This is a genomic window from Neorhizobium sp. PAMB6716 (assembly GCF_058242805.1).
Window position 1 is genome coordinate 456,290 of the sequence record NZ_JBZAYW010000002.1, and the last position, 48,711, is coordinate 505,000.

Consider the following 48,711-nt stretch of genomic DNA (forward strand, 5'->3'; position numbering starts at 1 on the left):
TTCCGTCCTATCTTGATCTGAGGTTTCCAAGCGGGGATATCCCGGCCCAGGCGCGGGCGCTCTACGCGTCCAACCGGCTGCGCATCATCCCCGATGTCGGCTACCGGCCCGTGCCGCTCAACCCGCCGCTCAATCCGCAAACCGGCGATCAGCTCGACATGAGTTTTGCCCAACTGCGCAGCGTGTCGCCGGTGCATCTGGAATACATGCGCAACATGGGCACCGGAGCCTCCATGTCGGTTTCCATCATGGTCGACGGCACGCTCTGGGGGCTGGTGTCCTGCCACAGCGTCGACGCGCATACTGTCGCGCATCCGCTGCGGGAAATCTGCGATTTTGCCGCCGAAGCACTTGCCATGCGCATTGGGGCACTGTCGCGGGCAGACGATGCCGCCCGCCGGGTGGAACTGTCGCAGGTAACGAGCCGGTTGCTCGGCGCGATGTCGGCAGAATCCGATTGGCTGGACGGGCTTTTCCAGGACGGCGACCTGCTGCTGGAACAGGTGTCCGCACTTGGCGCCTGCGTCATCACGCCGACGCATCTGCGCACGTTTGGTGTAACGCCCGGTGACGAAAACCTGCGCCGGCTCGTGTCGTTTCTGGAGCAACGCGGCGAAGACCGCGAGTTATTTGCCACGCAGTCACTGGCAAGCCTTTACCCTGCGGCGGAAAGTTTTGCCGACAGCGCAAGCGGCGTTCTGGCCATCCGCATCTCCAGGTTACATGCCAGCTGGCTGATCTGGTTTCGGCCCGAACTGGTGCGCACGGTGAACTGGGGCGGCAATCCGCACAAGCTGGTGGCCGAGCGCGGCCGCATCCACCCGCGCAAATCCTTCGATGCCTGGCGCGAACTGGTGCGCTGGCAATCAGCGCCGTGGAGCGATGCGGAGCTTTCGGCTGCGCGCGATCTGCGCTCGGCCATTGTCGGCGTCGTCCTGCGCAAGGCCGAGGAACTGGCGCAGCTTTCCAGCGACCTGCAGCGCTCCAACAAGGAACTTGAGGCCTTTTCCTATTCGGTCTCGCATGATCTGCGCGCCCCCTTTCGCCACATCGTCGGTTTTGCCGAGCTTTTGCGCGAGCGCGAAAATTCGCTGGATGACAAATCCCGGCATTACCTGCAGACGATTTCGGAAGCCGCCGTTTCCGCCGGCCGGCTGGTGGACGATCTCTTGAGCTTTTCCCAGCTCGGGCGCGCCTCCATCGCCTCAAAACCGGTCGACATGAACAAGCTGGTGGCCGATGTCATCAAGTCCGTTAGCCTCTCCAGCCGTGACCGGAAGATAAAATGGTCCGTTTCGGACCTTCCGCCGGCGTTTGGCGATGTGACGCTGCTGCGCCAGGTATGGTTCAACCTTATTGATAATGCGGTGAAATATACCCAGCCGCGTCCCCAAGCCGAAATCACCATTGTCGGCGTCACCCGCGACGACATGACGATTTACTCCGTGTCCGACAACGGCGTGGGATTTGACATGGCTTACGTCGGAAAACTGTTCGGCGTGTTTCAGCGCCTGCAGCGGGCCGAGGATTTTGAGGGAACAGGGATCGGTCTTGCGCTGGTGCGCCGTATCATCGAACGCCACAATGGAAGTATCGAGGCGGAAGGGGAGGTGGACAAGGGCGCTTGCTTCACCTTCTGCCTGCCGACAGAGAAGAGGAAAGGTCGCGCAATTGCCTGATTTGCGTCCGATATTGCTCGTCGAGGACAGCCCTCGCGATCTTGAACTGACGCTGGCGGCGCTGGAAAAGTGCCAACTGGCCAACGAAATCGTCATCGCTCGCGATGGCGCGGAAGCCATGGATTATCTCCTGCGCACCGGTATGCATGACAATCGCACGCATGGCGACCCGACCGTCGTGCTGCTCGACCTCAAGCTGCCAAAGATGGACGGGCTGGAGGTTCTGGAAAAAGTGAAGACGAATGACCGGCTCCGGCATATCCCGATCGTCATGCTGACCTCCTCGCGCGAGGAGCAGGATCTGGTGCAAAGTTACGAGCTGGGCGTGAATGCCTTTGTGGTGAAGCCTGTGGAGTTTAGCGAATTCTTCAAGGCCATACAGGATCTCGGCGTGTTCTGGGCGCTGCTGAACGAACCGCCACCGGGAAATCTTCGCAATGGAAAGTCCTGATCCCACCATCCGCATCCTTCTTCTCGAAGACAGCGTGCTGGATGCCGAACTGATTTGCGAACATCTCGAGCGGCTGCAGCCGCAGCCGGACGTTCACCGTGCGGCAAGCCGGGCCGAATATCTTTCAGCGCTCGATGCGACGGAATTCGACGTGATCCTTGCTGATTTCTCGCTTCCCGATTTCGACGGCATGGCAGCACTCGAGCTTGCCCATGAGCGCGTGCCCGAAACGCCGTTCATCTTCGTCTCGGGCGTGCTGGGCGAGGAGGTGGCCATTGAAAGTTTTCGCCGGGGCGCTACCGATTATGTGCTGAAGCAGCGGCTGATCCGGCTGGCCGCCGCCGTGGAGCGTGCCCTTTCGGAAGCCCGTGAACGTGCCGAACGCCGCCGTATCGAGCAACACCGTGAGCTTCTGGTGCGAGAACTCAGCCACCGGGTTAAAAATACCATGGCTATGGTGATGTCGATCGTGCGGCGGACCGCGCGCGGCGCGCAAAACGTCGAGGACTATGTCGAAAACCTGATGGGACGCCTGCGCGCCATGGCAGATGCCCATGCGCTGCTGTTTGAGACCAACTGGAACGAAGCCGACCTTCACGACATGATTACGCGGACGGCTGTCGCCACCCTGCGCGATGCCGAGCGCATTGCGATTACGCCGGGACCATCGATCCCGCTTGATCCGCGCGCCGCCCTTGCCGTGTCGATGGTGCTGAACGAACTCGTGACCAATGCCGCGAAATACGGTGCGCTGAGCACCGCATCCGGTCGCGTCTCCGTCTCCTGGTCCAGGGAGATGAACAAAGAGGGCCAGCCACTTCTTTGCCTGCACTGGAAAGAGACCGGCGGCCCGCCCGTCCACCCGCCGCAGGATCTAGGCTTCGGCATGACGCTGATCCAGCGCACCATCGAATACGAACTGCTGGGCGACGTGACGATCACCTACCCCGAGACAGGGCTTTCCTGCGACATCTGCTTTCCGCTGGAAAGCACGTGTGATGAGACGCTTAAGCCCGCCGAACCGACAGCCCCTGCTGGAGGCATGGACGACAGCCGTTATTGATCGGCCACGGTTCTTGCTACCGGCTTCATCCGCACCAGTGGCGCTTGCTTGATGACGTCCTGCAGAGTTTAAGGAGCGGTCACCCCGTCTTTCCCGGGGCATCCCCTTTTTTCATGGAAGACCTTGCGCAGGTTATCCAGCGGTCGGGTGTTCTCCGTCCATAAACGTTTAATTGCGCCATCTCGTTTCAAACCGTCCGAAGTTGCGCAGGCGAGACAACGGCGACCGACCGAATTCAACGTTTATTGCGGTTTTCCCGTTTTAGAATCAGGTTGTCTGATAGACTTATCCTATTCGTAGGCCGGCTCTGCATTAACTGTTCGCGAATTAAATTGTTGCCATGCAGCAAAGCGTATATTACTGAAATCATCAGATTGATTGAGAATAAAAGGTTGCCGCTTATTCAAAAGCCGGCGGTGACTTGCCAATCGCAATTGAATTTATGTGTTAATCGGGGAAGCTATGACCTTAAATGCTGTCGGCAACGGTAAAGTTGCGCTTATCACAGGTGTGACTGGCCAGGACGGTTCCTATCTCGCGGAATTGCTGCTCGAAAAGGGCTATATCGTTCACGGAATCAAGCGCCGTGCCTCCCTGTTCAACACCGCCCGCGTCGATCACATCTACGAAGATCCCCATGTCAGCAACGGACGGTTCAAGCTGCATTACGGCGACCTGTCCGATACGTCCAACCTGACGCGCATTATCCGCGATATCGAGCCGGACGAAGTTTACAATCTCGGCGCCCAGTCGCATGTGGCGGTCAGCTTTGAAGCGCCGGAATACACCGCCGACGTGGATGCAATTGGAACTTTGCGTCTTCTGGAGGCCATCCGCTTCCTCGGGCTTGAGAAGAAATCGCGTTTCTACCAAGCCTCGACGTCAGAGCTTTACGGCCTCGTTCAGGAAATTCCGCAGCGTGAGACGACACCGTTTTATCCGCGCTCTCCTTATGCGGTGGCAAAACTTTACGCCTACTGGATCACGGTCAACTACCGCGAAGCCTATGGCATGTATGCCTGCAACGGTGTCCTGTTTAATCACGAGTCTCCCCGTCGCGGCGAAACCTTCGTGACACGCAAGATCACCCGCGGTCTGTCCAATATTGCGCTCGGCCTCGAATCCTGCCTGTTCATGGGCAATATCGACTCGCTGCGCGACTGGGGCCATGCCAAGGACTACGTTCGCATGCAGTGGATGATGCTTCAGCAGGACGAGCCGGACGATTTCGTCATTTCCACGGGCCTGCAATATTCGGTGCGCGAATTCATCCAGTGGACAGCCAACGAACTCGGCGTGACGCTGGAGTTTTCAGGCACCGGCGTCGACGAGATTGCAACTGTCGCTGCGGTCACCGGGGATCTGGCGCCGTCGATCAAGGTTGGTGATATCGTGATGCGGATCGATCCGCGTTACTTCCGCCCGGCAGAAGTCGAAACGCTGCTCGGCAGCTCGGAAAAGGCCAAGCAGAAGCTCGGCTGGGTTCCCGAAATCACGGCCCAGGAAATGTGCGCCGAAATGGTGGCGGAAGACCACAAGGCGGCGCGCCGACATGCGCTGCTCAAGCAGCACGGCCTCAGCCTTCCTGTAAGCCTGGAGGGCTGAACATGGTGTATGACCTGAAAGGCAAGAAAGTCTATGTCGCAGGTCACAGGGGGATGGTCGGTTCGGCCATCGTCCGCAGGCTTGCCTCTGAAGGATGCGAAATCCTCACCGCATCGCGCGCCGATGCGGACCTGACGCGTCAGGTCGAGGTGGAAGCCTGGATGGACAAGAACCGTCCGGATGCGGTGTTCCTGGCCGCGGCCAAAGTGGGCGGCATTCTTGCCAATGACACCTATCCGGCTGATTTTCTCTACGAGAACATGATATTGGAAGCCAATATCATCCATGCTGCCCATAACGTTGGCGTGGAAAAGCTGCTGTTCCTCGGGTCCTCGTGCATCTACCCGAAGTTCGCCGATCAGCCGATCACCGAGGACGCGCTGCTGACCGGTTCGCTCGAGCCGACCAATGAATGGTATGCGATTGCCAAGATTGCCGGCATCAAGCTGTGCCAGGCCTATCGCAAGCAGCATGGTCACGATTACATCTCGGCCATGCCGACCAATCTTTACGGTCCCGGCGACAATTTCGACCTGAACTCTAGCCACGTCATGCCCGCGCTCATCCGCAAGGCGCATGATGCAAAGACCGAGGGCAAGCCGGAGGTCGTCGTTTGGGGCACCGGCACGCCGCGCCGCGAATTCCTGCATGTGGACGACTGCGCCGATGCCTGCGTGCATCTGATGAAAACCTATTCGGCCGACACGCATGTGAATGTCGGTTATGGCGACGACGTGACCATTCTGGATCTGACCCAGATGGTCTGCCGCGTTGTCGGGTTCGAGGGCGCGATCATCAACGATCTGTCGAAGCCGGATGGCACGCCACGCAAGCTGATGAGCGCCGACAAACTGCGCGGCCTCGGCTGGACGCCCAGCATCGGTCTTGAGGACGGTATTCGCAGCGCCTATAAGGCTTTCCTCAGCGGTCAGTTTGCCGAGCGTCGGCAGGGAACCGCTGCATGACCACGGTTATTCTCGATGGGGTGGATGCGCAGGTTAAGCCACAGACGGCGTCTGTCACGCACAAGCGCATCCTGATCTATGGGATGAACTATGCCCCGGAACTGGCGGGCGTCGGAAAATATACCGGGGAGATCGCAGAATATCTGGCAGCCGAAGGCGCTGATGTCACTGTGGTGACCACGCCGCCACATTATCCAGGCTGGGCTGTCCAGAAGGGTTTCCGCAACGGCTATTCCAAGGCTGAAGAGAACGGCGTCCACATCCTGCGCACACCGCTTCTGTTGCGTCGCAAGATGAAGGGCGTGTGGCGGTTGCTCGCGCCGTTGAGCTTTGCCGCAAGCTCCGCTCCTGTCGTGTTCTGGCAGATATTGCGCCGCAAGCCTGAAACAGTGTTCTGCGTAGAGCCAACATTGTTTGCGGCACCCATCGCGCAGCTTGCCGCCAAACTCGTCGGTGCAAAAACTGTGCTCCATGTACAGGATCTGGAAGTGGACGCAGCTTTTGCTGTTGGCCATCTCGGTGCGCTCGGTTTTCTGAAGACGCTCGGCTTTGCCTTCGAGCGCTTCACGCTGAAACGTTTCGACAAGGTCATCACCATTTCCAACCGCATGGCGGAAAAGCTGGTGGAAAAGTGCGTAAAACCGCAAAACATTGCACTGGTGCGTAACTGGGTGGACCTCTCCCACATCTATCCGATGACGGAGGAAAGCCCCTACCGCGCCGAGCTTGGATTCACCAAGGATGATTTCGTCGTTCTCTATTCCGGCAATATCGGCGCCAAACAGGGCCTGACGGTGCTACTTGATGCCGCCGAAAAGCTGAAAGCTGAAGCGAACATCCATTTTGTCGTAGCCGGCGAGGGACCCTTAAAGGACGATCTACAGGCGCGTTATGGCACTTTGCCGAATTTGCGTTTCCTGCCCTTCCAGCCTTACGCTCGTCTTAACGAGTTCCTCAACATGGCCGACCTTCACGCCTTGCCACAGGACAAAGGTGCGGCTGATCTGGTGTTGCCGTCGAAGCTCGGTGGGATGTTGGCTAGCGGAAAGCAGGTTTTGGTGACGGCGGATGCGGGGACAGAGTTGGCGGATTTTGTGCGTGGAGCGGGCATTTTGGTTGCCCCTGGTAATTCCGTTGTCTTTGCTAACGCTGTGCTGCGTGCCCGTGAGAAACTTGGTGAGAATAAGCGTTGTAAGGTAGCTGCCGATTGTGCTGCAATTCTTTCGAGTAAAACCAGCCTCCCAGCGCTAGCCGCACTCACAGTTCCTTGAAACGCGTCAGGTGGTATAATTTGAGACGAGATATGAAAATCGACATCCTGACTTATAGTGAAATTAGCAACTACGGTGCGCAGTTGCAGGCTTGGTCGGTACAGAGTTTTCTGATTTCCAGGGGACTTGATGCCGAGCTGGTGGATTTCTGCCTCTGGCGTAATGAATTGGCCGGAACATGACGTCGAGGCGGGCGATTAACAATTTGAACGTATCAGAATTCAAACGGCATTTCGCGACGAGCCGGAGCTTCAGGGCATCGATATCCGACATGGCCCCGGCTTTCGTCGGCAAGAACGGAGCGATAGTTGCGGCCGGCGCCGTCACAAAAGATGTTCCCTATGCAATAGGGGGCGGAAATTTGGTGAAACTGATTCGGCCGCTCTTCGACGAGGTGGACATCAGCAGCCAGGATAAAAACCTTATCCCTCTTCCGGCAGATAGCCTTTGTATGGAGTTTTAGGATGCTTACCAAGCGAATAGGTATCTTAACCTATCATTTTTCGGAAAATTTTGGCGCATTGATGCAGGCCTATGGCCTGCGCCAGTGGCTGCTCGAACATGGACATCAAGCTGAGTTCGTCAACTATCATCCCCGCTATGTCGAGGAAGGCGGCGATTTTGAGAAACTTTTGAGCCCGGCTGCCTTCCGCCGCAACCTGAAGGTTGCTTATCTGCGCCTCTCGACCCTTCAACGCAAGATTTTCGGCAGCCGTTTGCAGGCACAACAGTTCGAGACATTTCGTCACGATGTCTTGGGTGTCCGTGGTGCGCGTCTTGAAAACGATGCCGATGTCGAGGCTTTTCTAGCGAGCGCTGATGGCCGTTTCGATATCCTTGTCTGTGGCAGCGATCAGATCTGGAACCCGTCCCCCCAGAAAGGATTGGACTCCGTCTATTTCCTAGCGGTGAAAGACGCGACAAATGCCCGTCATGTTGCTTACGCGCCAAGCTTCGGCAAGGGCAGTCTAGATCCGGAGTTCGACGGCGACGTTTCTCGGTTTCTTGCCAGTATGCATGGGCTTTCGGTGCGTGAAGAGAGCGGCGTTGGAATCGTTCGCCGCATTACGGGCCGGGACGCTGTCTGCGTTCCGGATCCGACCATTCTTCTCGGAGATTTCTCTAAGCTTCTCGATAGTGCCGAACCGGTCGGGCAGGGACATGTCTTCTGCTATGCCTTGCGCACCGGCCAGGGCATCCGCGAAGTGACGAATCAGGTTAGCCAGACATTAGGTGCGGAGATTGTTTCGCCTTACAACGTGCATCGGCGCTGGCGCGAAATCGGCAAGACCGTCTATCCGTCACCGGCTGGGTGGGTTGCGATGATCGATCGGTCTGCTTTCGTCGTCACCAATTCCTTCCATGGCACCGTTCTTAGTGTGCTTCTCAGAAAGCCGTTCCTGACGGTCGGACTTCCGGGCGCAAAGGGCGGTCTTAACGAGCGTGTGCGAAATTTTTTGGTCCAGCTCGACCTGATGGACCGGTTTGTTAACGCCGGCGACTTGGAGACAACACGCCGGCGGCTCAGTGAAGAAATAGATTGGAACGCCGTTGAGGTTAAGCTGCAGAAAATGCAGGATATCGGCCGCATATATCTCTCCAGAGAAATTGGCGGCATTGCTCAATAAGAGCTGCCTTGTTTCTTTTGATTATCGTTTCCTGATGGAGGCTCTGAATGAGCTTGCTAACTGATAAAAATTTCTTGCTGATTCGAGACTATTGCGTAGAGCGCAATATTCTTCTTGATCAGGACGTGGATCTTGCCAAATTTAGCTACATGAAGACCGGGGGTCATGCGCACCTGATACTAAAGCCGAGCTTGCCAGAGCAGGTTGCCGGATTGCTGGGTTTTCTTGCTAAAAACAGCTTTGGTTACAAGATCATCGGCAATACATCCAACCTGCTTTTCCTGGACGATGTGAATTATCCGATTCTCATTTCGTCTGCTGCGATGACCGAGATAATGGTCGATCGGAATAAGGGCCGGATCATGGCCCAGGGCGGGGCGATGATGCCGGACTTGTCGCGTGCCGCCCTTTCCGGTCGCCTCTCGGGCTTCGAAGGGCTGGAAGGTATTCCAGGTACTATAGGCGGGGGAATTTTCATGAACGCCGGCGCGTATGGCGCTGAACTGAAGGACAAGCTCGTGGAAGCGGAGCTGGCCTTGCCGGATGGCAGCTTGCGTCGGTTGTCCCTAGTGGATTTGCAGCTTTCGCATCGGTCATCGGTGCTCCGCCGCGAGGCGCTTGGCGGTTTTGTCTGCTCTGCGACGTTCCAGGCACAGATAGGGGACGAGAATGATATCTTCGGCAAGATGGAGATTTTCCACGCGAAACGGCACAAGTACCAAGATTTCATGTACCCGAACCTGGGAAGCATTTTTTCGGGTTCGCCCTACCGAGCCTTGGGCGCGCGTGACCGCTACTTCAAGCTGATGACAGCTGCTTATTATCTGTTGAATTATGAGCTTCGGCTGTTCAGAAGAGAGTCACCGATAAACCGAAAATGGCTGAACGATCTGGTTTTGAAGCGTTTTCCTTTTCAGTACAAGGAGCAGCCCTTTTCGGACAAGACACTGAATTGTCTAGTCAACAGAGGTCAGGGCACCAAGGAGATGGTGCGCTTTATCCGTCAGATGGAGGAACTCACGTCTGGACTGATTCCGCTTGAAAACGAAATCGTCGAAGAGTTTTGAGCGGGTCGCGGGTAATTTCATGAAAGACGAAGTGAAGCGGCTGTATGCCGATGAAATGCCGCGCAGCCTGCGTATCCGACGACTGCTTTGGGCTATCGTATATGCCCTGTTGTTCCGGCCGACGCCGCGCTTCATGATGGAGCGTTGGCGCCTCTTTCTGTTGCGCGTCTTCGGCGCACGAATCGGAAAAGGAAGCAGGGTTGCCCCCAGCTGTTTTGTCTGGGCGCCCTGGAATCTCACGATGGGAAATTACGCCTGCCTTGCCGAAGGAGTTGATTGCTACACGATTGGTCCCATTACGATGGGAGATTATACTACCGTTAGCCAGCGTTCATTCCTGTGTTCCGCATCACATGACATCACACTCATGTCGCGCCCGCTGTTCGCAAAGCCGATCGTTATTGAAGATCACGTATGGGTCGCCGCAGAGGCGTTCGTGGGACCGGGTGTGACATTGAAGGAAGGCTCTATCGTCGGGGCAAGGGCTGTCGTTGTCAAGGACGTGGAGCCCTGGAACGTTGTTGCGGGCAACCCGGCGCGATCGGTAGGGTTGCGAAAAGTGTGCGAGGATTAAACGCGATGTCGGACGAGCGCAAGCTACTTACAGTCCTCATTTTGGCATATAACGAAGAGGTTCACATCGCCCGAGCGATTGAAAGCGTAAGTTCCTTTGCTTCCGAAATTGTCGTCGTCGATTCTTTTTCGACGGACCGGACTGTCGAGATCGCGCGAGCCCTAGGCGCTGTTGTTCTGCAAAATCCGTTTGTAAACCAGGCTAAACAGTTCCAATGGGGACTCGAGAATGCGTCGATCGACACCAATTGGGTCATGAGGCTCGATGCCGACGAAGTTATTGAACCTGAATTGCAGTCCGAGATTGCGGGAAAACTGCCGAAGCTCGGCAGCGATGTAGCCGGTGTCAACCTCAAGAGAAAGCATATCTTTCTTGGCAAATGGGTCCGTCACGGAGGCCGATATCCCGTGATCCTCACCCGAATCTGGCGCAATGGGCAGGGACGTATCGAGGATCGCTGGATGGACGAACACATTTTGGTCTGGGGTGGCCGGACCGTGCTTTTCGATGCACCTTTTTCTGATGACAATCTGAACGATCTTGGCTTCTTTACGGACAAGCATAACAAATACGCCACTCGGGAGGCCGTCGATGTTCTCAACCGGCGATATGGCCTTTTTGCCGAAGACCAAGGCCTGACTAGGGACGGATCTTCGATGCAGGCATCCGCCAAGCGTTTCATCAAAGAAAAGATCTACAATCGGATTCCTTTTCCAGTCTCCACACTTGGTTATTTTGTCTACCGGTACATTGTCCAACTCGGTTTTCTCGATGGGCGGGAAGGGCTGATCTATCATGTCCTGCAGGGCTACTGGTACCGCTTTCTCGTCGGCTCTAAGGTGCTAGAGTTTGATCGAGCTCTTAGCGCTTATCCCAGCGTTGAAGAAAAGCGGACAGCCCTGGCAAAGTTGACAGGACTCCGGTTTTGATGACCTTATTTAGCATTACACCTGTGTCTGGCAGGTCGACGAGATCGACGTGGGGTGTTAGGAATTTCGTGTACGGGCGTGCGGTTGAACATTTCTGCTTACGCCCTCGCGGCCTGGAAACGATCCGCGAGGAGAATGGTAAATTGCGATTTCGCCATCGCCCATTCCCTCGGTGGCATTTTCCGCTATTTCTCCGATCTGTTCAAGACCAGATTCAGGAGTTTCGTCGCCGCCTCATGGGATGGGAAATGGCCACTAAAGCGGGTTGCATCTATTCCGCCTCATATCCTGCTGCTTTGAAGAAATTCCTGCATTCTTCGATCGTAAAGATGTTGCAGATGTCGCCGAGGGCTTGGGTAATGGCATCGAAGCTTCGGGCGGCCCATTTACGCAGTAGGGTTTTCAGCTTGGAGAAAGCCATCTCGATCGGATTGAGGTCTGGGGAATAGGTCGGCAGGAAGAGCAGCCACGCACCGCGTGCCTTGACCAGTTCTTCGGCTCTTGGGCTTTTGTGGAAGGCGACATTGTCGAGGATCACGACGTCGCCTGGCGACAAGGTCGGGGCGAGCTGGGTTTCGATCCAGGTTTCAAAGATAGGCCGTCCATGGCGGCATCTACGATCCAAGGCGCTGTCAGACCATGACAGCGTAGACCGGCGATGAAGGTCTGGCTCTTCCAGGATGACGAGCAACGGCGCGACCTCCTGGAAATCGCCGAGGACAGATACGAGAAGCGATCCACCATCGTCACAAGCCAGGTGCCTGTCGAACACTGGTACGACATGATCGGCAATCAGACCATCGCAGATGCCGTCCTGGACCGGCTCGTGCACAATACATACCGCATCGAACTCTCCGGCGAGAGCATGCGAAAGCAACGTTCCGTCACCGCCGCGGAAACAACCCAGGCTTGACGACGCGATAATCAGGGTCCATTCATTGCGAAGACCCAGAGTTCAGCTTGAGATGACCGGCTGCAGGCCGGAATCGTGGCCGGAATGAATTCGGAATGGGTGGCCGGCATCATCGGAATACGCACAGTGGCAGGTCACCACCAACCGCACTCGCAGTTTCTGCTCTTCGTCACTCATATTTGGTGTCTACCTATTTAAAGGGGACTTCATGCGGCAGAGAATCAACACGAAAAGGCGCATAGAATGAGCGCTTACCTTCGTTTCATCGCCGAACACACACGTCGCCCCCTCAAGGAGCTGGTCTTTCCACTGTTTGACTTGAGAGTTTAATATGTTATCTCTATAGAGGTATGAGTGTGAGAGCTACATCGACCTGAATGAAACTAAATCCGCTCTTCCAGATTCTAACTGATCTCACTCTGCTATATAGCCATGGTGACGACCAGGAAATTTAAGGGGCTTGGCTGGCTATAAGGAAAGCTGGCTTACTTTAGTGTTCAGTTGGGCGCGGAGAACGGCTGGAGTTTTCGATCGTGAGAAGATGCTAATCTCAATTTATATTATCGCGATAGCCGCGCTCGTTGGGGCAATGGCTGGTCCTTGTAAATTCAAAACTTCACCAGCGTTTTTCTTGATAGGGTCATATTTGGTAGCGTCAACTGCGCTGCCAGGTTTAGTTTATACATTGACAAATGACGTGAATGTGTTGGCTGCCAATGTTCAATTGGCGTCGCTTGAAGCATCAATTGATATTGCGTTTCTGCCTATTATAGGATTTTTGTGCGGATATTTTTTGCCTTGGGTGATTTTTTCTGCTTCATCTCAGCCTAGCGGCCCTGCGCTACATATGTCGAATGCGCAACTGAGATTTTTAGAGCTCGCGAATATTTTTATATTTATAATAATTTTTCTACTTATTATGGTAAACCCTCTTGGCCCCGTAGGCTGGGTTATTTCAGCGTTCAGGCGGGTCCCGAAAGAGGGCTTTATTTTTTCTTTTATATATTTGCTTAACGTTTTTTCTAGTTATTTGACGCTTCTCGTTTTTATAGAACGAATGAACTTGAGGCTGCGACCGCCCTATGTCCTTGTTGCCGCTTCATGCACTATATTTTGGCTGTCAGGTGGACGCGTTCAGTTCGTTGTCACGGTTCTGCCGTACCTTCTTACTCTATTGGCTTTTAGAAGACTGAATCTAGCCAAGCTTGCTGTTAGTTTTGCGGTGGTGATTGCTCTGACCGGGGCTACGCTATTTCTTAGGCTTCAGATTCAAGATGACAGTGCGCAATCTGCTGGCGACATCGGATCGCGTTTCGCTTCTCAAATGCAGCTTTTTTCCGGATATAACTTGGCCGCTGATTACGTAACAGTTTACGGACACGACCCGCTCCTTTATCCAAAAATGCTTCTACAAATTATTCCTAGAGCGATCTTTCCTGATAAACCTGATCAAATTAGTAGCTTGATGAGGTATTTTTATAAAGGTGATGACCTCGGTGGTATTACTGTAGGCTTATTTGGCGAGTTCTACATCATGGCGGGTTACGTCGGATGCTTGCTTTTTGGAGTTGTTTTTGGGAGCTTAGTTTCTCTGTTCGACAGACTGTACAGAAAAGGACCGCAGCTGCGCTCTCCCCACCGTGCATTGTTGTTCTCTCTAACCAGCATCTTAGCTATATTTGTATTGCGCGGAGGGATGGATAACTCGGTCTTCCGCATAGACATTTTGCTAGCATCGTTCCTATTCACGCTTGTAGCATGCTGGATTTTGGGTAGAGGTGACGTACAAGCTCGCGGTCAATTTCCGAAATGAGTGACGAAGGCCCAAACGACTACTCAATTTCCCTTCCATAACCAATAGTCCCAGAGAGCGTCATGCGTTATTTCATCACCGGAACAGCAGGTTTCATCGGTTTTCATTTGGCGCGGCGTTTGCTGGAGGATGGGCACGACGTTCTCGGTTTCGACGGTATGACGGCGTATTACAGCTTGGCGCTCAAGGAGGCGCGTCACGCGGCGCTCGCCCAGTTTCCTGCCTTCCGTCCGGTCATAGGCATGTTAGAAGACAAGTCTCTGCTCGAAACGTCTGCCGAGAACTTCAAGCCAGACGTCATGATCCATCTGGCAGCCCAGGCAGGCGTGCGCTACAGCTTGGAAAATCCGAAGGCGTATCTCGATTCCAATCTCGTCGGTTCGTGGAATATCCTCGAAATCGCCCGCAACCATTGCGTCGGCCACCTAATGCTGGCCTCGACATCGTCGGTCTATGGTGCCAATTTTAAAGTTCCTTTCCGTGAGACGGACCATACCGACGAACCGCTGACCTTCTATGCTGCGACCAAGAAGGCAACGGAGCTGATGGCGCATTCCTACGCGCATCTTTACAAGATGCCCGTCACCGCCTTCCGCTTCTTTACCGTCTATGGGCCCTGGGGCCGGCCGGACATGGCGCTATTCAAGTTCGTAAAGGCGATGATCGATGATCGTGAGATTGAGGTCTACGGCGAAGGAAAGATGAGCCGGGACTTCACCTACATCGACGATCTTGTTACCTCGATCATTGACCTTTCGCGGATCTATCCGGGTGAGGACAACCGTGTCGCCGATATTGATACACTATCATGCCAGGGGCCCTTCAGGGTCGTAAACATCGGCGGCGGCCAGCCTGTCGGTCTTGTCGAGTTCGTCGAGACGATCGAACGCATAATGGGTAAGCCGGCAAGACGCAGGATGCTGCCGATGCAGAAAGGCGATGTGCCGCGAACATTTGCCAGCCCGAACCTTCTGGTGGCGCTCACCGGACGCAAGCCGGAAACCGGTCTTGAAGAGGGGGTCGGCGCATTCGTGCAGTGGTATCTGGATCATCGGCACGCAGTCGACTGACCTTTGGCTCCATAGCGGCCGCAGAATTGTCGTTTCACCGCGCTAAGAGTGGATACGTTTGCTATGTTACGACGTCAATTTATACTGTCGGGTTTGGCTTCAACGATCGCTAGCAAGACAGGCGCGAGCCAAAGCTATGTGACACCGCAAGCATTTGGAGCCCGCGCAATCGGAGAGGGCTTCGATGACGCACCCGCAATTCAACGAGCCGTAGATTATATTTGGAGAAGTAAAGCGGCGAGTGTAGTGTTTTTCCCCGCTGTAGATGCTTTCTATAATGTCCGTGCGCCAATTATTTGCAGGCCAGGAGTCTCGCTTAAGGGTGAAAACAGTAAGATTAAAAACCTGAACACAGAAGGTTTCATAGAAAGGTCAGTTTTTCTTCCCGGCAATTTCCATCCTGATTTTACAGAGAAGCTTGACTATCAGAGTTTGTTTCCAACTCAGAGCCCCGGCCACTTTCGCTTGAAGCAAGGATCTAGCATTCACTATGTGCGTGGTAAACAGGTGTTTGTGACTAGCCTGGAATTTGATTATACTGGTAAATTCAGGATTCCCGAATACGGATGGCTGAACGAAGTCATAGATGTTGATGGGGAGTGGTTGTCGCTTCGATACCCAATGGATGTCGAGAAGGAGGAATATCAAATTGCAGGACTTGGATCCCCGGCGCGAAATGACATCCCGCTATTCTTCTATTCGGACGGGGAAATAAGCGGCTTTAATATCGAAAGTGAGGGACGCTGGATAGGCGATACAGCAACCTACAATGTTCGATTTCGAAATAATGTCGTTCGCAGTCGCTCAGCAATTTATGGGAATACCTTTCAGAAGACTGTTTGGGAGAACAACGCGTTTACCGCGAGGACAGGTTTCAACGAGCAATCTCACAACAGCGCGGATAATCTTGTTTTGAACAATTCCTTTGTAAGGCAGGCCCAAGTGGATGAGCCATTTGTTGGTTTCTCCTTTCAGGAGTTTGCGCGAAATATAGCGTTCAAAAACAACACCGCGGAAGTAGGCCGGTGTGACGGCAAGCGAGGGCCAGTGGTATGGTTTCTTAATGCTTCAAACATCAGTTTTTCAGACACGAGTGTGTCAGTTGGTGGGTTCGGAGCAACGAGCCTTGCCGCGTTCGGTAGGCGTGGGGCTACACAAACGTTTCCTCAAGCAAAAAACCGAATAGTGAATTGCGCATTTGACGTCGAGCAATGTGGACGGTTTGCAGAGGTCAATGGCTTCGAATCTCCTCACATTTTTGGAAATTTCATAGAGAATTGTATGTTCGAGGGAAATACCTCCAGTGAGGCGTTTCGCTTCAATGGAAACATATACAATTTTGAAATAACGGGTTCTTCTTGGAGTGGCCGCATAGTCGTTGACGGGCTTCCGCCAAAGATATACTGAACGCGGACAATTAGGATTAATCAGGTATTATTTCTGAAGTTGCATATGGATAGTGGTTGCTGTATCCACATCTGAATATTGCGTTTAGGGCAAATCATGTTTTCGCGAATGTTCCGTCCAAGTGCGAAGCTGTCGCGTCTTATCAATCTCCTATGTCTAATAGGTGGGTTTGGTATTGGCCAGGGCTCCATCTTTCTGGCGCAGACGTGGCTGGTCGCCCATGGTCAGCTTCAGCTCCTCGCTCTCTTTGGGACGCATTTCTCTGTTTCTATGTTCGGGATAACAGTAGTCGAGGCAGGCTCGATCACCATCTTAGCTCGCAAGGTAGCCTCATTGCCAGAAGGTGAGTCGGCTGACACGGTGTGGCGGGCATTTTGTGAAACCAGCGTGTTCCGTGTCACGCTCGCGTGCCTTGCCACCACCTTCACTCTTTGCGTTTCGCGGTTCCTGCCAGCAAATGATTTCACTCAGGCGTTCGTCTGGTACTCCGCACCAGCTTATCTTCTATGGTCAATAAACGCGGCTGGCATGCTTGATGGCCTCAAGCTAAGTGGCATCAGCGGTTTATCTGGATCGATTTCCTACCTGGCTTCGGCGATTGGCCTTTTCCTAGCCCGGGACGCATCGTTGCATGAAGCAGGAGTGGTTCTTGGAAGCGCGTTCAGTGTTGGCTTTCTACTGACGATCTGTGTGCAATACGCTGCTCTTTTGAAAGCAGGCTGGATGCCGCGTTATGTCAGGCCGAGCCGCCGTGGAGTTTTCGGGGCAATGCTTGCTGGCCTATCGATGTTGGGTGGAAATCTGCCCGGGCAGGTTTACTTCAGGATACAGTTGCTTATTTCGTCGACTTGGCTCGGAGTGGATACGACGGCAGTCTTCATCTACGTGAAGCAGATTGTATCGGCATTTACCCAGTTGGTCGGCTTTATTCGGCGTGTCGAGTTCCCCGAACTCGTGAAGCGTATTTCCAAAGCGGATAGCCGACCGCTCAGCGTTATTTTCAGATCTCAAAGATTAGGCACGATCCTCGGTGTTGTGGGTGCAGTGGCTGCTGCCATTGGAGGGGTTGCTATTGCAACGTTTGGGCAGGGGATAGCGGACAATGTTGGCTTGGGCCTAGCAATTTTTGCGGTGACAATTTTTTCGTCGACTATCGCCCTCTCAATGAATCAAGGACTTGCAGCCCAAGGTAGATTTACAACTTTGATGCTAGTGTCGCTTTTCGCCTTAAGTGCGGGGATAGCCAGTAGCTTTGTATTTGCGCCGCTGATCGGAATCGCAGCATTTGCACTAGGGGATTTTTTTGCGAATATCTGCGGCATTAGTGCTGCGATATTCATTCTAAAGAGACACGAACGTCTTGGGTAACGTAGCAGTTTGTCGGGGTAAGATGAAAGTATTGCACTACGTATCGTCACTTTCTAGAACCGCCGGAGGCCTGTACTATTCAGTTTCCGGTTTATCAAAAGCGCTATCCGCACTAGGGCAACAAGTTACCGTGGTGGGTGGCGCGAATAGACACTTTGAGGAAGATAAGCATATTTGGGGTAACCTTCCGCTTTACCCTCATTCACTGCGTTTTTCATACGGCTTTGATCTCCGGGTGTTTGGAGAAATTAGACGCCAAAAACCAGATATTGTGCACATCCATGGGATCTGGTGTGCGGCGTCGATGTACGGGCGTTTTGCATCACTTTTGGGCATCCCGGTTGTCGTCTCGCCCCGGGGCATGTTGGATCCCTGGATTCTTGCGCGACGTGCGAAAGTGAAACGCATTCATGCGGCTACGCTTGAGAAACCTCTAATGTCGAAGGCCTTTGTGCATGCATTGAATACTTCTGAGAGAGATTCAGCGGCTCGATTTTTACCCGGCCTTCAGGAGAGAACGTTTGTCCTACCCAATGGAATTGCTGACGGCGTCGATGCCGAGCCGAACAGATCAACTAACGACGTTTTGTACCTAGGCCGTTTGCACGAGAAAAAGCAGGTGCTCGAACTCATTGACGCTTGGAAAAAAAGAGTTAGCCCGGATAAGCAAAATCTAGTGATCGCTGGGTGGGGGAATAAAGATTATGAGGAGAAGGTAACGCAAGCGGCAAGCGGTGCGTCGAACATAAGGTTTGTCGGCCCGCTTTACGGCCCTGCAAAACTGGAGGCGTTGCAAAGTTCCCGGTTTTTCATACTTCCTTCTCTCAGTGAAGGTCTGCCGATGGCTGTGTTAGAGGCTTTGCAGCATGGTTGCATCCCTATTTTGACAAATGAATGCAACCTTCCGGAATTGTTTTCAGATGGAATTGCCTATCGCATTTCCGCAGATTTTAGTGATTTCCGATCCGTTGTGGGTGCGGCATTGTCTTTATCGAAGCAAGAGGCGCAAGCGCGATCATTGGAGGCCGCCAATTATGCTAAACGGTATCTTTGGACGACAATCGCTGCTTCAATGATCACTCAGTATGAGGCGATCATCGATGGTGGCAGGATGGCGGATCAATCATGATGGTCGCGGTCGGCAAGGTGATCACAAAAGGCATTACGCGCTGTTCTGAAGCGCTTCTTTACATATGGCATCGTTACATCTTTTTGTCTTGGGCGCGTTATGGGAAAGGGGTTAGGTTCCTTGGGTCCGTTACCTGTCGCGGTGTCAGTGGAAAAATACACTTTGGGGATCGCTCTATCATAGGTGGCGGGGTGTCGCTAAGTGTTGCGCGCGGTGGTGAAATCTTCATCGGCAAAGACACGTCGGTCAATCAGGGCACGATCATATCATCGCTTGAAAAGGTGGTGATTGGGGAAGGGGTGAGAATAGGGGAGTATTGCAGCATACGAGACAACGATCATCGTATTGTCGGTAGGGCAAGAATTCTCGCAAGCGGGTTTGTGGTGAAGCCCGTCGTAATCGAAGACGATGTTTGGATCGGAAGAAATTCGACTATTATGCCAGGTTGCACGATAGGTGAAGGGGCCGTCATCGGGGCTAACGCCTTTGTAAATCGCGACGTTCCTGCATTTACGATTGCCGTGGGATCGCCAGCTCGATTCATTAAGACGAGAGTATCTTAGCGCACGTCCGTTGACCGCGGAATCGCGCTGAGGCATTCCCTTGTTTGGGAATTCTGATTAGACTAAGCTGCTGATTGCGTCGATTTTCTGCCTGCTTTTACTAGGACTACTTTGGCAGAATTGGCATGCGCGTCCTAAACGATCGGAACCTGCCTCTGCCGCGCCGTGATCGTCATAATGAATTACATTGGGCGTGCGGATTCCGACGTGAAGCCGGCCAGCATTCCGATCAAAGACCGGCCACCATTCCGATTTGAAGCCGGCCACGATTCCAATCAAAGATCGGCCGGTTTTCGGCACTGAAGGATACTCCCCTGGGTCAGCAACTTTGGCATCAAATGAACCACGCGCAACGTGGAGATTTCGATGCCGGCAAAGAGAAGGCTGACCATGAGACAGTTACGACAAATGCTGCGGCTTGCCGGTAGCGGGACCAGCGCCCGTGAGATTGCGGTCGTTTTAGGAATAGCGCGCAGCCCGGTGCAGGATAATCGTAAGCATTCGCCGAGGACCGCAGGTTCAGCTTTTCTTGCGCGATCGGCGCTTCCACTTTGCGGCGAGAGCCTCGACGTTTTTGCGGAGATTGGCGGCGTCGACATCGCCCGGATCGTAGTGTGCGTGGCCCCACCATTCGACAAGTTCGTGGTGACGCTCATGGTTGGTGTCCGCAATGGCTTCGCGGAACTCTTGATAGCCCCAGGGACCGCCGACATCCTCCGGTGGACACCGTCCGACAACCTCGAGAAGGAATGGATCGTCGAAGCCGGCCGTCGCTGGAAAGATCTTTTCGATTTTCACGGTGTGCGTCCAGCCGTCGCCGAAGTCATAGAGGTACTTGAATGATTTCGCGCCAATATCTTCGATGGCAGCAAGAAGCGTTTCCTTGCGTGCATCGATGGGACCACCAAAGCCGTCATCAGGCAGGCCGAAGTCGATGTCACGGATCCTGAACTGTAAGCATTCGCCGAGGACCGCAGGTTCAGCGTAACCGTTGCGAGCGCCCCACATTCAACACGGATTCCGGATCGCGCATAATTGCCGTGTATTGAATACTGCAATGTTGAGGTTGTGCGGGTGTCGGACGATGAGAGTTTGGTTTCGCATCATGCTGATGATGGTCATCAGCATGATGCGCAAGGCAGTTCGGACAGATCGGGAAGGTCAGCCCGTCGTGTCGAAGTGATCATTGGCGGCAACCAACGGCGCCGATGGACTGGGGAAGACAAGGCCAGGATCACGGCGGCGAGTTTTGTGCCTGGCGCCAATATCGCCGCGGTGGCGCGCGAGCATGGTGTCAGCCAGGGCTTGCTCAGAAGTGGCTCGGTTTGTCTGAACAGTTTCGGGCTTTTTGCTAAGTGGATTTCCGCCTTGATTACGCCGCTACCATCATTGGTGTCAGCGCGTTGAAGTAGGCCCGATCCGGTGTTTGCCGGTCAAGGGATGAATGTGGGCGTCGGCTATTGTAAAAGGTAAGATATCGGCCAATGCCGACGCGGGCCTCGGACACGGTCTTGTAGGCGTGGAGGTAGACCTCCTCGTATTTGATCGACCGCCAGAGCCGCTCGACGAAGACATTGTCCCGCCATGCGCCCTTGCCATCCATCGAGATGGCAATCTCTGCTTTCTTCAGCACCGCCGTGAAGTCGATGGAGGTGAACTGCGATCCCTGGTCGGTATTGAAGATTTCCGGCCTGCCATGACGGGCAAGTGCCTCCTCCACCGCCTCGATGCAGAAGGCTGCTTCCATCGTGATCGACAACCGCCATGACAGAACCCTCCGGCTGAACCAGTCGATGACGGCACAGAGATAGACGAATCCCCGCGCCATCGGCACATACGTTATGTCCATTGCCCACACCTGGTTAGGCCGGGTGACCGCCAGCTTGCGCAGGAGGTAGGGATAGATTTTGTGCCCAGGCGCTGGTTTTGAGGTGTTTGGGCGGCGATAGATCGCCTCGATGCCCATCTTCTTCATCAGCGTGGCGACATGCAGCCGCCCAGTCTCCAGCCCTTCTCCTCTCAAGAGCCCTTGCAACATCCGACTTCCGGCAAAGGGGTAGTCGAGATGCAACTCGTCAATCCGCCGCATCAGGGCAAGATCGACGTCTGGGACTGGACGAGGCAGATAATAGACACTGCCACGGCTGAAGCCGAGAAGCTTCGCCTGGCGTGCGACCGACAGTTCGTGCTCGCGGTCGATCATTTTTTTCCGCCCAGCAAGCCCGCTTTGCCGAGCGCTCCGGCTAAAAAATCGTTTTCCAGCGTCAGCTCCCCGATTTTAGCGTGCAGCGTTTTGACATCAACGGTTGGACCCGCCGGTTCCGCTTTGGCTTCATCGCCGAAAACGCCTGTCGCCCCCTCAAGGAGTTGGTCTTTCCACTGTTTGATCTGGTTGGCGTGCACGTCGAACTGTTGGGATAATTCCACCAGCGTCTGCTCGCCTCGGATGGCGGCGAGCGCCACCTTTGCCTTGAAAGCCGGGCTGTGGTTCCGGCGCGGTCGTCTCGTCATGGTATCTCCTGTTCCCGGCATCTAATACCAACCGTCATTGATCAGAACCCTTGCGTCCATTTGCGTCTTCCGATTGACATGATCTTCCATGGTCGGTCCTGCAGGGTTCTCCAAGCGTAGCAGCAATGGTCGACGATATCCTCGTAGGTCTTGAAGATGCGGTTCGAGAGCCAGTTGTCCCTCATGAACTGCCAGATGTTTTCGACAGGGTTCAATTCAGGCGACTTGGGCGGTAGTGGCAGGATGGTGATGTTTTCAGGAACGATGAGATTGTTGGACATGTGCCATGCGGCCTGATCCATGATGAGGATGGCATGGCCATCGTCCGCGACGTTGCGGGATATCTCGATCAAATGCTGGTTCATGGCATGGGTGTCGCACCACGGCATGACGAGAGCGGCGGCCTTGCCAAGCTTGGGGCAGATGGCACCGAAGATATAGGCCGAACGGGTTCGCTGGTCGTGCGGCGCGGACGGCCTCGATCCCCGCCTGGCCCAGCGGCGGGTAATCTTGTTCTTCTGGCCTATCCGAGCTTCGTCCTGGAACCAGATTTCGATCACTTTGCCCTTGGCGGGGCCGGCGGTGATTTCTGCCACAGCGGCGGGGAAGTTTTTTTAAATGCCTCGGCCGCCTCCGGATCCTGCGCATGATGTCTTGGGCGAGCCGAGAGCTTGCGATACCCCATGGCACGCACTTCGCGCCCCAGGGTCTCCTCGCTCACCGAGATGCGGAACTCTTCCCAAATCCATTGAGCCAGATCACACAGACGCCATCGGACGACGCCATCAAGATAAGATGTCGGTCCGCGCTCGATGGCTTGCGCCAAGGCCGTTCGCTGTTCGTCGTTCAGGAGAGAAGGTTTTCCCGGAGCCTTGCCGTTGATCAGTCCGTCGGGACCGCGAGCATTGAAGCGGACCACCCAGTCGCGCACGATCTGAACGGTCACGCTGCCGAGCCGAGCGGCATCGGCCCGTGAACCGCCGTCATAGATCGATGCGAGCGCCAGAAGCCGCCGCGCCTGATCGGCATCGCGCGTCTGCCGGGCCAGTCGCCGTAGCATGGACCCGTCGAAATCCGACCGTAAAGAAAGCGCTGAACCCATCGCAAACCTCCTGTTTGAGCTAGAGATTCAGATTCGTCGGCTTTTGGGAATCCCAAGAGTCAGTCTCAGCGACGATTGGTATAAGCCGAAGTCAGGCCGAAATTCCACTTATCCCGCCTGTGCAGATTTTCCGAGCCAGCTCTCTCCATTACTGGCGCCGCTGCGCCCGCGAGCGGGTCCCGGACGAGCAGGAGATGCGATTTGTGCCGGTCGTAACACGTGATGACGAGCAGCCGGTGGCTCGTACAGACGAGCGGTTGACGATGCGCGTTGAGATCGGTGGCGCCAGTGTTCTCATCGAATGCAGCGTTGACGAGCGAGCGCTGCGAACAGTGTTCAGCGCGTTGCGGGGCTCGGCTTGATCTCGTTGCGATCGGGGTTGCGGATTTTGATCGCGTCCAGACCGGTTGATTTTAGAAAAGGCATCAACTCCCTTGCGGCATTGGTATCGACGACGCTGGGAGCAAATCCGTACTCAGGCGACATCTACATCTTCCGCAGCAAGCGCAGTGACCGAGTGAAGATCGTGGTATGGGACGGCAGTGGCATGGTCCTGCTGACGAAAATCTTGGAAGATCGCCAATTCACATGGCCTCCTGTTCGAGACGGCGCCGTTCATCTCAGCGGGAGCGAAACAGCGCTTCTGTTGGATGGTCTCGACTGGACAAAGGTGGATCAGAAACCGGTCAAACGCCCGACAAAGATAGCCTGATCCTGTTGTAATAAATGGACAAATGTGGCCTTCTCGGCTATTGTTCGTCATGCTCAACCGTTGACAACATCTGCCTCGGGATCCTGACATTCTGGTCGGCATGATCCTGGAAAGAGACGCTGAAATCGGGCGTCTGCAAGCGCTGTTGAAGGCCGCCAACGCCCAGCCGTACAGGCAGAAGTCCGAGACGTCATTGGCCGTTCTCGACGGCCAGGCCCGTCTTGATCTGGGAGACGAAGAGCTGATAGGCGAGGCCAGCTTATGCGACGGCGGCCCAGAGCCTGTCAGGTCCCAACGCAAGGCTAGCGCCTCGTCAAAGCCGCGCCGCAACATCGGCGCTCTACCTGATCATCTCGAGCGTGTCGTTGAGGTCATCGAGCCTCCATCCCTGGACTGCGCCTGCTGCCATAGGCGGCTGCATCGGATTGGCGAAGACGAAAGCGAGGCGCTCGCGTCTCGCCCGGCCACGCTTTATGTACTGCGCACGGTGCGGCCAAAATATGCTTGTCGCGCCTGTGAAGCCGGGGTCGTTCAGGCCAAAGCCAAGCCGCGTCTGTTTGACGGCGGACTGGCAACGACCGCCATGATCAGCAATGTCGTGGTTTGGCGCTATGCCTGGTATCTGCCGCTTCACCGCCAGGTCCAGATGCTCAAAGGACAGGGTGTTCGTTTGGACACATCGACCCTTTGCGGGTGGGTGAAGCGCTCGGCCTGGTGGCTAAAATCGCTCTATGACAAATTGCTGGCCTATATTCATAGCCATTGCCGGGTGTTTGTGGACGAAACCCGAATGCCTGTTCTGAGCGGGACAGAAAGCGCACCAAGGTTTGTCAGTTCTGGGCCCATGCGGTGGATGATCGCCCATGGAACGGCCGGCATATCCGGCGGTTGCCTATGTCTTTGCGCAGGGTCGCGGAAAGGGCGAGATCCAGTCGCAACTGGCGAACTACCATGGGCTTTTGCAGGTCGATGCCTACAAGGCTTACAAGAGCCTGACCCGACCTGGTCGCAAGGCGGGTTCGATTACGCTTGCCTATTGCCTGGCCCATGCGCGTCGCAAGTTCGTCGATGTCTACAAGAAGTACAAGTCTGATGTGGCCAGGACGGTGATCGAGCGGCTTGCGGAGATCTATGCGATCGAGGCCAGGATCCGCGGCACCAGCGCCGAGCATCGGCAAGCTGTTCGCCAGGCGACCACCAAAAGCCTGATGGCGGGTCTCAAGACGCTGCTGATGGATACGCTGAACGACATATCCGCCAAGGATCCTGTGGCATCTGCCATCAAGTACACGCTTGGGCTCTGGTCCGGGCTGACGCTCTTTCTCGACGATGGTCGGCTGGAGGTGGATTCCAATACCGTCGAGCGCACCATGCGTGGGATTGCACTTGGGCGCGTCAACAGTCTATTTGCCGGCAGTGATGGTGGGGCTGAGACCTGGTCCATTCTCGGATCCTTGCTGACCACAGCCAAATTGAATGATGTCGATCCCTACACGTGGCTCAATGACGTGCTTGAGCGCCTGGTATCCGGCGAGATAAAGTCGACGTCGCTTGAGCGCTGCCTACCTTGGAATTGGAAACGGGAACATGCCGATATGAACAGGGCGATCGCAGCGTGAAGCGGCCCAAGCGTGCAAAACCGATGTCGCTTGAGCAGTTGGAAGTCTGGTTCGACAAGGCTGAACCAGAGCCACCTTGCGGCGGGGTGTCCATGCTGAACGGTTTCCTGACCGGCCTGGCTGTCGGCCCCGTCTTCCTGTTGCCGAACGACTGGATGTTCCATGTCATCGGCGGGCACGAGAAAAGAGCCTTCATCGGAACCAGGACCCAGGCGGTGATCGATACGATCGTCGATCATTACAATCTGGTCGCCCATCAACTGACGACACCGGGTCGCTATGCGCCGGTCCTGATGCGCACCGACGAAGATGACGTGCTTGCCGGCCATTGGGCTGATGGCTTCCTTGGTGCCATCACCCTGAACCCGCAGGAATGGGAACCTCTGTTTGCTGAGAAGCAGACAGGCGAGCCCCTCATGAGCCTTCTCATTCAGTCCACGAGACCCGAATTGGCCGAAATGATCTCGATGGCATTCCCAAAGCCTTCGCCGGACCTGCTCAAGGATGCATGGCGCGCAATCCCGTTTGCGGTCGAGCAGATTTATGCTCATTGCAAGCCGATGCGCTACAATCCCGCGGCCCCGGCAAACGATCCATAGGCAACAAAAAGGCTTCTGCCTCACAATAATGCCACCGGCAGCATCAATCCGACACCGTCAACACAGATTGGCAGTGGGGCCCTCGAAACGGTTACGCATGTCTTCGCCGATGGTGGTTACGCGGGCGACAAGCTGAAGCGGCGGCTCAAGAAGATCGGGCGCTGGACAGTTGAAATCATCAAGCGGTCAGACAAAACGAAAGGCTTCGAAGTGCTGCCACGCCGATGGGTGGTCGAACGGACCTTCGCCTGGCTCGGCAGATGCCGAAGATTGGCCAAGGACGTCGAAAAGTCCATCGCCTCATCAGAGGCATGGATCATGATCGCCCACATACGCCTGATCACACGACGGCTGGCAAGGTACGGATATTGCTGAAGGCTTTTCGAGTCCGACTCTAATCAATTCTGGAGGAAATTCGCAGTGGCAGGTCAACTATAATAAAACAATTCAACATGAATATTGATAATCAGGATGATTGTAAATATCGATAAATAATATAATTATTGTATTCTGATGAATTTCTCCTCCACAAGGAGTTAATGCATTATGAGTGACGATACAACTGAGGATGAAATAGCGCTGGCGGATCGACACATCGAGCCGTTGTTGCCGGACAGTGTCGCCCAAGCGCGCCTTCTTACGCTACAGGATCTGTGGCAGGAGTGTCCAATCGATGCGGCTCTGATCGATATGCGATTGCCGCCTGCGATGAAGCGAGACAGTGTCCGACTTGCCCGGCAAAGCGTTGCCGATTGGCGCGACGGCGCAGGTGAGATGCGGAGCGTTGAACCCGCCGTGGTACTTTGGGCATTACTTGCACAGGATGCTGGTGGGAATTGGTACACCGGCAACCTGATCGGGGTTGAGGGTGGCGCACAGATCGACGCTGTTATCGAGCGTGAGCCTGTGCTCGAGTTGGTCAACCACGCGGCGGGCGGCGGGGGTATCGCCGCCGACGAAGCCGGGTTCACGCTTTGGCGGAGGGCTGAAGCCCCGCTTGCAGATAGCGTCCATCTTCTTCGAGAATTCACTCGTTCGGACCCGGAGGTTCCGCAAGAGATCGCCGCTTGGGTCGATGGGCGTCTTGCCGAAGACCCGCAGTTCGACATGGCCAAGCTTTTCCTTGGCCGCAGGTCGCTGCCACATGTCGCATCGGTCAGCCTTTATCGCATTCACGCACGGGCGGGTACGTTCAAAATGGAACGAATTGGCCCAGTTCTGCGTGAGGTGAATGATGGCGACGCCACCTCGCATCTTGGCAGCATGGCACACCCCTGGCGTGGCCAGCATGGCGAGGGGACAGGGGTGACGCTTACCGGTGCCCGTTGGCTCCGCCTGCAAAGCGCGCTCGAGAACCCGCTTGCTGCACCGACCTTCAAACTGCCCGGCCTTGCGGGCGATGCGGAGGCAGTCATTGCCGATGCGCAGGCAGATTATGAACAACGGCATCGCTCCGATAGCTGGCGGGATTTCCTACCGCCACCGAACAGCGCAGCCGCCGTCGCCGACGCACAGGCCTTTGTCACATACGTGAATGCCAACTTGCTTGATATGAACATCCGCATGGACTGCGCCGAACCTGGGCCGACAGCCGACATACGACGCGATCTGCCTTATACCGCTAGGATCCGGGACCTGCCATTTTGGGACTGCTACCAACTTGTCGAGATCACCGAACGCCTTGGCCCACGCAGCCGCCGGACCACCCTTTTGTGGGAGAAGGATCCGAACCGCCTCCCCGTATCCGATCAGTCCCAGCGTAAGCATCCCGATGTCGCAAGCCAACTGCAAGAAAATGCCCGCTATATAACACAAATCATCGGCCTTGACGGAACGTCTGACTACATACATCGGGTGAATTGGGCTCATCGTCTGGTTGGCCGCCTGAACATCAACGCCGGTACCGCACGTGCCTATGTCGAGTTCTTTTGTGCTTACACCCATGGCGAAGCGGGCAGCTTTTATATCCTTGAGAAGCCTGTTGATGTCGACTGGACCGGCTTTCACCATGAATACAAAAAAGGCCTGGGGGCCTGTCTGTTTCCGATGCGGCTTTGGCCCAGATATGAGCCACCAGGCGAAGGCCACGAAAAGTTTGAAAAAGGCGATTTCCTAATTGAAGCCACGCTAACCTATGGGGGCGGTCTGTTCCGGTCGATCTTTTCGGCAAAACCCAACGGAATAATGGAAATGTTGTCCGACAATCTGATCATCAAAGAGCTTCCCGTTCGCGCCTACAGCTTTACCCAAAAGAACAACTGGCTTCTGTCGACTTTCAGGGAGTTCAATTGATCGACGAAACAATCTCGGCAGATACCTTTCTCGAACGCCTGCTGGACGGCGGCAAAGGGGCGTTGATCGGTCGCAAAGTGCTGGGCAATGTCTCGCTTCGCGGGCAGAAGATCGACGTCTCGCTGCGGGCGATGGACGTTACCTTTTGGGGCGAGGTCGATTTTTCCGACTGTCGCTTCGAACGGTCGCTTGACCTGTCAGGTTGCAGTTTTGCTAAGACCCTCACGCTGCGCAACAGCCATGTCGGCGGCACGCTGGACCTTGCGGGTATCCGGGTTCGGACCGAAGGCTCGGCAACGGGCAGGGCGCTGGCGCAAACGGTTTCACTGGACCTGAGTGGCATACGGATCGGTGGCGATCTCGATCTGTCGCGGGCGACAGTCGAATATGGCACTATTCCAGAAGAAAGCGGAAAACGCGGCGGGGTCTTGGCGACCGGAATACGTGTGGGCGGTCGAACCAGCCTGCTGGGCATCAAGACCGACAACTTCGTCAGGTTTTCGGGATCGCATTTCGTTGGTCAGTTCGCCTTTGGCGGTTACAGGGAGCCGGGCATGCGCGACGGCTCCGCCTCCATCGGACGGGAACTTGCGCTCGAAAACTGCAATTTCGGTGGAGACCTGACTTTCGAGGGGGGAGACATTGGCACCGATTTGGCACTTTGGGCCAGCAAGTGCGATGGTGTATTTTTCATCCGCCCGTTCCAAATATCCGAAGAGTCGCCAGTATTCGTGCCTCTTACGATTCATGGCGGGGCAAACTTTGGCAACATTCAATTTGATTACATTGACATCGAGGGACTGAGCGTCAAGAAGTCTCTCCAGATTTTTGCTGCCGAGATCGGGCAATTGATTATCCATCATGGAAAAAGCATGGTGAATACTACAATTGGTCGCCTTGATCTGGACATGACGCGTGTGGCTGGACACTTGGCACTTATGGCCATTCAGATCACCGGCAGCTTTTCTGGCCGCAGGGCGAAAGGAGCGCGCCTGAACGGGCTTGATGTTTCTGGCAATGTTTCCTTCTGGTCCTCCCTCGCGCCCTTTGACGGCGAGAACGGCCTCAAACGGCCCCATGCGCCCCAGGCCGACAAGCTACGCGCTGTTGTCAATGGCGATCTGGAAGTGACCGGCTGCAAAATCGGCGGCGAACTGGACCTGACCAATGTGCTGTGTTCTGGTCGCATCCATCTGGACGATACCAAAGTCACGCGCGATGTGAGGATGCGGTCAACCTTGACCGGCAAGGATGCTCTTGAACGCGTCGGACTGCATGTGTCCAAAGCGACCCGAACTAATCAAGCGGACCGTACGGTTGCAGCCCGCCCTGAACTTCGCACGGCGGCTGTCGCGCTGTCGATGAACAATCTGTCTTGCGACAACGATGTGGATCTGACGGGACTGACCCTTGCCGAAACAGAACCAAACTGGAATGGCGCACGCGTGACACTGCGCATCCCGGCACCGGGGCATGTCGATGCCGAAAATATCACTGTTGGCAGGACACTGCATCTGTTTGAGGAATGTGATGATCGACAACTGTTGCAAGACGGAAAAAATTGCCGAGGCGAAGGTATCATCGCTCCCGGTGCTATCAATCTTTCAGGTGCAAAAATCGGCGAACTGGTGATGTCGCGTCATTCGTTTGAATCAACCGACGTGACGAAGGGAGCAGATGAAATTGGCGTTGTTCTGGCTGGCGCAACCGTTGACGAAATCACGATTGCTGACCTTGCCCTTGCATCACGAAAAAGCCTGAACCTGCCGCGTCCGATTGATATGCGCGACATTTCTGTAGGCCAGTGGAACATCTATAACCAGAAGAGCCCGTTGCTTGCGCGCCGGTTTACCTATCTTAGCCTGGCCGCAACCGACGATCGCTTCAGAAGAAGCTCCTGGCTTTCGCTGGAACGGTCGCTTCGGAATCAGGGCCACTCGGCCGATGCCGATTTCATCTATCGCAAGATGGAGATGCGCGACGAAGCGGAAGGTTGGCGAGATGCCAAAGGTCGGCGCTGGTGGATGATAACAGCGTCACTATTCGGGTTGAAATGGCTACTTCTGCGTCTGCCATTTCGGTATCTCCTTGGATATGGAACCCAGCCTCTCAACCTGCTTGTAATTATCCTGGTCTACTGGGCGCTGTCCCTGCCATTTTACCTGGAACGTGCAAATTACGAACCATCACTCCAATTGCTGGGTGCCGACATGGACAGCTTAGTCCCCCCCATGACGCGTCCCCGTGTTGGCATGCCACCGGAGCAATGGCCGGCAATAGCGGGTGCGATGACTTCGATCAGCCACCATGTACCCGTCATCGCCATCGCGCCTCGCGAAAAATGGACGCTTCGCGACTCTGGCAACAGCTGCTATCCGGATATCGGGCCGATGTTCGGAAAGTTGGACAGGACCGAGATGAACACCGGTTTGGAAGATGCCATGCAAGCGAATCCGGAGGGACTTGTTGCTCGCGTGTTTGTCCCACAGGAGGCCGTCCTAAGCGCGACCAAACCTGCTGCGATCTGTGTGGGATATTCGATGTCAATTTCCCCAAAAGACTTCGGGCTGCTGGCAATTATTCTGAATTTCGTCGCGTGGCCCTTTGTTTTCGCCTTTGCAATTAACCGTTTCTTGCGGATCAGGCGTGACTGATAGCGAGGTTGCCGAGCTGTTCGAAGACACGTGCTGCACTATCACGATCCTGAATACCTGCCGAATGAAGCTCCGCTTTGAGAAGCATACCCAAGGAATTGACCAGGCACTCGACCTCCGCTATGCTGAGCAGTGGTAGCGCGGTGAACCTTCGGGGAAAGGTGCCTCGAGCCTTTCCTACGACCTCCTTGATCAATGATTACCCCAATCTCCCCGTCGTTTCCTATACTCCTGCGCTCCATTCCCCCCATCACCGCCCCGAATTCCCCACGCTCGCATACATCCCCGTCGTGCGAAAATCGCTCGGGTTGGTGCCATAAAGGCGCCTGAAGACCTTGGAGAAGTAGTTGGGGTCTTCGAAGCCGCAGAGCGCCGAGACTTCCTTGATCGGCATGTCAGCAGCGGTGGTGAGCAGTTTGGCGGCGCGGCGCAGGCGTTTTTGCAGTACGAATTCAGCCGGTGGCAGGCCTTCGCTGGCGGTGAAGATGCGGGAGAAATGGGCGCGGCTGAGGCCGGCGACGGCGGCAAGATCGCTCACCGTTAACCGGTCGCCCAGATGGCTTTCGATGTGGCCGAGCACATGCTGCAGCGTGCGGTATTCCTGCGCGAATGTCGGGTGGGAGCCGAAGACGTCGTCGTAAAGTGCCATCGCCGCCTCGTAGGCGATGGCGGATGCGGCCCCCGGCGTCTCGCCGCCGGTCACCAGGCGGTGGCAGCAATCGGCGAGTTGATCGATGGTTTCAGGTTTCAGGCGCAGGATCGGGCCGGTAATGGCAAGGATCGACCGATGGATGCGCAGCGCCTCCTCGCCATTCATCGAGATCCAGAAGAATTGCCAGCTTTCGTCCCGTTCCAGCCAGTAGCGGTGATTGTGCGGGATGAGCAGAAGCAGGGTTTCGCCAGGCTTCACCTGCGTCAGGCGGTTCTCGTAACGCAAGTTTCCTCGCCCGCGGATACAATGCTGCAGCACGGTAAATGGTGCCTGGCCACGCTTGCGCCCGTCCCAGTCATAACCGCCGCCCTTGCGGATTTCATAGCCGCTGCTTGTGGGCATCGTGTGTAGCGTATGGCGCCCGCGGGGCAGGGAAACCGTTCGGACCGCAGGCCCTTTGTCGACGAGATCCTGCAGCACAAAATTACCCATGATAGCATAATCCTTCTCTGGCCCGGGGGCGGAATATGCGCATAATCCAGCCCCGAGGAGACATTAATGGGAAGCCTTTGGGAGGCACGCAAGTGGCTTGTCCCTGTATTTCAGGGTTTTCCATGGGTGAGGAGTATTTCTGACATCCTGTCCCCTATCCCGGCGGCTTTCCGCGCTCGGTTCGCAATGAGGATGTGAAAATGGGTTTCAAAATCGCTATCATCGGGGCCGGCAGTGTCGGCTTCACCAAAAAGCTGTTCACCGACATCCTGTGCGTGCCGGAGTTTCAGGATGTGGAATTCGCGCTGACCGACCTCAGCGAGCACAATCTGTCGATGATCCGCGAGATCCTCGAAACGGTCGTCAAGGTCAATAATCTGCCGGCAAAGGTGACGGCGACGACCGATCGGCGCAAGGCCATCGAAGGTGCGCGTTATATCATCAGCTGCGTGCGGGTCGGCGGTCTGGAAGCCTATGCGGATGATATCCGCATTCCCCTAAAATACGGCATCGACCAGTGCGTTGGCGACACGATCTGCGCCGGCGGCATTCTCTATGGCCAGCGCAACATTCCCGTCATCCTCGATTTCTGCAAGGATATCCGCGAGGTGGCAGCCCCCGGCGCCAAGTTCCTGAATTATGCAAACCCGATGGCGATGAACACCTGGGCTGCCATCGAATATGGCAAGGTGGATACCGTCGGCCTTTGCCACGGCGTGCAGCACGGCGCAGAACAGATTGCCGAAGTGCTCGGCGCAAAATCCTTGAGCGATCTCGATTACATCTGCTCCGGTATCAACCACCAGACCTGGTTCGTCGATCTGAAGCTGAATGGCCGGCCGATCGGCAAGGATGAACTGGTGGCAGCCTTTGAGGCGCATCCGGTGTTTTCCCAGCAGGAAAAGCTGCGCATCGATGTCTTGAAGCGGTTTGGCGTCTATTCGACGGAGAGTAACGGTCACCTGTCAGAATACCTGCCGTGGTATCGCAAGCGCCCGGAGGAAATCACCCGCTGGATCGACATGTCGGACTGGATCCACGGCGAAACCGGCGGTTATCTGCGTCACTCCACAGAAACCCGCAACTGGTTCGAGACGGAGTTCCCGCAGTTTCTTAGCTCCGCGGCAAAGCCGTTCGACAAGTCCAAGCGCTCCAACGAACATGCCAGCCACATTCTGGAGGCGCTGGAGACGGGCAGGGTCTATCGCGGTCATTTCAACGTCAAGAACAATGGCATCATCACCAACCTGCCGGCCGATGCCATTATTGAATCGCCCGGTTTTGTCGATCGCTTCGGCATCAACATGGTCTCGGCCATCACCCTGCCGGAAGCTTGTGCGGCCACCTGCATGGCCTCGATCAACGTCCAGCGCATGTCGGTCCATGCCGCCATCACCGGCGATATCGACCTCCTGAAGCTTGCGGTGCTGCATGATCCGCTGGTGGGCGCGGTCGCCACGCCGGAGGAGGTCTGGCAGATGGTGGATGAGATGGTCGTCGCACAGGCTGAGTGGCTGCCGCAATACGCCCATGCCGTTCCAGCCGCACGCGCGCGGCTTGCCGAAGGCAAGGTGAAGACGCGCGATTGGGCGGGCGCTGCCCGGCGCACCGTGCGCTCCATCGATGAATTGCGGGTGGAAAAGGCGGCGCAGAAAGAGGCCGTCTGACCCGAAAAAAACAAGGCGGATGCGGCGAAGGACGGGAGACCCTTTGCCGCATCCGTGACGATGAGGAGAGGCAGGCGCGGGGCGTGCTGCCATTTGGGAGGAATGATGATGAGACAACAATATCGGATCGGCACAGTTGCCGCCTTGAGCATCGGCGTCTCGCTGATTGCACTCAGTGCCAACGCCTTTGAAACGTCCACACCACCCGTACCGCCGCAGTTTCCGGCGGAAGGCAAGATCACTTATGTGGCGCGCGATACCATTTTGGAATTCAAGGCGCTGCCGAGCTACAGCCAGCCGCAATGGGTGGTCGACAAGTTCGAAAAGACCGGCAAGCTGCCGCCGCTGAAGGACCGGCTGCCGGAAGAGCCGCTGGTGGAAAAAACTGCCAACATGCCGGATGGCCCCGGCGTCTACGGCGATACCATGCGCCATGTCATCGGCGGGCGCCCGGAAGGGTGGAACTACACCGCGGGCCAGAGCCAGGGCTGGGGCGGCATCGATATCGCGCTGTCGGAATGCCTCACACGCACCGCACCGCTCTTCCAGGTGGATGCCAAGGATACCGAACCGCTGCCGAACCTTGCCAAGAGCTGGGAATGGTCGGCCGATGGCCACAAGCTTACCATGCATCTGGTGAAGGGCGCCAAGTGGTCGGATGGCGTGCCGTTCACGGCAGATGACGTGATGTTCTACTGGGAAGACGCGGTGCTCGATCCCAATGTCTCGCCGCTTGGCGGCGGTGCCTCGCCGGAAGCCTTTGGCGAGGGCACGACGCTTGCAAAGGTTGACGACTACACCGTCGAGTGGACCTTCAAGAGCGCCTTCCCCAAGCAGTATCTCTACACCATGTCCTATCCGAGCTTCTGCCCGGGGCCGGCGCACATCCTGAAGCCGCAGCATCCGAAATATTCAAGCAATACCTACAACCAGTTCAAGAACGCCTTTCCGCCGGAATATATGAATATTCCGGTCATGGGCGGCTGGGTGCCGGTGGAATATCGCGCCGATGATATCGTCGTTCTCCGGCGCAATCCCTATTACTGGAAGGTGGACGAGAAGGGCCAGCAGCTGCCTTATCTCAACGAGCTTCACTACAAGCTTTCCACCTGGGCAGACCGCGACGTGCAGGCTGTGGCCGGCTCCGGCGATATTTCCAACCTGGAGCAGCCGGAAAACTTCGTCGCCTCGCTGCGGCGGGCAGCCGATGCCAATGCGCCGGCACGCCTTGCTTTTGGTCCGCGCCTCATCGGTTACAGCCTGCAGATGAACTTTTCCGGCAATGGCTGGGGCAATCCGGACGAGCGGGAACAGGCGGTGCGTGAACTGAACCGCAACGCCGATTTCCGCAAGGCGGTCACCTCGGCGCTCGATCGCAAGGCGATCGGGGATTCGCTGGTGAAGGGGCCGTTCACGGCGATCTATCCGGGCGGGCTGTCCTCCGGCACCAGTTTTTATGACCGCGCCTCCACCGTCTATTATCCGTTTGATCTGAAGGCGGCAAAAGATGGGCTTGCGAAGGCTGGCCTCAAGGACACCGATGGCGATGGCATCGTCAACTTCCCGGTAGGCACGGCCGGCGGCAAGAATGTCGAAGTCGTCATGCTGGTCAACAACAGCTACACGACCGACAAGAGCCTTGCCGAAGGCGTGGTCGGGCAGATGGCAAAGCTTGGTATCCGCGTGGTGATCAATGCGCTGGATTCCAACCAGCGGGATGCCGCCCATTATGCCGGCCGTTTCGACTGGATGGTGCGCCGCAACAGCACGGAACTTTCCTCCGTGGTGCAAAACACCGACCAGCTTGCCCCGGTCGGCCCGCGCACCAGCTGGAACCACCGCGCGCCAGAGGGAAAGCCGATCGATCTGATGCCGTTTGAAAAGGAGATGGTCGATCTCGTCAACCGCTTCATCGGCACGCAGGATAATGCCGAACGCGCCGACCTGATGAAGCAGTACCAGAAGATCTACACGGAAAACCTCTACACGATTGGTCTCACCGAATATCCGGGTGCGCTGATCATCAACAAGCGCTTCTCCAACGTCCCCCCGGGCACGCCCATCTTCATGTTCAACTGGGCTGAAGATGCCATCATGCGCGAACGCCTGTGGGTTTCTGCCGACAAACAGGGAAAATACGAGCTTTATCCCGAGCAGCTTCCGGGCAAGCCCGGCGATAAAGGCACGGTCAAGTAGTCCTCCTCCCACAAGACGACCGGCCGCGCGTGAGGCGCGGCCGGAAGGGGACGGCACCCGCATAGAAGGAGGAAGAATACCATGCTGAGATTTCTGCTGATGCGCCTCGGCGCTGCCATCCCGGTGCTGCTGATCCTCAGCATCGTGACCTTCGCCATCATCCAGGCGCCGCCCGGCGATTATGCCGATTATATCCGCTCGCAGCTGATGAACCAGGGCGGGGCAAGTTATGCGCAGGCGCAGGCGCAGGCAGAGGCCTACCGCATCGAACACGGTCTCGATCAGCCGATGATCGTGCAGTATTTCGACTGGATTACGGGCATCGTGACCCGCGGCGATTTCGGTTACAGCTTCTATTATAACAAGCCGGTGGCCGAAGTTGTGGGTGAACGGCTGCCGCGCACGCTGGCGCTGGCACTTGTCTGCCACATCCTGGCGTCCATTCTCGGCATTACCTTCGGCATCTGGGCAGCGACCCGCCAGTATTCCTGGGTCGATAACCTGCTGTCGGCCATCTCTTTCCTCGGCATGACCATTCCGCGCTTCCTGATGGCGCTGGTCATGGTCTACCTGATGGTTTTCCATTTCAACGTGTCGGAAATCGGCAGTTTCTTTTCACCGCAATATGGCGGTGCGCCCTTGTCCTTTGCCAAGTTTGCCGATCTCGTCAGCCATGTCTGGCCGGTGGTGGCAATCGCCGTGTTCGGCGGGCTTGCCTACAATATGCGGGTGATGCGCGGAAACCTGCTCGACACGCTGAACGCCCAGTATATCGAAACCGCCCGCGCCAAGGGGCTGTCGGAAAGCGCCGTCATCCTGCGCCATGCGGTGCCCAATGCCGTCCATCCGCTCATCATGTATCAGGGTGTCGTGCTGCCCTACATGCTGAGCGGCGAGATCGAGACGGCGATCATCTTTTCGCTGCCAACGGTCGGGCCGGCTATCGTCGGGTCGATGGCGGTCGGCGACGTTTATGTCACCGCAACCTTCATGATGGTGCTCGCGGCAACGCTGATCATCGGCAATATCATCGCCGACATGCTGCTTGCCCTTCTTGACCCGCGCGTGCGCGAATTCGGGGGAGCATGAGATGATGGCGCTCGACAACAATCCAAACCAGATGGCCGCGGAAGAAACCTTGACCAACCCACGCCATGTCGCCAACGAAACCTATGTCGCGCTGGTCTGGCGCCGCTTCCGGCGCTCGTTCACCGGCATGGTCGGCCTGGTGTTGGTGGTTCTTCTTATCGTCACGGCGATCTTTGCCGATTTCTTCGCGCCGATGGACCCGCTGGAGACGAACGCCAGCTTCACGCCGCCACAGGCGATCAGCTTTACCGAGAAGGACGGCAGTTTCAGTTTTCGCCCGCGCGTTTATGTGCTTGCGGAAACCGAAGAACTCGACCCCGTCACCTTCCAGCCCATCGTCGGGCCTGACTATGACAACCCGCGTTACCTCGGCTTTTTCGTCAAAGGCGCCGAATACCGTCTCTTCGGTCTGGTGCCGGCCAGCCGCCACTTCTTCGGCGCAACGGATGGCCAGCCGGTCAATTTCCTGGGCACCGACAAGTTCGGCCGTGATGTGCTGTCACGCGCCATTCACGGTTCGCGCATCTCGCTTGCCATTGCGCTGAGCGTCGTTTTCATCGTCACCGTGATCGGCACGAGTGTGGGCCTGATGTCGGGTTATTTCGGCGGCGCTGTCGATGCCTGGGTGCAACGCTTCGTCGATGTCGTCCTCGCCTTTCCGCAATTGCCGCTGTATCTGGCGCTCACTTCGCTGATCCCGGTTACGGCCCCGACAAATGTGTTTCTCGCCTTCGTGGTGGCGGTCATGTCGGCGCTCGGCTGGGCACAGATGTCACGCGAGGTGCGCGGAAAAACCATGGCCCTGTCGCGCATCGAATATGTGCGCGCCGCCATGGCGATTGGCGCCACCGACTGGCGCATCATCTTCCAGCACATCCTGCCGAACGTGATGAGCCATGTCATCGTGGCCGTGACGCTCAATATCCCCACGGTCGTGTTGCTCGAATCCTTCCTCGGCTTTTTGGGCTTTGCCGTAAAGCCGCCGCTCATCTCCTGGGGGCTGATGCTGCAGGATACCGCGACCTATTCGGTCATCGGCTCCTATCCGTGGATCCTTGCGCCTGTTGGCTTCGTGCTGATCACCGTTTTCGCCTTCAACGCGCTGGGTGACGGGCTGCGCGATGCTGTCGATCCCTATTGAGGAAGGTTTTGACCATGGCTCTTTCAGCACAAAACGCCTTTGCACCACCAGTGCGCTTCGATCACGCTGGCCGCGACACTGCACCCGTTATCGATGCCCGCAATATCGGCGTTACCTTCAAGGTGGAACACGGCACGGTGGATGCGGTGAAGGACATTTCCTTCCAGCTCTATCGCGGCGAAACCATCGCCATCGTCGGCGAATCCGGGTCGGGAAAATCGGTGACGGCCCGCACCATCATGGGGCTGTTGTCAAAACGGGCAAAGGTCTCGCCGGCCGCCTCCGTTGCCTTCGACGGCAAGAACATCCTGAAGTTTTCAAAGGATGCCCGGCGGGCGCTGCGCGGCAACCGCATTTCCATGATCTTTCAGGAGCCGATGAGTTCGCTCAATCCGCTTTATACGGTCGGCAGCCAGATCGTCGAGGCGATCCGCATTCATTCCCGCATGAGCCGAAACCAAGCGGAGGCAAGAGCGCTCGACCTGTTGCGCCAGGTGCATATTCCGCAAGCCGAAGCACGGCTGAAACAATATCCGCATCAGCTGTCCGGCGGCCAGCGCCAGCGCGTGATGATTGCGATGGCGCTCGCCAACGACCCGGACGTGCTGATTGCCGATGAGCCGACGACCGCACTCGATGTGACCGTGCAGGCGCAGATCCTCAACCTCATCCGCGATCTGCAGAAAGAACGCGGCATGGCGGTGGTGCTGATCACCCATGATCTCACCATCGTGCGCAAGTTCGCCGATTACGTCTATGTGATGCAACACGGCGCCATGTGCGAGCACAATGCGACGGAAGAAATTTTTGCACGCCCGCGCCACCCCTATACCAAGAAGCTCCTGTCGTCGGAGCCGCACGGGGTGGCACCACCGCTGCCTGATGGTTCCGACATTCTCCTGTCGGCCACGGGTGTGCGCGTCTCATTCATGATGCGCCATGGCGGTTTCTTCAAGCCGGACCTTCGCGAACTGGTGGCGGTCGACAGCTTGGGGCTGACGCTTCGCCGCCACGAAACGCTGGGGCTGGTCGGCGAATCCGGCTCGGGTAAGACGACGTTCGGCCAGTCGCTGCTGCGGCTCAACGAACCGACATCAGCTGAAATCCGCTTCGACGGCGAGCGCATCGACGGGCGCACGCGCGCTGAGATGCGGCCGCTGCGCGCCCGCATGCAGATCGTGTTCCAGGACCCGTTTTCCTCGCTCAATCCGCGCATGACCATCGGCCAGATCATCGAGGAGGGGCTGATCGTCAACGGCATCGGGCACAACAAGGCCGAGCGGCTGGAGCGGGTGCGCGATGCGCTGGAGGCGGCGGGTATGCCGGGCAATATCCTGTCGCGTTTCCCGCACGAGTTTTCCGGCGGCCAGCGCCAGCGCATTGCAATTGCGCGTGCCGTGGCGCTGGAGCCGGAGTTCATTCTGCTCGATGAGCCGACCTCGGCGCTCGATCTCTCCGTGCAGGCGCAGATCATCGAGCTTTTGCGCAAGCTGCAGGCGGAGAGGGGCCTCAGTTACCTCTTCATCTCGCATGATCTGAAAGTGGTGCGCGCCCTCTGCCACCGCGTCATCGTCATGCAGCACGGACAGATCGTCGAACAGGGGTCTGTGGAAGACGTGCTGTCAAACCCGAAAACCGAATACACGCAGCGGCTCGTCAAGGCCGCTTTTGAAATCGCCTGAGTGCGGACATGCCGGAGGTAAACATGGCAAGACAACCGAAAATCACCTTCATTGGCGCGGGATCGACCGTGTTCATGAAAAACATCGTTGGCGACGTGCTGCAGCGCCCCGCGCTGTCTGAGGCGCGCATCGCCCTGATGGACATCAACCCGCAGCGGCTGGAAGAAAGCGCCATCGTCGTCAACAAGCTGATTGCGACGCTCGGCGTGAAGGCAACGGCGGAAACGTTTTCCAATCAGCGTAAAGCGCTGGAAGGGGCGGATTTCGTGGTCGTCGCCTTCCAGATCGGCGGTTTCGAGCCCTGCACGGTCACCGATTTCGAGGTGCCGAAGAAATACGGCTTGCGCCAGACGATTGCCGACACGCTCGGCGTCGGCGGCATCATGCGTGGCCTTCGCACCGTGCCGCATCTGTGGAAGATCTGCGAGGACATGATGGCGGTCTGCCCGAACGCCATCATGCTGCAATATGTAAACCCGATGGCGATCAACACCTGGGCGATTGCGGAAAAATACCCCTCGATCCGTCAGGTCGGCCTTTGCCATTCGGTGCAGGGCACGGCGATGGAGCTCGCCCATGACCTCGATATTCCCTACGAGGAAATCCGCTACCGCTCCGCCGGCATCAACCACATGGCGTTTTTCCTTGAATTCGAGCATCGCCAGAAGGACGGCAGCTATCGCAACCTTTATCCGGATCTCGTGCGCGGCTACCGCGAGGGAAGGGCGCCAAAGCCCGGCTGGAACCCGCGCTGCCCCAACAAGGTGCGCTACGAGATGCTGACGCGGCTCGGTTATTTCGTCACCGAAAGCTCGGAGCATTTTGCCGAATACACGCCCTATTTCATCAAGGAGGGCCGCGAGGACCTGATCGAGAAATTCGGCATTCCGCTCGATGAATATCCAAAACGCTGCATCGAGCAGATCGAGCGCTGGAAGGGGCAGGCGGAAACCTATCGGTCGGCAGACAAGATCGAGGTCAGCCAGTCGAAGGAATATGCCTCCTCCATCATCAATTCGGTGTGGACGGGTGAACCCTCGGTCATCTACGGCAACCTGCGCAACAATGGCTGCATCACCTCGCTGCCGGCCGATTGCGCCGCCGAAGTGCCGTGCCTCGTTGATCACAACGGCATCCAGCCCACCTATATCGGCGAGTTGCCGCCACAGCTGACGGCGCTGATGCGCACCAATATCAATGTGCAGGAACTGACGGTACGGGCGCTCACCACCGAAAACCGCGAGCATATCTACCATGCCGCGATGATGGACCCGCACACGGCCGCCGAACTCGATCTCGACCAGATCTGGTCGCTGGTGGATGATCTCCTCATCGCCCACCGCGAATGGCTGCCCGAGTGGACGCAAGTGCCGCAGACACGTGCGATCGCGGTTTAAGTCGTAAGCGGAACGGCGGGCAGGGCGCCCGCCGTTCCGCCCCTGAAGCGCGAGCCACGCAGGCGATTGCCTCATCGAGTTCGCGGACTGGATTGAGGCTGATGCAGAGATGCGATGGGGACGCCACACAGAAGACCAATATCTGGGCTGATCCTGATTAAATAGTATGCATGGGCGAACTCTGTCTTTTAAACAAGCAAAAATGACAAGAAATCGTGCGGCCAGAGACAACCGGATCTGGCCTTAAACTTCCTAAGCTCCGTTGCGTCGGGTGCGGCTATTGCATCGACCAACCAACGGAGCGGGAAATGAAAAAGCTGAATATCGGGGGCAGCCGCGCGTTGCTCGGATCCTGGATGGGCCTTTGCATGATGGCGCAAGCGGTTGCGGCCACCGTGACCGGGGCGACGCTACTCTCGGCCGGCCCTGCTGCTGCGGCCGCGCCTGCGGCTTGCGCCGGCCTGCAGACGAAATATCCGGCCCTCAAGGGCAAGACGCTGGTCAACGCCATCAACCCGCATACGCCGGGCTACGAGGCGCTCGATCCCAAGGATCCCAGCAAATATATCGGTTTCGACATTGATCTGGGCGAAGCGATCGGCGACTGCCTCGGGTTCAAGCTCACCTATAAATCCGTGACCTTTGCTGCGCTTCTCACCACGCTTCAGGCCGGTCAGGCCGATATCGTGATTTCCGATATCTACGCCACCAAGGACCGCGCCAAGGCCGCCGACTTCATCACCTATCTCAAGGTGTTCGACGGGGTTCTTGTCGCCAAGGGCAATCCGAAGAAGATCACCGGCATCGATACCTCGCTCTGCGGTGCCGTGGCTGCGGAAAACACCGGTTATGTCGAAGTGCCGCTGATCCAGGCGCTGGAAGCCGAGTGCAAGGCGGCCGGCAAGCCGGCGCCGGAGATCCAGCTCTATGACAACAACGCCAACTGCATCCAGGCCATCCTGTCCGGTCGCGCCGACACCTACATCAACGACGTCAATACCGTCGATGGCGCGGTCAAGGCCTATCCCGACAAGCTCGCCAAGGCCACCGCAGTCATGCTGCCCTATTCGGTCGGCATCGCCGTTCCGCGCGGCAAGGTGGAGTTCCGCGATGCCGTCATGGCCGCATTGACCGAAATCCAGAAATCCGGCTTGCAGGGCGAACTCATGAAGAAGTGGAACCTGCCCGACAACCAGATCGAAGCGCCTTCGCTCGTGCTGGCGGACTGACCGTGTCTCAGGCCGGATTTCAGACGCCTCTGATCTCCGGCCGAATTTTCCTTGAGAGGAATATACGCCACGATGGATCTTTTTCTCCAGTATCTTAGCCAGCCGTATCTCGTGACGGGCATCGTCTATACGCTTCTGATCACGGTCCTCGGTCTTGGCGGCGGTCTCGTCATGGGGGTTGTCCTCGCCGGCATGCAGCTCAGCAGGTTTGGCGCTCTGGCGCTTCTCTCGCGAACCTATGCCATCATCTTCCGGGGCACGCCGCTCATCCTGCAGATGATCTTCTGTTACAACGCGCTGCCGCTGATCGGCATCAAGCTTTCGGCCATCGAAGCGGCCAGCCTGGCGCTTGCGCTGAACGAGGCGCCGTTTATCGCCGAAATCATCCGTGCCAATGTGATCGGCGTCGATCGCGGGCAGGTGAGTGCGGCGCAGGCGCTGGGCATGACGCCGAGTGTCATCATGGGACGTGTCGTGGCGCCGCAGGCCATCCGCTCCATGGTGCCGGCGCTGGGCAATGAAGCGGTGAGTGCGCTGAAGAACTCCTCGCTCGCCTCGGTCGTGTCCGTCCAGGAACTGACCTTGCGCAGCACGCAACTTGCCTCGGCCACCTTTGACTTTTTCTCCATCTTTTTTGCCTCGGGCCTGATGTACCTCCTGTTGACCGGCGTCGTGGCGCTGATCCAGATCGTCGTCGAGATGCTGCTTGATCTCGATCGTCCGAAGCCTGCAGAACAGATCGCGCGGTTTTTTCGCGCACTCTCTCCATTCCGCACGCGCAGTGTGGCGGCGCTTGCGCTGCCAACCACTGCGCCGGATGATCCAGCGACCGGGCGCGATCCCCTGCCGCCAGCCTCGCCCAAGGTGACGATGGCGGCCGCCGGTGTCGATCGTGCCGCCCGCGCCAGCCGGCTGTCTGGCAATACGGATGCGGTCGAGGTCCGCGGCCTTCACAAGGCCTATGGTCCGAATGTCGTCCTCAACGGCATAGACCTGACGATCAAGGCTGGCGAGGTCGTCGTCCTGCTCGGCCCAAGCGGCTCTGGCAAGAGCACTTTGCTCCGCTGCATCAACCGGCTGGAAGGCTGGGAAGAGGGCAGCATCCGGGTCGGTGGACGCTCCCTTGGCGTCAACGAAGAGGGAAAGCCCCTGTCACCGCGCGCAATCGCGCAGATGCGGGCAAGCGTCGGCGTCGGCATGGTGTTTCAGCAGTTCAACCTCTTCGGCCACCTGACGGCGCGCGAAAACGTCGCCGATCCGCTGCGCTGGGTGCAGGGTCTCTCCCGCTTCGATGCGGATCGGCGCGCCGATGCCCTGCTGGAGCGGGTCGGTCTGGCCCACCGGGCAAACGCCCTGCCGCGCCATCTCTCCGGCGGCCAGCAGCAACGTGTCGCCATTGCCCGCGCCGTGGCACAGAACCCCAGCGTTCTGCTGCTCGACGAGCCCACTTCGGCGCTCGACCCGGAACTGGTGAACGAAGTGCTCGAGGTCATTCGTCGGCTCGCCGTCGAAGACGGTCTGGCGATGATCATCTCCACCCACCAGCTGCGGTTTGCAGCAGACGTCGCAGATCGGATCATCTTTCTCTCCGGCGGATCGATCGTCGAGGAAGGACCGGCAGACGAGATCCTGAACCGGCCCCGCCACCCGCTGACCGCCCGGTTTCTCAGCAAGATGGAAGGCGAGTGACCTCGCCTGCCTCCCGCATCCCCAATCCTTCTTTCGTGAGGTTTTCCATGACAAGACATCATCTGCCAGCCACGCCCTTAACCGTGCACTGGGGTTATTTCAGCAAGACGCTGGCACCCGTTCTGACCGTCGCCTCGCAGGATCGCGTCGTGATCGAGACGATTACCCACCATGCCAATGACGATGCCGAGCGAATGATCATGGGCGATCCCGCAGCCGAAGAGATCTTTCGCTGGACGCCAGAGGAAAAGACCATGCAGCGTCGTGGGGCCGGTGCTGACGAAGGCCCGTTCACGCGCGGTTCCGGCGAAGGCGTCGGCGTCCATCTTCTCACGGGTCCGATTGCGATCGAAGGTGCGGAACCGGGCGACGTCATCGAGGTGCGCATCGTTGATGCGCATCCGCGACCCAGCGCAAATCCGGCCTATGCCGGGCGCTTCTTTGGCTCCAACCCCTCCGCCAACTGGGGTTTTCAGTACAATGATCTCATCGAGGAGCCCAAGCGCCGCGAGGTGGTGACGATCTACGAGCTGGACATGACGGAACCGGCGACGGTCTCTGCGCTCTATTCCTATCTCTGGACGCCGCAAACGGATCCGGACGGGATCGTCCATCCGATGATCGATTATCCCGGCGTGCCGGTCGACCATACAACCGTGACCAGGAAGGAGGGCATTCTCTCCGGCATCAAGGTTCCGGCGCGCCTGCACTTCGGCACGATGGGGCTGGCGCCGGCGGAAGCGGATTTTGTCAGCACCATTCCGCCGAACTATACCGGGGGCAACATGGACGACTGGCGCATCACCAAGGGCGCCCGCATGTATTATCCGGTGGCCGTTGCGGGCGGGCTTTTTTCCGTCGGTGACGCCCATGCGTCGCAAGGCGATAGCGAGTTGAGCGGCACGGCGATCGAAATCTCGCTGACCGGCGAATTCGAGTTCATCCTGCACAAAAAAGCCGATCTGCCCGGAACCGCGCTGGAAGGTCTCAACCACCCACTGCTTGAAAACGATCAGGTCTGGTCGGTCTATGGTTTCAGCTATGCCAATTACCTGTCCGAACTCGGTCCCGACCATCAGACCGAGATCCTGAAGCGCTCCAGCCTCGACCTTGCCATGCGCGATGCGTTCCGCAAGCTGCGGCGCTTTCTGATGACCGTTCATGCGCTCTCGGAGGACGAGGCGATCTCGCTGATGTCGGTGGCGGCTGATTTCTCGATCACCCAGGTTGTCGATGCCAACTGGGGGGTCACCGGCTCGATCCGAAAATGCGTGTTTGATCGATGACGACAGGCAGGCTGGCATTCTCTTCTTCGCAAGTGCAATATGATCCTGAAGGGGATCGGACCACGGCGGTTGAACGCCCGTCCGGCACAGCGGATGAAGGGATGCAGATCAGGCAGTTCGTCAGCGAAGCGCATTCCAGGGGCACGCGGGGGCAGGCTTGGCAAGATAGTCTTGCCAGCATCGGTATTCGCTCCGATGTGCAGCCCGCGGGCCACCAGAACTTTGCCGCAGCGTCCATGCGCGGCGAGGCAGACGGACTGGTGCTGGCGCGCCTGACGGTCGGCGCGCAGACGCTCTCTCCTCTTGCTGGCCGACCCCGGCTGCCCATCGTGCTCCTTTCGCTCGATGAGGCGATCAACGTCACGCTGCCCTTAGATGTCCTGACTGTCGAGCCGGGCAGCCTGGTGATCCTGCCGGTGGCCAGCCAGTGGCAGATCGCCCTCCAGAAAAACGTGCGGCTCATCGCGCTGTCGGTTGCCGATACGCTGTTTCATGGTCCAAAGACCGGGCTGCAGGCACTGACCATGCCGCAGCATCATCCGCCCGAAGGATTTGCCGGCATCTTCATCAAAGCCGTCGAGGCAGCCGCCCTTGAAATGGAGCGCCTGTCGGCTGTCGAATGGAGTTGCTTGGAAGACGCCGTGGCCGATTTGTTTTTTGCCCTTCTTCTGCAGGGGGAGAGAAACGAGGTTTTGGCACGGCCGAGCCTTGCGGCCCTGTTTCATCGGGTAACGCTTCGCCTTGAGCGGCATCTGCACGAAACGGAGCTGACCGCCGGCCGCATCGCCCGGCTGGAAGGGATTTCCGAACGTTATCTTCAGAAGCTGTTCGAACAGAATGGCGAGAGTTTTAGCCATTATGTCCGCGAGCGCCGTTTGCAGCGGGCGCGGGCCGCTCTTGTGGCGCCGGGAGACATTCGCCTTCCCGTGGCGGATGTCGCGTTTACCTGCGGTTTTGGCGATGCGGCCAATTTCAGCCGCCTCTTCAAGGAACGGTTCGGCATGCCGCCCGGTGCCTTCCGCACCCATTACACCGAAAAGGCAAGCGGCGGTGCCGCAAGCACCGACCAGCGCGGCTGGCCGGTGAAGGCGCTTGCCAGCAAGCAACCTCAGCTCCGCCTGCCTGCGGGCGACGTGTCCGGTGAGGCGGCGTCGGACGGCACGCCGTCTCGCCCGCCGACCCACCATCGGCTGTCCGTCAATGCCAGCACCATTCATTGGGGCTATTTCAGCCGCGCGCTCGAGCCGGTTCTCGAAATACGCTCGGGAGACACGGTCGAGATTGAAACGCTGACGCAGCATGCCTCGGATGCGCCGGATCTGATGATCCGCGGGGATGCCGCGGCAGAAGACGTGTTTGCCTGGACGCCCACGCACAAGGCGGTGGATCGCCGCGGGGCAGGGCCACTCGATGCCTCCATCTATGGCAGGGGCGCGGGCGAGGGGTTCGGCGTGCATATCTGTACCGGCCCCATCTTCATCAAGGATGCGGAACCGGGCGATGTCGTGGAGGTGCGCATCGACAGCATGACGCCGCGCCCGAGCCGAAGCCCCGGTTACGAAGGCCGCGCCTTCGGCTCCAGCGTCGCGGCCTGGTGGGGTTATCACTACAATGAGCTTCTTCAGGCGCCCCGGCCGCGGGAAAATATTACCATCTACGAGATCTTCGCCGATGACGAGGACGCGCATGCGCAGGCGCTCTTTTCGTACCGGTGGCAGCCGCAGACCGACCCGTTCGGCGTGGTCCACAACACCTACGACTATCCCGGAGTGCCGGTCGACAGGAGCAGCGTCGAGGTGGTTTCGCCGGTTCTGAGCGGTGTCCGTATCCCGCTTCGCCCACATTTCGGCGTCATCGCGGTGGCGCCGCGCGAAGCCTATATGGTGGATTCCGTGCCTCCGGCCTATTTCGGCGGAAACCTGGACAACTGGCGTCTGGGCTCGGGCAGCGTCGTTTACCTTCCTGTGTCGGTGCCGGGTGGGCTCCTGTCGATCGGAGATCCCCATGCGACGCAAGGCGACGGAGAACTCGCAGGCACCGCGATCGAATGTTCGATGACCGGCTCGGTGACCGTCGTGCTGCACAAGAAGGGCGGTCGCTTTGACGACCTCACCTACCCGTTGATCGAGACGACGAGTGAATGGGTGCTGACCGGCTTCAGCCACCCGAATTACCTGGCGGAGTTCGGCGCCAAGAGTCAGGGCGAGGTCTATACGAAATCCTCGCTAGATCTTGCCATGAAGGACGCCTTTCGCAAGGCCCGCCGCTTTCTGATGGAGTTTCAGGGGCTGAGTGAAGACGAGGCGATCGCGCTGATGTCGGCCGCCGTCGATTTCGGCGTCACCCAGGTGGTCGATGGCAACTGGGGCGTCCATGCCATTATCCGAAAGGCGCTTTTCCATGGCTGATGCCGAACGAGAGACCGGCAGTAACCCTCACATGCAGTTTCACATGATTGCCGATGGCCCCAAGCCCGTGGCACCGTTCAGCCATGCCGTCGAAACCGATGGATTTGTGTTCGTCACGGGCCAGATGCCCGACACCCCGGCCAACCCCGGCGTTCTTCCGGAGAGGATCGAGGAGCAGACCCGTAATGTCATGGCAAACCTCACCACCGTCCTCACCGGATTGGGCCTCGGGCTGGCAGATGTCGTGATGGTGCGGATTTATCTGACCGCCTTCAAGGAGGATTATGGCCGGATGAACGAGGTCTATCGCAGCTATTTCCCACCGCACCGCCTGCCGGCGCGCACCTGTGTGGGTGTCACGGGACTTGCCTATGATGCCCGCATCGAGATCGACCTCGTGGCCAGACGGTAGTTCAGGGATAGGCCATGATCGGCCATGCCGGTTTATTGCGCTCTGCGGAGACAGGCGGTTTCCGCGCACCAGGCCGTGTTGACGGAGGTAGGGGAGGGCAATTGTCTTCCCCGTGAACCGATGGAGGAAGCGTTTTGCCTTTGGCGCCATTGCTCGCCGGCGGGGGAGGGGCATCCGAGGGTCGCTCGTTGAAGCCGATTGCATGTCATGTCATTGCCGTGACGAAATTTCCATCATAATTTCAATCACTTCCTCGATTTTCTGGATTTCGCGAAACTTGTCTGTTGACGGTTCCGGGTGTCGGATCTATAAGCCACATCACTGACGAGGGCGGCGGCGCTGCTAGCGACGAAGTCCTTCGTTCTTGGGTTTCCGAGGAAACCTTGT

37 protein-coding genes and 5 pseudogenes (1 of these 42 running past the window's edge) are annotated in these 48,711 nt (G+C 57.2%); 36 read left to right on the forward strand and 6 right to left on the reverse strand.

The annotated features are described in order from the left end of the window. The 11 genes from AC4CWH_RS20720 to AC4CWH_RS20770 form a co-directional block, all read left to right on the forward strand. Positions 1–1,679: the 3' portion of an ATP-binding protein gene (locus AC4CWH_RS20720; RefSeq protein WP_491322148.1), read on the forward strand. The gene continues 523 nt to the left of window position 1, outside the view; 1,679 of the gene's 2,202 nt are visible here — the last part of the coding sequence; the start codon falls outside the window, past its left edge; its stop codon occupies positions 1,677–1,679. After that, positions 1,672–2,130 (forward strand): response regulator, encoded by a 459-nt coding sequence (locus AC4CWH_RS20725; RefSeq protein WP_491322149.1) that lies wholly within the window; start codon positions 1,672–1,674, stop codon positions 2,128–2,130. Before AC4CWH_RS20720 ends, AC4CWH_RS20725 begins: the two co-directional genes overlap by 8 nt. Continuing rightward, the gene (locus AC4CWH_RS20730; RefSeq protein WP_491322150.1) at positions 2,117–3,193 is read left to right on the forward strand and encodes an HWE histidine kinase domain-containing protein; all 1,077 of its coding nucleotides are present in this window, start codon (positions 2,117–2,119) and stop codon (positions 3,191–3,193) included. The genes AC4CWH_RS20725 and AC4CWH_RS20730 overlap by 14 nt, the downstream gene beginning before the upstream one ends. 462 nt (positions 3,194–3,655) lie before the next feature. Then, positions 3,656–4,798, forward strand: a complete 1,143-nt coding sequence (gene gmd / locus AC4CWH_RS20735; RefSeq protein WP_491322151.1) for a GDP-mannose 4,6-dehydratase — start codon at positions 3,656–3,658, stop codon at positions 4,796–4,798. A gap of 2 nt (positions 4,799–4,800) precedes the next feature. Further along, positions 4,801–5,763, forward strand: a complete 963-nt coding sequence (fcl, locus tag AC4CWH_RS20740) for a GDP-L-fucose synthase (RefSeq protein ID WP_491322152.1) — start codon at positions 4,801–4,803, stop codon at positions 5,761–5,763. Continuing rightward, a complete protein-coding gene (locus tag AC4CWH_RS20745) occupies positions 5,760–7,034 on the forward strand; it encodes a WcaI family glycosyltransferase (RefSeq protein ID WP_491322153.1) in 1,275 nt (424 codons plus the stop codon). The genes fcl and AC4CWH_RS20745 overlap by 4 nt, the downstream gene beginning before the upstream one ends. Before the next feature lie 32 nt (positions 7,035–7,066). Beyond that, positions 7,067–7,216 (forward strand): hypothetical protein, encoded by a 150-nt coding sequence (locus AC4CWH_RS20750; RefSeq protein WP_491322154.1) that lies wholly within the window; start codon positions 7,067–7,069, stop codon positions 7,214–7,216. A 282-nt stretch (positions 7,217–7,498) separates the two neighbouring features. After that, a complete protein-coding gene (locus AC4CWH_RS20755) occupies positions 7,499–8,662 on the forward strand; it encodes a polysaccharide pyruvyl transferase family protein (protein WP_491322155.1) in 1,164 nt (387 codons plus the stop codon). 47 nt (positions 8,663–8,709) lie between these two features. Further along, positions 8,710–9,729, forward strand: a complete 1,020-nt coding sequence (locus AC4CWH_RS20760; RefSeq protein ID WP_491322156.1) for an FAD-binding protein — start codon at positions 8,710–8,712, stop codon at positions 9,727–9,729. 19 nt (positions 9,730–9,748) lie between these two features. Then, positions 9,749–10,303, forward strand: a complete 555-nt coding sequence (locus AC4CWH_RS20765; protein ID WP_491322157.1) for an LbetaH domain-containing protein — start codon at positions 9,749–9,751, stop codon at positions 10,301–10,303. 5 nt (positions 10,304–10,308) lie between these two features. Beyond that, positions 10,309–11,232 (forward strand): glycosyltransferase family 2 protein, encoded by a 924-nt coding sequence (locus AC4CWH_RS20770; RefSeq protein WP_491322158.1) that lies wholly within the window; start codon positions 10,309–10,311, stop codon positions 11,230–11,232. Positions 11,233–11,330: 98 nt separating this feature from the next. Here AC4CWH_RS20770 and AC4CWH_RS20775 read toward each other — a convergent pair. Both AC4CWH_RS20775 and AC4CWH_RS20780 read right to left on the reverse strand, forming a co-directional pair. After that, positions 11,331–11,501 (reverse strand): annotated as a pseudogene (locus AC4CWH_RS20775) (IS256 family transposase); the annotation flags it as partial. Positions 11,502–11,503: 2 nt separating this feature from the next. Then, positions 11,504–11,910, reverse strand: a pseudogene (locus AC4CWH_RS20780) (transposase); the annotation flags it as partial. Between the two features lie 7 nt (positions 11,911–11,917). On the opposite strand from AC4CWH_RS20780, the pseudogene AC4CWH_RS20785 reads away from it, so the two are divergent. The 7 genes and pseudogenes from AC4CWH_RS20785 to AC4CWH_RS20815 all read left to right on the forward strand — a co-directional run. After that, positions 11,918–12,145, forward strand: a pseudogene (locus tag AC4CWH_RS20785) (ATP-binding protein); the annotation flags it as partial. A gap of 460 nt (positions 12,146–12,605) precedes the next feature. Beyond that, positions 12,606–13,958, forward strand: coding sequence for an O-antigen polymerase (locus AC4CWH_RS20790; protein ID WP_491322159.1), 1,353 nt, complete (start codon positions 12,606–12,608; stop codon positions 13,956–13,958). A 62-nt stretch (positions 13,959–14,020) separates the two neighbouring features. Next, on the forward strand, positions 14,021–15,028 hold the full coding sequence (locus AC4CWH_RS20795) for an NAD-dependent epimerase/dehydratase family protein (RefSeq protein WP_491322160.1): 1,008 nt from the start codon (positions 14,021–14,023) through the stop codon (positions 15,026–15,028). A gap of 63 nt (positions 15,029–15,091) precedes the next feature. Next, a complete protein-coding gene (locus AC4CWH_RS20800; protein ID WP_491322161.1) occupies positions 15,092–16,435 on the forward strand; it encodes a hypothetical protein in 1,344 nt (447 codons plus the stop codon). Positions 16,436–16,531: 96 nt separating this feature from the next. Further along, entirely contained in the window at positions 16,532–17,803 is a 1,272-nt protein-coding gene (locus tag AC4CWH_RS20805) for a hypothetical protein (protein WP_491322162.1), read from the forward strand. A 22-nt stretch (positions 17,804–17,825) separates the two neighbouring features. Then, entirely contained in the window at positions 17,826–18,932 is a 1,107-nt protein-coding gene (locus AC4CWH_RS20810) for a glycosyltransferase (RefSeq protein ID WP_491322163.1), read from the forward strand. Further along, on the forward strand, positions 18,929–19,495 hold the full coding sequence (locus AC4CWH_RS20815; RefSeq protein WP_491322164.1) for an acyltransferase: 567 nt from the start codon (positions 18,929–18,931) through the stop codon (positions 19,493–19,495). Before AC4CWH_RS20810 ends, AC4CWH_RS20815 begins: the two co-directional genes overlap by 4 nt. 519 nt (positions 19,496–20,014) lie before the next feature. Here the strand turns inward: AC4CWH_RS20815 and AC4CWH_RS20820 are convergent. Next, on the reverse strand, positions 20,015–20,503 hold the full coding sequence (locus tag AC4CWH_RS20820) for a plasmid pRiA4b ORF-3 family protein (RefSeq protein ID WP_491322165.1): 489 nt from the start codon (positions 20,501–20,503) through the stop codon (positions 20,015–20,017). A gap of 66 nt (positions 20,504–20,569) precedes the next feature. Between AC4CWH_RS20820 and AC4CWH_RS20825 the strand changes: the two genes are divergently transcribed. After that, entirely contained in the window at positions 20,570–20,902 is a 333-nt protein-coding gene (locus tag AC4CWH_RS20825) for a transposase (protein WP_491322166.1), read from the forward strand. Here AC4CWH_RS20825 and AC4CWH_RS20830 read toward each other — a convergent pair. Further along, positions 20,868–22,006 (reverse strand): IS3 family transposase gene (locus tag AC4CWH_RS20830; protein WP_491322167.1). Its coding sequence is split into 2 segments (ribosomal slippage): positions 20,868–21,739 and positions 21,739–22,006, totalling 1,140 coding nucleotides; the frame shifts between segments, so codons are not numbered across the junction. The genes AC4CWH_RS20825 and AC4CWH_RS20830 overlap by 35 nt on opposite strands. Positions 22,007–22,047: 41 nt before the next feature. Then, a protein-coding gene (locus AC4CWH_RS20835) for an IS630 family transposase (RefSeq protein ID WP_491320474.1) occupies positions 22,048–23,108 on the reverse strand; the annotation gives its coding sequence in 2 pieces (ribosomal slippage) (positions 22,048–22,616 and positions 22,616–23,108; 1,062 coding nt in all). Between the two features lie 358 nt (positions 23,109–23,466). On the opposite strand from AC4CWH_RS20835, the gene tnpB reads away from it, so the two are divergent. The 6 genes and pseudogenes from tnpB to AC4CWH_RS20865 all read left to right on the forward strand — a co-directional run bounded on the left by tnpB (position 23,467) and on the right by AC4CWH_RS20865 (position 30,984). Then, positions 23,467–23,820 (forward strand): IS66 family insertion sequence element accessory protein TnpB, encoded by a 354-nt coding sequence (tnpB, locus tag AC4CWH_RS20840; protein WP_491322168.1) that lies wholly within the window; start codon positions 23,467–23,469, stop codon positions 23,818–23,820. A 100-nt stretch (positions 23,821–23,920) separates the two neighbouring features. Further along, positions 23,921–25,439, forward strand: a pseudogene (tnpC, locus tag AC4CWH_RS20845) (IS66 family transposase). Continuing rightward, a complete protein-coding gene (locus tag AC4CWH_RS20850) occupies positions 25,436–26,038 on the forward strand; it encodes a UPF0149 family protein (protein ID WP_491322169.1) in 603 nt (200 codons plus the stop codon). Before tnpC ends, AC4CWH_RS20850 begins: the two are co-directional and overlap by 4 nt. 96 nt (positions 26,039–26,134) lie before the next feature. Next, positions 26,135–26,413: pseudogene (locus AC4CWH_RS20855) on the forward strand (transposase); the annotation flags it as partial. Between the two features lie 171 nt (positions 26,414–26,584). Then, positions 26,585–28,330 carry a hypothetical protein gene (locus AC4CWH_RS20860; protein ID WP_491322170.1) on the forward strand — a complete coding sequence of 582 codons (1,746 nt, stop codon included), beginning with the start codon at positions 26,585–26,587 and terminating at the stop codon, positions 28,328–28,330. Then, positions 28,327–30,984 (forward strand): hypothetical protein, encoded by a 2,658-nt coding sequence (locus AC4CWH_RS20865; RefSeq protein ID WP_491322171.1) that lies wholly within the window; start codon positions 28,327–28,329, stop codon positions 30,982–30,984. The genes AC4CWH_RS20860 and AC4CWH_RS20865 overlap by 4 nt, the downstream gene beginning before the upstream one ends. A 250-nt stretch (positions 30,985–31,234) precedes the next feature. Here the strand turns inward: AC4CWH_RS20865 and AC4CWH_RS20870 are convergent, their stop codons facing one another. After that, a complete protein-coding gene (locus AC4CWH_RS20870; protein WP_491322172.1) occupies positions 31,235–32,128 on the reverse strand; it encodes an AraC family ligand binding domain-containing protein in 894 nt (297 codons plus the stop codon). A gap of 200 nt (positions 32,129–32,328) precedes the next feature. On the opposite strand from AC4CWH_RS20870, the gene AC4CWH_RS20875 reads away from it, so the two are divergent. From AC4CWH_RS20875 to AC4CWH_RS20925, 11 genes are all read left to right on the forward strand, one after another. Further along, positions 32,329–33,795, forward strand: a complete 1,467-nt coding sequence (locus AC4CWH_RS20875) for an alpha-glucosidase/alpha-galactosidase (protein WP_491322173.1) — start codon at positions 32,329–32,331, stop codon at positions 33,793–33,795. Between the two features lie 108 nt (positions 33,796–33,903). Further along, a complete protein-coding gene (locus AC4CWH_RS20880; protein WP_491322174.1) occupies positions 33,904–35,991 on the forward strand; it encodes an ABC transporter substrate-binding protein in 2,088 nt (695 codons plus the stop codon). A gap of 81 nt (positions 35,992–36,072) precedes the next feature. Continuing rightward, complete coding sequence (locus tag AC4CWH_RS20885; protein WP_491322175.1) at positions 36,073–37,080, forward strand: ABC transporter permease; 1,008 nt, start codon at positions 36,073–36,075, stop codon at positions 37,078–37,080. A 31-nt stretch (positions 37,081–37,111) separates the two neighbouring features. Beyond that, positions 37,112–38,221, forward strand: a complete 1,110-nt coding sequence (locus AC4CWH_RS20890) for an ABC transporter permease (RefSeq protein ID WP_491322306.1) — start codon at positions 37,112–37,114, stop codon at positions 38,219–38,221. Positions 38,222–38,235: 14 nt separating this feature from the next. After that, a complete protein-coding gene (locus AC4CWH_RS20895) occupies positions 38,236–39,903 on the forward strand; it encodes an ABC transporter ATP-binding protein (RefSeq protein WP_491322176.1) in 1,668 nt (555 codons plus the stop codon). Positions 39,904–39,926: 23 nt separating this feature from the next. Further along, positions 39,927–41,300 (forward strand): alpha-glucosidase/alpha-galactosidase, encoded by a 1,374-nt coding sequence (locus AC4CWH_RS20900; protein ID WP_491322177.1) that lies wholly within the window; start codon positions 39,927–39,929, stop codon positions 41,298–41,300. A 368-nt stretch (positions 41,301–41,668) separates the two neighbouring features. Beyond that, positions 41,669–42,529, forward strand: coding sequence for an ABC transporter substrate-binding protein (locus AC4CWH_RS20905; RefSeq protein WP_491322307.1), 861 nt, complete (start codon positions 41,669–41,671; stop codon positions 42,527–42,529). 72 nt (positions 42,530–42,601) lie between these two features. After that, positions 42,602–44,218, forward strand: coding sequence for an amino acid ABC transporter permease/ATP-binding protein (locus AC4CWH_RS20910; protein ID WP_491322178.1), 1,617 nt, complete (start codon positions 42,602–42,604; stop codon positions 44,216–44,218). Between the two features lie 47 nt (positions 44,219–44,265). Then, positions 44,266–45,504 carry an acetamidase/formamidase family protein gene (locus tag AC4CWH_RS20915; RefSeq protein WP_491322179.1) on the forward strand — a complete coding sequence of 413 codons (1,239 nt, stop codon included), beginning with the start codon at positions 44,266–44,268 and terminating at the stop codon, positions 45,502–45,504. Between the two features lie 101 nt (positions 45,505–45,605). After that, on the forward strand, positions 45,606–47,912 hold the full coding sequence (locus tag AC4CWH_RS20920; protein WP_491322180.1) for an acetamidase/formamidase family protein: 2,307 nt from the start codon (positions 45,606–45,608) through the stop codon (positions 47,910–47,912). 31 nt (positions 47,913–47,943) lie between these two features. Continuing rightward, the gene (locus tag AC4CWH_RS20925; protein WP_491322308.1) at positions 47,944–48,324 is read left to right on the forward strand and encodes a RidA family protein; all 381 of its coding nucleotides are present in this window, start codon (positions 47,944–47,946) and stop codon (positions 48,322–48,324) included. Positions 48,325–48,711: the final 387 nt, after the last annotated feature.

Coding starts and splice junctions, on each gene's coding strand:
- AC4CWH_RS20730 (WP_491322150.1), top strand. CDS start 2,117: ATGGAAAGTCCTGATCCCACCATCCGCATCCTTCTTCTCGAAGACAGC.
- gmd (WP_491322151.1), top strand. CDS start 3,656: ATGACCTTAAATGCTGTCGGCAACGGTAAAGTTGCGCTTATCACAGGT.
- fcl (WP_491322152.1), top strand. CDS start 4,801: ATGGTGTATGACCTGAAAGGCAAGAAAGTCTATGTCGCAGGTCACAGG.
- AC4CWH_RS20745 (WP_491322153.1), top strand. CDS start 5,760: ATGACCACGGTTATTCTCGATGGGGTGGATGCGCAGGTTAAGCCACAG.
- AC4CWH_RS20750 (WP_491322154.1), top strand. CDS start 7,067: ATGAAAATCGACATCCTGACTTATAGTGAAATTAGCAACTACGGTGCG.
- AC4CWH_RS20755 (WP_491322155.1), top strand. CDS start 7,499: ATGCTTACCAAGCGAATAGGTATCTTAACCTATCATTTTTCGGAAAAT.
- AC4CWH_RS20760 (WP_491322156.1), top strand. CDS start 8,710: ATGAGCTTGCTAACTGATAAAAATTTCTTGCTGATTCGAGACTATTGC.
- AC4CWH_RS20765 (WP_491322157.1), top strand. CDS start 9,749: ATGAAAGACGAAGTGAAGCGGCTGTATGCCGATGAAATGCCGCGCAGC.
- AC4CWH_RS20770 (WP_491322158.1), top strand. CDS start 10,309: ATGTCGGACGAGCGCAAGCTACTTACAGTCCTCATTTTGGCATATAAC.
- AC4CWH_RS20795 (WP_491322160.1), top strand. CDS start 14,021: ATGCGTTATTTCATCACCGGAACAGCAGGTTTCATCGGTTTTCATTTG.
- AC4CWH_RS20800 (WP_491322161.1), top strand. CDS start 15,092: ATGTTACGACGTCAATTTATACTGTCGGGTTTGGCTTCAACGATCGCT.
- AC4CWH_RS20805 (WP_491322162.1), top strand. CDS start 16,532: ATGTTTTCGCGAATGTTCCGTCCAAGTGCGAAGCTGTCGCGTCTTATC.
- AC4CWH_RS20810 (WP_491322163.1), top strand. CDS start 17,826: ATGAAAGTATTGCACTACGTATCGTCACTTTCTAGAACCGCCGGAGGC.
- AC4CWH_RS20815 (WP_491322164.1), top strand. CDS start 18,929: ATGATGGTCGCGGTCGGCAAGGTGATCACAAAAGGCATTACGCGCTGT.
- AC4CWH_RS20820 (WP_491322165.1), bottom strand. CDS start 20,503: ATGTGGGGCGCTCGCAACGGTTACGCTGAACCTGCGGTCCTCGGCGAA.
- AC4CWH_RS20860 (WP_491322170.1), top strand. CDS start 26,585: ATGAGTGACGATACAACTGAGGATGAAATAGCGCTGGCGGATCGACAC.
- AC4CWH_RS20870 (WP_491322172.1), bottom strand. CDS start 32,128: ATGGGTAATTTTGTGCTGCAGGATCTCGTCGACAAAGGGCCTGCGGTC.
- AC4CWH_RS20875 (WP_491322173.1), top strand. CDS start 32,329: ATGGGTTTCAAAATCGCTATCATCGGGGCCGGCAGTGTCGGCTTCACC.
- AC4CWH_RS20880 (WP_491322174.1), top strand. CDS start 33,904: ATGAGACAACAATATCGGATCGGCACAGTTGCCGCCTTGAGCATCGGC.
- AC4CWH_RS20885 (WP_491322175.1), top strand. CDS start 36,073: ATGCTGAGATTTCTGCTGATGCGCCTCGGCGCTGCCATCCCGGTGCTG.
- AC4CWH_RS20890 (WP_491322306.1), top strand. CDS start 37,112: ATGGCCGCGGAAGAAACCTTGACCAACCCACGCCATGTCGCCAACGAA.
- AC4CWH_RS20895 (WP_491322176.1), top strand. CDS start 38,236: ATGGCTCTTTCAGCACAAAACGCCTTTGCACCACCAGTGCGCTTCGAT.
- AC4CWH_RS20900 (WP_491322177.1), top strand. CDS start 39,927: ATGGCAAGACAACCGAAAATCACCTTCATTGGCGCGGGATCGACCGTG.
- AC4CWH_RS20905 (WP_491322307.1), top strand. CDS start 41,669: ATGATGGCGCAAGCGGTTGCGGCCACCGTGACCGGGGCGACGCTACTC.
- AC4CWH_RS20910 (WP_491322178.1), top strand. CDS start 42,602: ATGGATCTTTTTCTCCAGTATCTTAGCCAGCCGTATCTCGTGACGGGC.
- AC4CWH_RS20915 (WP_491322179.1), top strand. CDS start 44,266: ATGACAAGACATCATCTGCCAGCCACGCCCTTAACCGTGCACTGGGGT.
- AC4CWH_RS20920 (WP_491322180.1), top strand. CDS start 45,606: ATGCAGATCAGGCAGTTCGTCAGCGAAGCGCATTCCAGGGGCACGCGG.
- AC4CWH_RS20925 (WP_491322308.1), top strand. CDS start 47,944: ATGCAGTTTCACATGATTGCCGATGGCCCCAAGCCCGTGGCACCGTTC.